At 53.8% G+C, this 57,671-nt stretch carries 48 protein-coding genes and 1 tRNA gene (1 of these 49 running past the window's edge); 34 read left to right on the top strand and 15 right to left on the bottom strand.

What is annotated here, in order from left to right; all coding sequences use genetic code 11:
* From VGJ94_14165 to VGJ94_14155, 3 genes are all read right to left on the bottom strand, one after another.
* The coding region annotated (locus tag VGJ94_14165) for a CoA-binding protein (GenBank protein HEY3277758.1) crosses the window boundary (this coding region is incomplete at its 3' end): on the bottom strand, window positions 1–832 show 832 of its 972 nt. The annotated region extends 140 nt beyond the left edge of the window.
* A gap of 327 nt (window positions 833–1,159) precedes the next feature.
* Window positions 1,160–2,032, bottom strand: a complete 873-nt coding sequence (gene sucD, locus VGJ94_14160; protein ID HEY3277757.1) for a succinate--CoA ligase subunit alpha — start codon at window positions 2,030–2,032, stop codon at window positions 1,160–1,162.
* Window positions 2,033–2,093: 61 nt separating this feature from the next.
* Complete coding sequence (locus VGJ94_14155) at window positions 2,094–3,233, bottom strand: succinate--CoA ligase subunit beta (protein HEY3277756.1); 1,140 nt, start codon at window positions 3,231–3,233, stop codon at window positions 2,094–2,096.
* Window positions 3,234–3,522: 289 nt separating this feature from the next.
* Here VGJ94_14155 and VGJ94_14150 point away from each other — a divergent pair, with 289 nt between their 5' ends.
* From VGJ94_14150 to VGJ94_14115, 8 genes are all read left to right on the top strand, one after another.
* Window positions 3,523–4,224 carry a GntR family transcriptional regulator gene (locus VGJ94_14150; protein ID HEY3277755.1) on the top strand — a complete coding sequence of 234 codons (702 nt, stop codon included), beginning with the start codon at window positions 3,523–3,525 and terminating at the stop codon, window positions 4,222–4,224.
* Window positions 4,225–4,269: 45 nt separating this feature from the next.
* The gene (locus VGJ94_14145; protein ID HEY3277754.1) at window positions 4,270–5,706 is read left to right on the top strand and encodes a 4-hydroxyphenylacetate 3-hydroxylase N-terminal domain-containing protein; all 1,437 of its coding nucleotides are present in this window, start codon (window positions 4,270–4,272) and stop codon (window positions 5,704–5,706) included.
* 335 nt (window positions 5,707–6,041) lie between these two features.
* Complete coding sequence (locus tag VGJ94_14140; GenBank protein ID HEY3277753.1) at window positions 6,042–6,356, top strand: hypothetical protein; 315 nt, start codon at window positions 6,042–6,044, stop codon at window positions 6,354–6,356.
* A gap of 152 nt (window positions 6,357–6,508) precedes the next feature.
* Window positions 6,509–7,489 (top strand): tRNA dihydrouridine synthase DusB, encoded by a 981-nt coding sequence (gene dusB / locus VGJ94_14135; protein ID HEY3277752.1) that lies wholly within the window; start codon window positions 6,509–6,511, stop codon window positions 7,487–7,489.
* A 147-nt stretch (window positions 7,490–7,636) separates the two neighbouring features.
* Entirely contained in the window at window positions 7,637–8,137 is a 501-nt protein-coding gene (locus VGJ94_14130; GenBank protein ID HEY3277751.1) for a MauE/DoxX family redox-associated membrane protein, read from the top strand.
* Window positions 8,121–8,630, top strand: a complete 510-nt coding sequence (locus VGJ94_14125) for a rhodanese-like domain-containing protein (GenBank protein ID HEY3277750.1) — start codon at window positions 8,121–8,123, stop codon at window positions 8,628–8,630. The genes VGJ94_14130 and VGJ94_14125 overlap by 17 nt, the downstream gene beginning before the upstream one ends.
* 8 nt (window positions 8,631–8,638) lie before the next feature.
* Entirely contained in the window at window positions 8,639–9,310 is a 672-nt protein-coding gene (locus VGJ94_14120) for a YdjY domain-containing protein (GenBank protein ID HEY3277749.1), read from the top strand.
* Window positions 9,311–9,531: 221 nt separating this feature from the next.
* The gene (locus VGJ94_14115; GenBank protein HEY3277748.1) at window positions 9,532–11,001 is read left to right on the top strand and encodes a VTT domain-containing protein; all 1,470 of its coding nucleotides are present in this window, start codon (window positions 9,532–9,534) and stop codon (window positions 10,999–11,001) included.
* A gap of 41 nt (window positions 11,002–11,042) precedes the next feature.
* Here VGJ94_14115 and VGJ94_14110 read toward each other — a convergent pair whose 3' ends face one another.
* Entirely contained in the window at window positions 11,043–11,291 is a 249-nt protein-coding gene (locus VGJ94_14110) for a hypothetical protein (GenBank protein ID HEY3277747.1), read from the bottom strand.
* 634 nt (window positions 11,292–11,925) lie between these two features.
* On the opposite strand from VGJ94_14110, the gene VGJ94_14105 reads away from it, so the two are divergent.
* Window positions 11,926–13,071 carry a sodium ion-translocating decarboxylase subunit beta gene (locus VGJ94_14105; protein ID HEY3277746.1) on the top strand — a complete coding sequence of 382 codons (1,146 nt, stop codon included), beginning with the start codon at window positions 11,926–11,928 and terminating at the stop codon, window positions 13,069–13,071.
* A gap of 14 nt (window positions 13,072–13,085) precedes the next feature.
* On the top strand, window positions 13,086–13,574 hold the full coding sequence (locus VGJ94_14100) for a hypothetical protein (GenBank protein ID HEY3277745.1): 489 nt from the start codon (window positions 13,086–13,088) through the stop codon (window positions 13,572–13,574).
* Window positions 13,575–13,829: 255 nt separating this feature from the next.
* Here VGJ94_14100 and VGJ94_14095 read toward each other — a convergent pair whose 3' ends face one another.
* A complete protein-coding gene (locus tag VGJ94_14095) occupies window positions 13,830–14,135 on the bottom strand; it encodes a hypothetical protein (GenBank protein ID HEY3277744.1) in 306 nt (101 codons plus the stop codon).
* 187 nt (window positions 14,136–14,322) lie between these two features.
* Between VGJ94_14095 and VGJ94_14090 the strand changes: the two genes are divergently transcribed.
* Window positions 14,323–14,835 carry a flavin reductase gene (locus VGJ94_14090; GenBank protein ID HEY3277743.1) on the top strand — a complete coding sequence of 171 codons (513 nt, stop codon included), beginning with the start codon at window positions 14,323–14,325 and terminating at the stop codon, window positions 14,833–14,835.
* Window positions 14,836–15,231: 396 nt separating this feature from the next.
* Here the strand turns inward: VGJ94_14090 and VGJ94_14085 are convergent.
* A tRNA-Leu gene (locus VGJ94_14085) sits at window positions 15,232–15,315 on the bottom strand.
* A 47-nt stretch (window positions 15,316–15,362) separates the two neighbouring features.
* On the opposite strand from VGJ94_14085, the gene VGJ94_14080 reads away from it, so the two are divergent.
* Window positions 15,363–16,295, top strand: coding sequence for a bifunctional riboflavin kinase/FAD synthetase (locus VGJ94_14080; protein HEY3277742.1), 933 nt, complete (start codon window positions 15,363–15,365; stop codon window positions 16,293–16,295).
* 55 nt (window positions 16,296–16,350) lie between these two features.
* On the opposite strand, the gene hemC is transcribed toward VGJ94_14080, so the two are convergent.
* Genes hemC through VGJ94_14055 form a run of 5 tightly spaced genes read right to left on the bottom strand, consistent with a single transcriptional unit; the run spans window position 16,351 to window position 20,283 of the window.
* A complete protein-coding gene (hemC, locus tag VGJ94_14075; GenBank protein HEY3277741.1) occupies window positions 16,351–17,247 on the bottom strand; it encodes a hydroxymethylbilane synthase in 897 nt (298 codons plus the stop codon).
* Window positions 17,210–18,511, bottom strand: coding sequence for a glutamyl-tRNA reductase (gene hemA / locus VGJ94_14070; protein ID HEY3277740.1), 1,302 nt, complete (start codon window positions 18,509–18,511; stop codon window positions 17,210–17,212). Before hemA ends, hemC begins: the two co-directional genes overlap by 38 nt.
* 8 nt (window positions 18,512–18,519) lie before the next feature.
* Window positions 18,520–19,341 (bottom strand): c-type cytochrome biogenesis protein CcsB, encoded by an 822-nt coding sequence (ccsB, locus tag VGJ94_14065; GenBank protein HEY3277739.1) that lies wholly within the window; start codon window positions 19,339–19,341, stop codon window positions 18,520–18,522.
* Window positions 19,338–19,961, bottom strand: coding sequence for a bifunctional precorrin-2 dehydrogenase/sirohydrochlorin ferrochelatase (locus VGJ94_14060; GenBank protein HEY3277738.1), 624 nt, complete (start codon window positions 19,959–19,961; stop codon window positions 19,338–19,340). Before VGJ94_14060 ends, ccsB begins: the two co-directional genes overlap by 4 nt.
* Window position 19,962: 1 nt before the next feature.
* Window positions 19,963–20,283: an acylphosphatase gene (locus tag VGJ94_14055; GenBank protein ID HEY3277737.1), complete on the bottom strand. Its 321-nt coding sequence runs from the start codon at window positions 20,281–20,283 to the stop codon at window positions 19,963–19,965.
* A 41-nt stretch (window positions 20,284–20,324) separates the two neighbouring features.
* Between VGJ94_14055 and VGJ94_14050 the strand changes: the two genes are divergently transcribed.
* Complete coding sequence (locus VGJ94_14050) at window positions 20,325–24,482, top strand: acyl-CoA dehydratase activase (protein ID HEY3277736.1); 4,158 nt, start codon at window positions 20,325–20,327, stop codon at window positions 24,480–24,482.
* A complete protein-coding gene (locus VGJ94_14045) occupies window positions 24,475–25,776 on the top strand; it encodes a hemolysin family protein (protein HEY3277735.1) in 1,302 nt (433 codons plus the stop codon). Before VGJ94_14050 ends, VGJ94_14045 begins: the two co-directional genes overlap by 8 nt.
* Window positions 25,777–25,791: 15 nt before the next feature.
* On the opposite strand, the gene VGJ94_14040 is transcribed toward VGJ94_14045, so the two are convergent.
* Genes VGJ94_14040 through guaB form a run of 4 tightly spaced genes read right to left on the bottom strand, consistent with a single transcriptional unit; the run spans window position 25,792 to window position 33,214 of the window.
* Entirely contained in the window at window positions 25,792–26,751 is a 960-nt protein-coding gene (locus tag VGJ94_14040) for an acetyl-CoA carboxylase carboxyltransferase subunit alpha (GenBank protein ID HEY3277734.1), read from the bottom strand.
* Window positions 26,735–30,184 (bottom strand): DNA polymerase III subunit alpha, encoded by a 3,450-nt coding sequence (locus VGJ94_14035; GenBank protein HEY3277733.1) that lies wholly within the window; start codon window positions 30,182–30,184, stop codon window positions 26,735–26,737. Before VGJ94_14035 ends, VGJ94_14040 begins: the two co-directional genes overlap by 17 nt.
* A complete protein-coding gene (gene guaA / locus VGJ94_14030) occupies window positions 30,185–31,741 on the bottom strand; it encodes a glutamine-hydrolyzing GMP synthase (protein HEY3277732.1) in 1,557 nt (518 codons plus the stop codon). It abuts the gene before it with no gap.
* A 6-nt stretch (window positions 31,742–31,747) separates the two neighbouring features.
* A complete protein-coding gene (gene guaB / locus VGJ94_14025) occupies window positions 31,748–33,214 on the bottom strand; it encodes an IMP dehydrogenase (protein HEY3277731.1) in 1,467 nt (488 codons plus the stop codon).
* A 348-nt stretch (window positions 33,215–33,562) separates the two neighbouring features.
* Between guaB and VGJ94_14020 the strand changes: the two genes are divergently transcribed.
* The 20 genes from VGJ94_14020 to pilM all read left to right on the top strand — a co-directional run.
* Window positions 33,563–34,540, top strand: coding sequence for an ABC transporter ATP-binding protein (locus VGJ94_14020; protein HEY3277730.1), 978 nt, complete (start codon window positions 33,563–33,565; stop codon window positions 34,538–34,540).
* On the top strand, window positions 34,510–35,451 hold the full coding sequence (locus tag VGJ94_14015) for an oligopeptide/dipeptide ABC transporter ATP-binding protein (GenBank protein HEY3277729.1): 942 nt from the start codon (window positions 34,510–34,512) through the stop codon (window positions 35,449–35,451). The genes VGJ94_14020 and VGJ94_14015 overlap by 31 nt, the downstream gene beginning before the upstream one ends.
* Before the next feature lie 128 nt (window positions 35,452–35,579).
* Window positions 35,580–36,020, top strand: a complete 441-nt coding sequence (locus VGJ94_14010) for a pilin (protein ID HEY3277728.1) — start codon at window positions 35,580–35,582, stop codon at window positions 36,018–36,020.
* 160 nt (window positions 36,021–36,180) lie between these two features.
* Window positions 36,181–36,978: a prepilin peptidase gene (locus VGJ94_14005; protein HEY3277727.1), complete on the top strand. Its 798-nt coding sequence runs from the start codon at window positions 36,181–36,183 to the stop codon at window positions 36,976–36,978.
* Entirely contained in the window at window positions 36,975–40,841 is a 3,867-nt protein-coding gene (locus tag VGJ94_14000; GenBank protein HEY3277726.1) for a PilC/PilY family type IV pilus protein, read from the top strand. The genes VGJ94_14005 and VGJ94_14000 overlap by 4 nt, the downstream gene beginning before the upstream one ends.
* Window positions 40,838–41,407 carry a type II secretion system protein gene (locus VGJ94_13995; GenBank protein HEY3277725.1) on the top strand — a complete coding sequence of 190 codons (570 nt, stop codon included), beginning with the start codon at window positions 40,838–40,840 and terminating at the stop codon, window positions 41,405–41,407. Before VGJ94_14000 ends, VGJ94_13995 begins: the two co-directional genes overlap by 4 nt.
* Window positions 41,382–41,771 (top strand): prepilin-type N-terminal cleavage/methylation domain-containing protein, encoded by a 390-nt coding sequence (locus VGJ94_13990; GenBank protein HEY3277724.1) that lies wholly within the window; start codon window positions 41,382–41,384, stop codon window positions 41,769–41,771. Before VGJ94_13995 ends, VGJ94_13990 begins: the two co-directional genes overlap by 26 nt.
* On the top strand, window positions 41,768–42,883 hold the full coding sequence (locus VGJ94_13985; GenBank protein ID HEY3277723.1) for a hypothetical protein: 1,116 nt from the start codon (window positions 41,768–41,770) through the stop codon (window positions 42,881–42,883). The genes VGJ94_13990 and VGJ94_13985 overlap by 4 nt, the downstream gene beginning before the upstream one ends.
* Entirely contained in the window at window positions 42,835–43,518 is a 684-nt protein-coding gene (locus VGJ94_13980; protein ID HEY3277722.1) for a hypothetical protein, read from the top strand. The genes VGJ94_13985 and VGJ94_13980 overlap by 49 nt, the downstream gene beginning before the upstream one ends.
* Window positions 43,508–44,254: a hypothetical protein gene (locus VGJ94_13975; GenBank protein HEY3277721.1), complete on the top strand. Its 747-nt coding sequence runs from the start codon at window positions 43,508–43,510 to the stop codon at window positions 44,252–44,254. The genes VGJ94_13980 and VGJ94_13975 overlap by 11 nt, the downstream gene beginning before the upstream one ends.
* Complete coding sequence (locus VGJ94_13970; protein ID HEY3277720.1) at window positions 44,251–46,338, top strand: O-antigen ligase family protein; 2,088 nt, start codon at window positions 44,251–44,253, stop codon at window positions 46,336–46,338. Before VGJ94_13975 ends, VGJ94_13970 begins: the two co-directional genes overlap by 4 nt.
* A gap of 40 nt (window positions 46,339–46,378) precedes the next feature.
* Complete coding sequence (locus VGJ94_13965; protein HEY3277719.1) at window positions 46,379–47,155, top strand: ABC transporter permease; 777 nt, start codon at window positions 46,379–46,381, stop codon at window positions 47,153–47,155.
* The gene (locus VGJ94_13960; GenBank protein HEY3277718.1) at window positions 47,152–47,886 is read left to right on the top strand and encodes an ABC transporter ATP-binding protein; all 735 of its coding nucleotides are present in this window, start codon (window positions 47,152–47,154) and stop codon (window positions 47,884–47,886) included. Before VGJ94_13965 ends, VGJ94_13960 begins: the two co-directional genes overlap by 4 nt.
* Window positions 47,887–47,969: 83 nt before the next feature.
* Window positions 47,970–49,748 (top strand): methyltransferase domain-containing protein, encoded by a 1,779-nt coding sequence (locus VGJ94_13955; GenBank protein HEY3277717.1) that lies wholly within the window; start codon window positions 47,970–47,972, stop codon window positions 49,746–49,748.
* A gap of 19 nt (window positions 49,749–49,767) precedes the next feature.
* Window positions 49,768–52,818 carry a glycosyltransferase gene (locus tag VGJ94_13950; GenBank protein ID HEY3277716.1) on the top strand — a complete coding sequence of 1,017 codons (3,051 nt, stop codon included), beginning with the start codon at window positions 49,768–49,770 and terminating at the stop codon, window positions 52,816–52,818.
* A complete protein-coding gene (locus VGJ94_13945) occupies window positions 52,815–53,855 on the top strand; it encodes a glycosyltransferase (protein ID HEY3277715.1) in 1,041 nt (346 codons plus the stop codon). The genes VGJ94_13950 and VGJ94_13945 overlap by 4 nt, the downstream gene beginning before the upstream one ends.
* Window positions 53,848–54,846, top strand: a complete 999-nt coding sequence (locus VGJ94_13940) for a glycosyltransferase family 2 protein (GenBank protein ID HEY3277714.1) — start codon at window positions 53,848–53,850, stop codon at window positions 54,844–54,846. The genes VGJ94_13945 and VGJ94_13940 overlap by 8 nt, the downstream gene beginning before the upstream one ends.
* Window positions 54,839–55,732, top strand: coding sequence for a glycosyltransferase (locus VGJ94_13935; GenBank protein HEY3277713.1), 894 nt, complete (start codon window positions 54,839–54,841; stop codon window positions 55,730–55,732). Before VGJ94_13940 ends, VGJ94_13935 begins: the two co-directional genes overlap by 8 nt.
* A complete protein-coding gene (locus VGJ94_13930) occupies window positions 55,725–57,077 on the top strand; it encodes an exopolysaccharide biosynthesis polyprenyl glycosylphosphotransferase (protein ID HEY3277712.1) in 1,353 nt (450 codons plus the stop codon). Before VGJ94_13935 ends, VGJ94_13930 begins: the two co-directional genes overlap by 8 nt.
* A gap of 174 nt (window positions 57,078–57,251) precedes the next feature.
* Window positions 57,252–57,671, top strand: a 420-nt coding sequence (gene pilM / locus VGJ94_13925) for a pilus assembly protein PilM (protein ID HEY3277711.1), incomplete at its 3' end; no start/stop codon positions are given.

Here is a 57,671-nt window from a genome sequence, read left to right as displayed (position 1 = left end):
TTATAACGCCGGCCCTTCGGTAGGCGGCGTTATAAATGGTATCCTCGCAGGCCATGACCCCCGTGTGGGAAAGGGCGTTTTCTCCACTGTGGGAGAACCTGCCGGGCTTGATGATCACGATGGGCTTATTCCTTGCAAAGCCACGGGCCGATGTCATGAACTTACGCGCATCCCCCACGCCCTCCATATAAACCATGATACTCCTGGTATAGTAATCATCACCGAGGAAATCGATAAGATCGCCGAAATCGATGTCGATCATGGAGCCCAAGGAGACAAAGGCGCTGAAGCCGATATGGTTTTTTATCGCCCAGTCGAGGATGGCGCCGCCTAGGGCGCCGCTTTGGGAGATGAAGGCGATATTGCCGTCCCCGGGATGGCCACGGACTATGGAAGCGTTGAGACCTGTGCCCGGGCGGATTATGCCCGTGCAATGAGGCCCGATAATGCGCATTCCGTATTTGGACCTGATCTGCCTTATTTCCTGCTCCAGTTTAAGGCCCTCGGCGCCGATCTCCCTGAAGCCCGCGGAGATGATAACCGCTGCCTCCACCCCTATTTTTCCGCATTCTTCCAAAAAGGAAGGGACGGCAGGCGCCGGCGACGCGATAACAGCGAGGTCCACTTCTCCCGGAACGGCCGCGAGATGTGGATAGGCCTTGATACCCATCAGGGATTCCCTGTGCGGATCTATGGGGCAGATGAGCCTGTTCTGGGAGGCGCCGATCATATTCTCGAGGAGGGCTTTTCCCACGGTGCCTGCTTCCTCGCTCCCCCCTGTGACCGCGATCGTTCTGGGATTGAACATTTTTCTGATGTCGCCTGTTTTCATTACAGCCTCCGGAATAACTTCGCGTCCTCGTCTAATACTGTATTTATTTTTGCACAAAGGAGAGGGAAAGTAAAGGCATATGGTACAAATGCAGGTCCTTTCCGGACGGACACGTACGTGATCCAAACCCGTAACGCAAAGGCAAAAGTACAAGAAGAACTAGAGGTTTTTACTGTTTTAGCCGCTACGGAAATGTAAAGGGAAAAGCATTTTTTTGTGTGAGGGGATTAAAAAAAGAGACGGGAGAGAATGGGAACGGAAAACGGCGCGATGGCAGCGAATATGAATATCCGGCCAAGGCGCCGCCGAAGTTGTCCCTGTTGGGGGTTATTGCAGTTTATGCTTCTTCGCCCATTGGGCCGCGTGTATCGGACTATCGAGGACTTCGGCGCCCGCCGCCCGCAGGGCTTCATGTTTTGCGTCGACCGTCCCGGAGGTGCCGCGCACGATTGCGCCTGCATGACCCATCCGTTTCCCCTGGGGAGAATGGCGGCCCGCGATATAGGCGGCAACGGGTTTGCTCATTTTGCGGGAAATGAATCCCGCTGCCTTTTCTTCCTGCTCACCGCCCACTTCGCCGACGATGATCACGGCGTCAGTGCCCTCATCCTGCTCAAAAAGCTCCAGGATATCAGCCAGGTTCCTCAGGACCACGGGGTCGGCCCCCATGCCTATGACCGTGCTTTGGCCTACGTTGATCTCCGAGAGAATGCCGGCAAATTCGTAGGAGAGGGTACCGCTTCTTGAAATGATGCCGACCCGTCCCGGGGCGAAAAGAGATGCGGGCATGATGCCCATTTTGCCTTTCCCGGGGACGAGTATGCCCGGTGTGGTGGGGCCGAGGGCGAAAACTCCCCGGTCCGCGGCGTAGCTTCTCATGCGGATTACGTCCTGCACCGGTATGTGCTCCGGCACTATCACGATCAGTTTTATCCCTGCGTCGATAGTCTCCAGGAAAGCATCCAGAACAAAGGCGGCGGGAACGAAAAAGACGGATGCGTTGGCGCCGGTTTGTCGTACCGCCTCTTCGACACTGTCAAAGACGGGAACTCCCTCTACGATAGATCCACCCTTGCCCGGAGTGACGCCTCCCACGATTTTTGTGCCGTAGTCGAGCATCCAGTGGGTCTGGGCGGTACCGATACGGCCTGTGATGCCCTGTACAATGACGCGGGTTGAATCATCGATCAATATACTCATCAATAAACCTCGATATTCTTATATTGTGTGGCCCCGGGAAAGGAGCATCTCCCGTAGCCCGTCAATTTTTACCCACCAATTCGTAGAGTTTCGCTACCGCTTTCTCAGTGGCTGTTTCCGTCACCACATGGACACCCGCGGAGCGGAAGATCTCCCACGTCTCTTCCTGTCGGTTCCCGAGGGCTTTTGCCACTATCGGGAGCTGCAGGTTATGCTCCTGAATATAGCGGACTACACCTTTGGCGCCTTCATGTATGGGGTTGATCCCGCCGTACACGTTAATAAAGATACCCCTGATGCCGGGTTTTCTCATGATGAGGTCCATGCAGCGGTAAAGGAGCTCCGCGGTAATGCCTCCCCCGGTTTCAAGGAAATTGGCGGGCTTCATCTTCTCTCCGATGATATCCATGGAAGCCATTCCGAGGCCTGCCCCCGAAGAGATAATCCCTATATCCCCGTCGAGATCGACATAGGTGACGCCTATCTCTTTGCCCCTTTTCTCGAGGGGGTTCTCGATCCGCTCTATACGGTCGGGGAGGGGTTGGCGTATTCTGGAGATCGCGGAATCATCCACCTCAAGGACTGCGTCAACCGCGAGAAGGCCTCCGTTGGGCAGCACCACGAGAGGATTTATCTCGCAGATGAGGGCCTCATAGTTCTCGGCGGCCTTATAAAGCTGACCGATCACGTCGGTCCAGGCGCTGATGAGGGACTGGGGTATATTCAGCATTCTGAGCATTCTTCTTGCCTGGTAAGGGTAATAACCGAAAGACGGATCGATATGCATGGAAGCCAGCTTTTCCGGGGCCGTTCCGGCCGTTTCCTCGATGCGGACTCCTCCCTCGGTGCTTACCACGATAACCGGGGTGCCTGAGTAGCCGTCGACCGTTATCCCCACATAAAGCTCCTGCGCCACCTCCGCCTTCTCACATACCAGGATCTTTCGAACGGGCATCCCTTTGATTTCGGAGCCGAGAAGGACATCCGCCATATTCTTGAGCTCCTCCGGCGTGGAAGCGGTCTTGATCCCGCCGGCAAATCCGCGTCCGCCCACCAGGACCTGCGCCTTTAACATGACGGGATATCCTATCTCTCCGGCAAGGTGAAGTGCCTCGTGCATGGTGCCGGCGACGCCGCGTCGCGGGACCGGTATGCCGAGCTCCTCGAAAATATCTAACGCTTCATGTTCATGAAGTCTCATAATGATATCCGTTCCTTGGTAGATTTATTGGGCCTTTGCGCAAACCTGTAGTCCCGTAGCCAGAGAATTATATGATTGCCAACCCGGGTTGTCAACGAAAAAATCATATATACAATTATATTGTAAATCAGAAGTATTTCGACAGGCATTACAAAAGGGTGAGACTAAAAAGGGGCGAAAGCGAAATCATTTGGGGAGCGGCCCGCGCGTCACTACGGCTATTATAGAAAAATAATAATTATTTAAAAAATGTAATTGCAAATTAAATTTAATTGTATTAGAATCAATCATGGCAAAGACAAAGACTGAAACCAAAGCTAAGCCTCAGGAGGACAGCAGCCAGATCGCCTATCAGGGAATCCGGCGCATGCTGTACAGCAAAGAGCTTGTACCCGGCCAAAGGATCGCCTATCGGGACCTCGCAGAACGTCTTCAACTGAGCCCCACCCCCATTATCCAGGCACTGAAATGGCTCGAGCTGCAGGGATTCGTGCTTCATGAGCCGAACCGCGGCTACTCCATGGCGCCCTTCAGCCTGAAAGAGATGGAGGAGCTGTACGAATTGCGGGAGCTGATCGAGCCGTCCCTCGTAGCCTCCGTCATTCAGCATATCGATAAGAAAGGGCTTTCGGAGCTCAAAGCGGCGCTTGAAGCGCACCTGTCGGCGGAGCGGGAATTTTATCTCAAGGAAAGGCTTTTTAAGAACCGGGAGTTCCACATGACCCTGGCATCCCTGTCGGGAAAGGCAACCCAGCTTCGCATCCTGCAGAACGTCTTTGAAATGTTGTTCCTCAAATACGGCGGCAATTACTTTCCCGTCGCATCGCTCACGTCCACGGACCAGGCTCACCAGGAGATTTATGACGCCATAGCGTTGAGAAGTCTCGAACGGGCTCAGACAATCCTGAAGAACCACATCACCAATGTGAAAGTTCAGGTCATCTCCAGTGTCAGAAAGATGCTGGCTGAACAGGAGCGGTCCGAGTTCTGAAGATTATCCCCGTTTCGCATTCTATTACAATAAGGAGGAGGCAGTATGGGTCTTAAAACAAAGGAAGAGTATATCGAATCGATACGGGCTCTCAAGCCGACGGCATATATGTTCGGAGAGCGTATCACGAACGTGGTGGATAACCCGCGCCTTCGGGCCGGCATAGAGGCAACCGCGGCAACCTATGAAATGGCTGCAAAAGAGGAGAACAAGGACCTCTTTGTGACCATGAGCCCCCTCTTGAACGAGCCGGTGAGCCGTTTTAATCTTCCCCCCGCCAGCATCGAGGACCTCGTGGCCCGTGTAAAAGTGAATAGAAAAATGGCCAATTTTGTCGGGACCTGCCATCAGCGGTGCACCGGACTCGATTGTCTATCCAGTCTCTCCATCGTCACCTATGACATTGACCAGAAGTATGGGACCCATTATAACCAGAATTTCATCGAGTTCCTGAAACATATGCAGAAGAACGACCTTACGGGCAATGCGGGCGTGACGGACGTGAAGGGTGATCGCTCCCTGAACCCCCACGAACAGCCGGACCCCGATATGTTTCTGCGCGTGGTGGAGCGGCGGGATGACGGTATCGTGGTCCGCGGTGCGAAAGCCCATCAGACGGGCTCACTCTCGTCGCACGAGATCATCGTCCTTCCCACAAGGGCCATGGGTAAGGCGGATAAAGACTATGCAGTCGCCTTTGCCATCCCTTCGGACACCAAGGGGCTTATCCACGTAGTCGGCAGGTCTACCCTCGACATGCGTGAGCTGGACGGCTGTGATATCGGCAATGTCTACTATTCAAAGTATTGCCCCACCCTTATTTTTGACGATGTCTTCGTGCCGTGGGAGAGGGTTTTTATGTGCGGTGAGACGGAATTTGCCCAGGACATGGTGGTGAAGTTCTCCTCTTTGCACCGGCAGAGCCACGGCGGATGCAAATCAGGCAAGATCGACTGCATGGTGGGGGCAGCTCTTACCCTGATGGAATATAACGGAACGTCCAAAGCGGGCCACCTGAAGCAGAAGGTGATCGATATGATCCACCGGGCCGAGACCCTTTATGGCTGCTGCCTCGCCTCTTCATATGAGGGGAAGAAGCAGCCTTCCGGGACCTACTTTATCGACACCGTGCTCGCCAACGCCTCCAAGATTCATGAAGGAAAGGAGCTTGCGGAAGCCATCAGGCTTATGGTCGATGCGTGCGGCGGCTTCGTGACGGATCTTCCCTCCGACCGCGATTTCGAGAACCCGGAGATCGGCGATTTACTCAGAAAATATCTCAAGGGAGTAGAAGGTGTTCCCGTGGAAAACAGGGTAAAGATGTACAGGCTCGTCGAAAAGATGGCTATGGAAAGCGCCGACACGATCTCCGATATCCACGGCGGCGGCTCACCCGAGGCCCACAGGGTAACAATTTTTCGTGAGACCGATACGGAAAGCAAAAAGAAAGCGGCAAAAAGACTTGCAGGCATAAAGGACTGATAGTCCTAACACACACCGTTTTATGAGGGACAGGGCGGGAAAGAGCCGCCCTGTCTTACCCCCCCCGGAAATTAAATCGCGATCGCTCCACACGCCATTATTCCTGACGGAGAAAGCTCTGGAACACCAGGGCGCGACGATTTTGTCGGTCCCGAACGACGCCAGTCGACAATTCTTTCCTCATCGCAAGGCGGATTGGCGGTGGAAGAGTCGGAAATCACGTGTAAATTCAACGTTGCTTAGAATGATGGGCTGTGGCATATCTCTTGCTCTTCTCAATGTTATGAAAAACAGACGGGTGAATCAACAGGAGAGACGCCCGGGAGGAGGAGGCAATGAAAAAGATAATAGTAGTCGTATCGCTGGCGGCAATGCTTTTCATGGCAACGGCCCCTGTCATGAGTGACGCCTGGGCCCGCGGAGGGTATTACAGCGGCCGCGGATATCACCATCACGGCGGCAACGGCTGGGCCATAGCCGGGGCTGCGGTAGGAGGGCTGGTATTGGGCGGCATCATCGCGAGCGCAATGGCGCCCACGGTCTATTCTGCGCCCCCGCCCCCTCCCGTATATTATAGTGTCCCCGCTCCGAGAGCCTATTATTATGTTCCGCCCCCACCCCCGCCCCCCGGAGTCTACGTATACCCCTGAAAACCCTGCCCCCAATGAAGGACCGCCCCTGATGGAAGCGGTCCTTTTTTCTGTTAATCAATAATGACGCCGGGATCAGCTTGAATAAGGGGTTTCTTCGTCAGCTTCGGCCGGCGGTTTGACAGCGGCGGGGGGTGAAGTTAAAATAGGTGATGCTTCAGCTCGGCCTCCTCAATCTTTCCCATCCTTGTGTATCCGCGCCCATGGCAGGCGTAAGCGACCTGCCTTTTCGGGTTATTGCGCGCCGGTTCGGAGCTCCTCTGGCTTTTACGGAGATGATTGACGCACGTGCCTTGAGCCATAAGGACAGGAGAACTCTCCACATGCTCTCTTCCGGGGAGAAGGACCGACCCCTCGGTGTGCAGCTTGTGGGTAACGACGAAAAATATCTGCTCAAGGCAATGGAAGTCCTTGAAGGCTATGAGTTCGACCTGCTGGACCTGAACGCGGCGTGTCCGGCGCCGAAGCTTGCAAAGAAAGGTATGGGGGCAGGCCTGCTCAGGGAGCCGGCCCGATTGGAGAGCCTACTGGAAATGATGGTGCAGCGCTCGAGGGTCCCGGTAACGGTAAAGATCAGGTCGGGTTGGGACGGGGGCTCGTTAAATGCAATGGAGGTGGCGCAAAGGGCCTGTAACGCAGGGGTGAGCGCTCTTTTCATTCATGGAAGAACAAAAGTCCAGGGCTATAGCGGTGCGGTCGATTACGGGGTGATACGGGACGTGAAAAATGCATCCCCGGTGCCGGTAATCGCGAGCGGCGATAACATCTCATTGGCCGCGGTAATGAAAACATTTGAAGAGACGAACTGCGACGGCGTCGCCATTGCCAGGGGGTCCCTCGGAAACCCCTGGATTTTTCGGGATATCATCGGCTTCTTTGAAAAACCTGTCTCCGATCATGACGAGGTCGGCGCGGGAGAGGTGGTGGAAGTGATGAGAGACCACCTCGACATGGTGATCGACCATTACGGCGAAAAGAAGGGAGTGAGCTGTTTCAGGAAGTTCTTTATCTGGTACACCCGTGGGCTCAAAGGGGTCAAACCTTATCGCGACCTGGCGTTCCGGGCAGTGACCAGAGACGATCTTCACGAAGTCATGGAGGAGGTACGGACCCTTCGGCGCCTCTCATTATAGCAGATATCAGTCACTGTCCTGCATTTCATAGAAAATATCTATTTGACTTATAACTATAACCGCATTATCTTTGTCGAGGGCCACAGGCGGAACACCGTGTATCCTGTGGGGACCGCAGACGGATTCGATCGGGACCGGAGACAGGTGATGCAAAAACCGAACATATATAAGATACTGCCATGGGTTTGCCTGTTCCTCCGCCTCGGCCTGGCAGTCTTTTTTATATACGGCGGAGTGATTAAGCTTCTCGATCCCAAGGGTTTCGCGAAGCTGCTTTCCCAATACGGTCTCGTGCCGGAAGAGCTATTGCCCATTGTTGCGGTCGGGCTTCCCCTCCTCGAAACAGCGGCGGGTGTGGGCCTTATCTTCAATGTGAAAGGAAGCCTGGCCGTAATAACCGGTCTTCTCGGATTATTTGTCGCGGTGCTATGGTACGGCGTGCTCAACGACATGATAATCGATTGCGGCTGCTTCGGCGCCGGCGAGATCGCCACCCTCGACGGCTTGAGAAGGGCATTTTACCGGGATCTTATCTTATTGGGTGTGGCGGCATCTCTTTTCGCGGCAGGTTGTCTGAATCCGGGGATATGCCTCCCCGCGTGGAATAGAATACTGAACAGGAGGATAAAGAATGGAGAAGAAAGTTAGGTTTTGTGCACTGATAGCGGCCGCGCTGCTCGTCCTGTACGCCGGCACCTCATTCGCCGCATGGGGCACGAAGGAGCTTGACGAAGAAAAAGTTGCCATAACTTTCGCAAAAGAGGTCGAAAGAGGAGGGTACAAGATAGTCTCCACAGTCGAATTAAAGAAATGGATCGATGAGAAGAAAGAGATACTTATCGTAGATACCATGCCCTATGCCGACAGCTATAAGAAACAGCACATACCGGGGGCGGTCAATTTCGAATTTCCGATCCCTGAAGTGACCAAACTCGACGACAAGACCAAAGGGGAATTCGAAAAGACCCTTGGTCCCGACAAAAACAGATTGATCGTATTCTACTGCGGGTTCACCAAGTGCACGAGAAGCCACAACGGTGCGATGTGGGCTCTTAAGCTGGGATACAAAAATGTCTATCGCCATCCGGGCGGCATAAAGGCATGGAGTGAGGCCGATTACCCGGTGGAAAAGACAAAGTAAGAGGTTTAATGGACCGCCGGACTTTTCTCTGGATTGTTGCGGGGGGTATCTGGCTTGCGGCGATTCCTTCGGGAACCGGCCACGGGGAACCCTTTGCCGATGATAAGAAGGCTGCTCCGTCAAGAGAGCGGCCGCTGATAACCGGCAGGGATGGAAAGAGCCTTCATATCTACACGGAAACAAACGGCAGGAGGTTCGGCACTGCCAATCCCCATTGGGGTGTCGTATATAAAGACGGGGAGCTCGCCGACAAGGCGATCCTCAAGGCCTTCTGCACGCCCCTTGCATTCCATGACGGGCTGGTGCAGATAGGCGCCCGTCCGGGTAACGACCTTGCGGCCGGATCGGAGGGCAGTTCAACTACAGGGGAACGGCTTATCGTAACCGCTTCCTTGCCTGGAGTGGGGGATGAGATACCGCTGGGCCGCATCTTTCGTGATTCCGGGGGAAAAGATTTTGTTATTCGCTTCGGAGGCAACAGGAAAGCGGCCCGGGAAGAGGGCACGGGGTGTATTATGTGCCTCGAAAGCTGTTGGGTCGGCATCACGAGCAATGCCGCATACCCGCTGATCAGCGGGTTCAGGCGTTTCATGCGCCCCAATTCTTCATTCAAGGGGAATACCGAGCTTCTTTCCGCATCTGAGAGCCAACCAGTCATCCTTACCTACAGGCCCGCATGACGGATGAAGCGGCCGACAGAGAGTTAGCCTTTGAGACAACCTGCAGTGACTGCGGGGTGTGCCGGGGGGCGTGCCCCTTTCTCGGTCAATACGGGTCACCCGGTAGCGTGATCAGGGGCGGCGGAACGGATCTTTTCCTCTGTGCGAACTGCGGCGTCTGCGATGAGTATTGTCCCTCAGGGCTCTCACCCTCCCGTGCGCTTTATAGGGTAAAGGCCGGGATGGTTAGGACCGGTCGGATCAGCGGAATTCAGGAAAGAGCACTCCGCAAGGCCCGGAGTTTCGTCTCCCTCGGACACAGTTTCCCCTTTCGGCACTACACTCCTCTGCCGGTCCTGTTCTGGCCGGGCTGCGGCATTTCAGCGGCGTCTCCGCGACTTGTAAGGCAGGTGCGTGACTTTCTCGCAATCTCGCTGGGAGAGAGGGTAGGGTTGGCGCTCGATTGCTGCGGCGATCCTCTCTACCAGCTCGGAGATGAGGTTGGGGCGGCCGAATTGCGGGACACCGTCTCCGTGGCCTGCAATAAGGCGCAGGTAAAACGGATCATCACGGGCTGTGTAAACTGCCAAAAGACTTTGTCCGCCGCCCTTGAGGATGTGCAGGTGGACCACGTCCTCACCGTGATCCGCCATGCCGGTTATTCCTCCGGGGACGGAAGCAGACATCTCTATCTGCACCACCCATGCGGCGCGTCGCGCCTGAAGGATGTCCGGGAAGGGGCAGGGGGGCTCCTCTCATCCCTTGGGGGCCCGTCGATCTCGGAAGCTCCTCGATCCATGTGCTGCGGCCATGGAGGCGGCGTGGCCGCCATGGACCCCGGGCTCGCCGATAGATTTACGGCGAGAATCGCAGGGGAGGCGGGAATTAACACCCTGGTAACGTATTGCATGGGTTGTAGGGGGAGGTTCATGGAGAAGGGCATGGAGGCGCGCCACATCCTCGAGTTGCTGCCGGGGATAAGTCCCCTTGTCGAGAACCGGCTGCCGGGGACCGGATGGGCCGGAAGGCTCCTGCTCTCTTCACGCGAAAAGATATTCAATCCCAGATTATTGACGGCCTTTCTCCTTGTGTGTCTGATTTGTTTTCTGTGGTGGCTGAGATCCACCGGATATTTTCGCCCTGAAGGGATACTTGTTTTTTTGAGCGATCATCCTATCCTTGCGCCGGCCGTCTTCATAGGACTCTACTGCCTCGCCCCGGTCCTTCTTATCCCTGCAATTCCATTGTCTCTTGCGGCGGGTATTCTCTGGGGACCCCTGTGGGGGGTAGCCTTCTCAATCACCGGGGCCACACTGGGGGCGTCGGTCTCATTCCTTCTCGCCCGGTACATGGTAGGTGATATGGTGAGGAAACGATGGGGGGAAGAGAAATGGGAATCCCTCACAAAAATGGTGGCCACCCATGGCTGGAAAGCCGTTGCAATCGCGAGGCTCGTGCCCATCCTCCCCTTCAATCTACTCAATTATTTCTTCGGAATTACTCCGATCCCTTTCACCCGGTATTTCTGGTGTACCTTTTTCTTTATGCTCCCGGGCTGCGTTGCCTATGTGGTCTTCGCCAGCTCGCTCACTGATATGGTAAGGGGAAACGTGAAAGGTCTTTTAGTGGGACTGGCTGTTGCGGCCGCGGCTTTCATGGTCTCCTTCGCGTTCAGGCCTATAGTTCGAAAACTTTTCGTCGATCGATCTTGAGGCGAGCGACAGGAGCCCGGGGATAAAACTTCTTCGCCTGCTCATTCCCGTGCGAGGGACTGAGCAATCCTTATAATGAGAACCACCGCAAAGCCCCACGCAAAAGGGAGCCATATGGGAATATTGAAAAAGGAAGGCAGGGTATAACTCCAGACACCCGCAGTGGTGGCCGCTATTTCGGTCACGGAGCCGATTATTGCCCCTGCCACATAATATACATGATCTTCCCTATCGGGCCAGAGGAGATATCGAATTAAATATGCTGCCACGAGAATTCCCGTGACTGCCATGGTATGCCTCCAGACGAGTATAACCAGAAGAATTACGAACCAGAAAATGAACAGATCCCGGAGGAGCCGGGGCCGTACCCAGGCGCTCACGTATTTTCCAGTGCCACAGCTTTGCAGGAGGAGGGGGAGCAAATAAGAGGACCCGCAATCCTTTTGTGGCGGCGGTTTGACATGCACCATCCTATCACAGATGGCAAGGGCCTTCAATCATAAACCGGGGCCAGGGGTTCTCCAATGAATGGCGCGGCCCTTGGATACGCATGAGGCCGGGCCGGCAAGTGAAAAATGTGCTCTCACGGCTTGAATATCTTTGTACCCCAAATTTTTTCGGTGAGAGATGGCGAAGGGCTTTTCGGGCGAGTTACGAAGCGGTCGTGATTTTGCTTGCATTTCATGTGAAAATTCGCTAAGAAACAAAGAAGTGCGTAATTTGTGTACAAATTATTTAAATAAGAAGTTGACATGTTTCTCGGAATAATATATCGTAAATGTAATAGCCAAGTGAAATTTTTCATTAGTTTGCAAGGGGTCGGGCACTCGTCCAAAGCCCTGCGCGAAGGGGTTTGTTCCGGTCCGGCCGGGAGGCTCTTCGAGCGGGGATATTTTATGGAAGTCATACTGAAGGAGGTTATTGATGAGTTTTAACGAGATTTGGGATTTGCTGGTTGGCACGTTCAAGACTACGGGGTTCCCCAGCTTGACCTGGCAACACGTGGTAATGTGGGCCATAGGGTGCTTCTTTCTCTATATGGCGATTGTAAAAGATTTCGAGCCTCTTCTTCTCCTGCCTATCGGCTTCGGGATCTTTCTGGTCAATTTTCCGAATACCCCCCTCTTCGGATACACCGAGAGCGGCCACCCGGAGCTACTTCAATTCTTTTATAAATACGGCATACTATGGGAGGTAATCCCCTGTCTCATATTTTTGGGCCTCGGGGCTATGACGGATTTTGAGCCCATGATATCCAACCCCAAGATGCTTCTTATCGGGGCTGGAGCACAGTTGGGCGTCTTCGTGACCTTTACCGGCACGATCCTTGCCGGCTTCACAATCAAAGAAGCGGCATCGGTGGGCATCATCGGTGGGGCGGACGGTCCTACCACTATTTATCTTACCGCAAAGCTCGCACCCCATCTTCTGAGTGCGAACACACTGGCCGCCTATTCCTACATGTCTCTCGTACCCATCATTCAGGCTCCCATCATGAGGTTAATGACGAGCGATAAGGAACGACTCATAAAAATGAAAGTGGGGAGAAGGTGCTCCCGCACTGAATTAGTGCTCTTCCCCCTGACCTGCGGCGGCATCATCGCCCTCATGGTTCCGGCTGTCATGCCCCTCATGGGTATGCTCATGTTCGGTAACCTCATGCGCGTCAGCGGCGTGGTGAAACGCCTTACCGACACGGCGGCAAATCCTCTTATGGACATCGTCACCATTTTCCTCGGCTTGAGCGTGGGCGCCTCCATGCAGGCACATGTATTCCTCACCTATAAGCCCATGCTGGTTTTCGGTCTTGGACTTCTTGACTTCGTAGTCTGTACCGCGGGCGGCATCCTCACCGTAAAGGTCATCAACCTGATGGTAAAGAACAAGATCAACCCGCTCATCGGTAACTCCGGTGTTTCGGCCATTCCCATGGCTCCGAGGCTTTCTCAGCTGGTGGGTCAGCAGTACGATAAGAAGAATTATCTGCTCATGCACGCGATGGCTGCCTGTCTCGCCGGATCGATCGGTTCCCCGGCTGCGGCGGGCATGCTTATATCCATGTTTGAGTAGAAGGAGGCGCGCATATGAAAAGAACAATTTTTGCTATCTTTATAGGCCTTATGTTCGGTCTGGTCCTGGCGCCCCTTTCGCTGCAGGCATGGGGGGGCGGCGAGCCGCCCTGGAATGCTCCGCTATTGCCGGGGGGCACAACCGTCAAGACCGAAAGTACGGCGATCTATATAGAATACAACCTTCCCTACGAGAAGGTCCTCGCCTTCTACAAAGACGCCATGGCCAAATATCCTGACGAGAAGTTCCGTGACTGGAGCGATCAGATGTACATTGAGGACCAGGGCGGGGCCCAGTGGCACTCCATCGGCATCTTCAAGGACGGAGGAGCCAAGACTACGGTCAAGATCACGAGAGACAATATGACGTGGGTCTTCAGCACCCTTGCCATCCGGTTTGCCGGCGTCTTTTTTGTTCTCTGTGTCCTTTGGGTCTTTCTCAACATCAACAGCGCAGTGATGAAGAAGTTCTTCCCTGAAAAGAAGAAGGTGGCGAAGGCGTAAAAGTAATTCTAAGGACACGAAAAAGGCCTCTTCTCCTCGCGGGAAGGGGCCTTTTTGTATGAATCCTTATGGATTTTTTATACGTCGGCGTGGATAGAGCCGAAAGTCCTTTTGTTGACAGGCGACGACGGGTAAGCAGACTGCGATATCAGTATTCTATCCTGAGTGAGTGAGTGAGCGAGCGAGCGAATAAAGGAAGGCCGGTCAGGACCTTTGTCGGAGGAAGTGATAGCGGTCGGAAGCCCCCAGGCGTAGCTACTCGTCGTCCTGTTCCCGCCGTGGGGGAGCCAATCTCACGATCCCTATGTAGAAGAAGATAAGCGTGACTACAAGAAAGAACCTGAAAGGTATCCTCTTGGGAATGAGGATCGAGAGCTTTGAGCCGCCGCCTTGGCCGCCGTCCACATGGGCGAGGGGCTCGTTGCCGGCCATGCCGTGGACATCTTTCTTTATGGGTATCCCAATTTTGTAGACATTTTCAAAAAAGCCCCTCTCTTTCGACCACCCGGACAGGAAAGGCAGGGCGAGCAAAGGAACACACATGCCGATTACGATCCACAAGATTCCACTCTTTTTTCGCTGGTTCATAAGTGCAAAATTATAACATAATCGAGGCGTGATGGCGAATGTTTTTGGGCCGTAAAGGTGGCGGGGTCATTCGTTCCGGGAGGGCCTCCGACATTGACAAAACGATCGGTCCACGCCTATGATTACAGGAGTAACACATGTCGGGACGAGGGAGGCGACGATGGGACGTTTCAAGGAATTAAGAGCTGAGGAAATAGCCGACAATCCATTCAGGCTGATTGGCAAGGAGTGGATGCTGATTACGGCCGGGACAAAAGAGGCATTCAATACCATGACCGGTGCCTGGGGCGGTCTGGGGGTCCTGTGGGAGAGAAACGTTTGCTTCTGCGTGATAAGGCCGACGCGCTATACATACGAGTTTATGGAGAACTCCGATCTCTACACCCTCACCTTTCTTGAGGAGCAATACAGGGACATCCTTACTTATTGCGGCTCCAAATCGGGAAGGGACGTGAACAAGGTGGCCGAGACAGGCCTGACGCCCGTCTTTGACGGGGAGACCATCTATTTTGCTGAGGCTCGGTTAGTCCTCGAGTGCAGGAAGATATATCATCAGGATCTTAATCCCGAGCATTTTATCGATTCCAAAATTGAAGATTTCTATCCTCTCAAAGATTACCACAGAATGTATGTGGGGGAGATCATTCGGTGCCTTTCCGCAGCGAAGGCCTAGACCGAAGGAAGCGAAGGACCTCCCCGGGTTCGGGTCGTTTGAGCGGCCTTTAGCGCCGAAGATCCCGTAATAATATCGCCAGGGGCGAACCGTTTTCCGAAGGCGGCATGCACGCACATATCGGCTGCTTTATCCGCCACCGTAAATTGAGCGTTCACGTGGGAGATCCGGTCCTGTGAGGGCTGTTATGGGCAAAGAAATACTGCTGAACCGGATGAAAGGAGAGGAGGGCGTTGCTCTCCTAAAGAGACTGGCTCCTGTTCCGGGCGGGCAGCCCTGGGTTGCATTAAATATTGTACTGAAACGGTTCTTGTGGTATTCTCAAAGCCTGTTGGATAGAGGGATGTAACAGTGGCAGGTGGGCGGGATCGGCTTTATAATCGAGATAAAATAAAATGCCGAAGGCGGGACTTGAACCCGCACAGGCTTGCACCTACTAGACCCTGAACCTAGCGCGTCTGCCTATTCCGCCACTTCGGCACCCCTTTAACTTATATGGATATTGAACCTATGTCAAGAGGTGAATTATGATAATCTTTGAATCCCTCGATATTTCCGAGAGATTTCAAAATCCGGTGCTGACCATCGGCAACTACGACGGTCTCCACATAGGCCATAAAGCGATAATCGAACGGGTAAAGGAGAAGGCCCTTCCTCTCGGGGGGACCTCCATGCTGATGACCTTCAATCCCCATCCCCTTACGATAGTGAGACCCGATGCTTTTGTGGGGCTCATCTCTCCTCTTACCCTGAAGAAGAGGCTGGTCGAATCAACCGGCATCGATGTGATGATCATCGTCCCCTTTACCACAGAATTCCGGTCGGTCGAGCCGGAAGAGTATGTAAAGGATATTCTTGTGGGCAGGATAGGCATCAAGGGGCTTATCGTGGGCTATGACTTCAGGTTCGGCGCTCAGGGCAGGGGCGATGTGGGCCTCCTCAGGAAGCTCTCGGAAAAATACGGCTTTTTTTTCGAAATCGTGGAGGCCATCACCCTTCACGGAGAAAAAATAGGCAGCAACCGTATACGCCATATGGTTATTGAAGGGGAGACGGAGAGGGCGATCGATTTCTTGGGCCGTCCTTATATGATAGAAGGGCGGGTGGTGGAAGGGTTCGGCCGGGGCAGGGACCTCGGATTTCCGACAGTCAATGTCACCACCGAATATGATCTTATCCCCAAAACCGGCGTCTATTCCTCCGCCATAATGGCAAAAGGCCAGGTATTCAAGGCGGTGACGAACGTGGGTTTTAACCCGACCTTCGACGGGGAGAATTTAACGATAGAATCCTTCATCCTCGGTTTCGACGGTGATCTCTACGGCGAAAAGGTTACCCTCTTTTTTTACCGGAGGATCAGGGATGAAAAGAAATTCAGCTCTGTGGATGAGCTGAAGCAAAGGATCGGACAAGACGTGGAGGAAACACGGTCATATTTCCGCGAAAAGGAAGGGTATTAGGAAGTTTCTGCTGAGCATCGACCGACCGGGGGGTCCTTTATTTCCCGCACATGCATTATTGTTGGAGGGTTATATTGAGGCCCTCGAAGGCTCTCTTCACGATCTGCGCGGCTGTCTCCACCGGGCCGGATTCCTTCACCCTCACGAGCGAAAGACCCTGTTCGTCACTGTAGGCAGCCCGCACGACCAGTTCCCCGGAGCCGATGCACGCGTTGATCCCGAGGGGGACGCTGCATCCGCCGCCGATCATGGTCTGAAGCAGGCGCTCCGTCTCGACCTCTTTACGGCTTTCCCTGTGGTCCAGGGGCTTCAGGAGATCGATTGATTCCGCCTCGTCACGGCTCTCTACCCCGATTGCGCCCTGTCCTGACGGCGGCACCAGGATATCGAGGGAGAGGATGTCCCGCACCGAATCTTCATAACCCATTCTCCTGATTCCGGCCAGGGCGAGAACGATGGCTTGAAGGTCAAGGTCATCCATTTTCCGGATGCGGGTATCTACGTTCCCCCTGATCGGAATAATTTTGACCCCGGGGTGGCAATGAAGGATCTGAGATTTCCTGCGAAGGCTGTTCGTGCCGATCCTCGCACCCTGTTTCAATGTATCGAAGCTCAGGGGGGAGCGGGACAAGAGGGCGTCCCTCGGGTCTTCTCTTTTGAGCACGGCGGCAATGACGAGTCCCGAGGGGAGTCCCGTGGGAAGGTCTTTCATGCTGTGGACGGCCAGATCGATCTCTCCCTTTTCGAGTGCCTCTTCGATCTCCTTCACAAAGAGCCCTTTTTCGCCGATAGTATGAATGGGCTTATCCCATATGGTATCGCCTGTTGTCTTAATAATCTTGGTGGTGAACTCCCATTCAGGATAGAGGGACCTGAGCTCGGCCACCACCATTCCCGTCTGCGTGAGGGCGAGCTTACTCCCCCTGGTCCCCAGTATCCATCTCTTCTTCATCGCCATCCTCAATTTCAAATAGTCTTTTCATCACATCCAGGACTTCGGGGCTTCCGTTATCTTTGATAAGGGCAAGGTGGGGGTGGAGCAGCTTGCTCACAAGGGCCCTGGTCATGGCCTCGATCCGGGCGACAGTCTCTTCGTCCAGATCTTTCATTTTGGAGAGCCCCTTTTTCACCTCTGCCGACCTGATATCCTCTGCTTTATGAGCAACCTTTACGATAAGGGGAGCCATATCAAGGCGAGTAAGCCAGTGGGAGAATTTTGCCGCTTCCTCCTCCATAATCTCCTGAGCCTTCTCCGACTCTTTCAGACGATCCGAAAGGTGTCTCTGGGAAAGGTCTTTAAGATCGTCGATGTCGTAAAGGTATACGTTGTCTATTTTATTGACTCCCGGGTCGATATCCCTCGGGACGGCGATATCGATGAAAAAAAGAGGCCGGTTCTTTCTCTTTTTCATGACCGAATGGACAAGGGTCGCACCGATGAGCGGCTGTTCAGAGCCGGTGGACGAGAGTACCATATCCACCCGTGTGAGGAGGTCCTCCATCTCCGTGAAAGGAGAGGCGATCCCCGCATATTCTTCCGCGAGCCGAAGGGCGCCCTGAAAGGTCCTGTTTGTAATGAATATCTCGCTCAAGCCTTCCTTTTTGAAGTGTTTGAGCGCAATTTCGCACATCTCGCCGGCGCCGATCACGAGTATTCTCTTGCGGCTCAAATCGAGGAAGATCTTCTTCGAGAGTTCCACCGCCATGGAGCTGATGGAGACGGGATTGTAGCCGATCCTTGTCTCCGACCTGATGCGTTTTGCGACGTGAAACGTACGATGAAAGACCTTATTCAGGAGAAATCCCGTGGCCCCATGGGACGTGGCGAGGCGGTACGCGTCTTTGACCTGTCCGAGAATCTGGGGTTCTCCCACAACCATCGAATCGAGTCCCGATGATACGCGAAAAAGATGGCGGTATGCGTCTTCATCGTACAATACATATGTGTAGGGATCGAGCCGCTCCCCTTCGACGGCGAACCGGTCCCGGAGCGCGCTCTTTATGATATCGAGGGCCTGTACACGGTCTCTGCAGGAATAATAGATCTCCGTCCTGTTGCATGTGGAGAGGAGTATGATCTCTTCCATTCCCCTATGCTTGAGGGACTGAAGGAGTTCCGGTGCGATCGTCTCGGATATATAGAGTCTTTCCCTTATGCCCAGAGGGGCGGTATTGTGATTGAGGCCAAAGACCCCTATATGGAGAGTCTCCTTCACGGGAAGCATCACCACTGTCCATAGGAGTGCAATCCGCCGGTGAAGAGATTGACGCCTAAGAAAGTGAATAACATGAAAAAGAACCCTATGATCATCATATATGCGGTTTTTCTGCCTCTCCACCCGATTGTCAGACGGTTATGGAGGAGGATGGCATAGACGATCCACGTGACAAGAGACCATGTTTCCTTCGGGTCCCAGCTCCAATGGGAGCCCCACGCGAAACCCGCCCATATGGAACCGGTAATGATCCCCACGGTAAGGAGGGGGAAACCGTAGGACATGCACCTGTAGTTGATCGCATCGAGGGTTTCGAGAGAGGGTATACGGGGCGAGAGGGAGAGGGAAGTCTTTTTTTTGATACTCCTCTCCACGACTATGTAGAGGAGGGACACGAAAAAAGCCACCAGGAATATGGCATTGCCTGAGAAGGCAAGGAAGGTGTGCACTGGGAGCCAGAAGCTCTTGAGTACCGGCGGAAGGGGTCTTATTGCAGTCGCGTAGGTAAGGGACCAGATGAGCATGAGAGACAGGACCGGCGCGACGATCGCACCCACAAGGTCGATCTTATAGGATCTTCTCAGGTAGAGGAAGAATCCCGCGACACAGAAGGCAAAAAACGAAAGAGCCTCGGGAAGATTGGTTACAGGTGCATAGCCTGCCTGAAAATATCTCAAAACCAGGGACACTAATTGGACGACAAACCCCCCGGCGAGGCAGATAAAGGCGGGAATACCCATGCGGAGTGCGCCTGTCGAGATCTGGAGGAGGTAGAAGAGCGTGGAGATGAGATAAAGGCAGAGGGCGGCAATGAGAAGGGAGGTGCTCATTCGTGAGAGGCAAGAAACTTGCTCTTTATTTTTCGGAAACCGATTCTGTTAACCTCTTCCATCTCCATCTCCCCCAGATGTTTGAGGATCTCCTTTCGCTTCTTCCCATCTTTTTCGGTCTCGATAAGCAGTCTTCTCACCCTTCCCATGATACGTGCGTATTTCACATAATCCCATGTAATCTCGCGGGAGATCAATTGCCTGAGTCTTTTGGACAGGAAAGGCAGTGTCCCTGATGTCGAAATCGCTATGGAGATAGGTCCTTTGGTGACAAGAGAGGGCACGATAAAGTCGCAGAGCCGGGGGTTATCGACCACATTCACCGGGATATGCCTCCGGGATGCGTCCTCTTTCACTCTGGCATTCACCTCTTCCCGATCGGTAGCCGCGAACACAAGAGACGTTTCTTCAAGGTCGCTTTCGTAATACTCTCCCCGCCTGACTGTAATTTTCCCGTCTTCGGCCCAGCGTAGCAGCTTCCGGCTCATTTTAGGGCTCACGACATTCACCGATGCGCCGAATTTAAGCAGCATCCGCACTTTGCGCTCCGCAACCGCCCCTCCGCCGATGACAAGGCAGATTTTCCCCCTGAGATTCAAAAGGAGGGGGTAATAAGGCACGTCAGTACCCGACGGTAAAGGTGTCGAACTCACCGGTATATTCCTCCCACGAGACCTGTGCTTCCTCGACGCGCGCAGCCGGAGGACCCGACCTGCACCACTCGATCATCTCTTCGAGGCGCTCAATCGGTCCCTCGCACAGCACCTCGACCCGCCCGTCTCTCAGGTTTCTCACCCATCCCGTCAGTCCGAGTCTCAGCGCGGTACCCTCCGTATAGTGTCGAAAATAGACACCTTGTACTAAACCCCGTACAAAAATATGCGCGCGCCCCATCATGTTGTTTTTTTGTTGATTGCTTCCTATATTTATTATAATTAACATAAGGACCTCACAAAATCAAAAGCTTTTCAGCCGGCGGAGGAATGGAAATGTACAGGGTAGGCATCGACTTGGGTTCTGTGAGCGTGGACCTTGTGGTTATGGACGAAGCAGGAAGCATCGTAAGAGAAGTCTATACGCGCCACATGGGAAGGCCTTTCGAAATAGGAAGGGAAGCCATAGAGGAAGTGCTCAAAGAATTTCCCGTCGATTTTATCGCAGCCACAGGGACCGCGGCCCATGCCTTCGCTCCCATTGTGGGGGCTGCATTCGTGAACGAAATTGTGGCCCTTACCCAGGGGTTCAGCTTTCTCTACCCCCATGCGGGAAGCGTGATAGATATCGGGGGAGCCGACTCCAAGCTGATTATTTTCGAGAAGGGCACGCGGAGCAGGAAACTGAAGGTCCGGGATTTTTCGATGAACACCTTATGTGCTGCGGGGACGGGCTCTTTCCTCGATCAGCAGGCATCGAGGCTTCGGTTCACTATCGAGGAATTCAGCGAAGTGGCGCTGAAATCGAACAACCCCCCGAGGATTGCGGGCAGGTGCACCGTATTCGCCAAATCGGATATGATCCATCTTCAACAGATCGCCACCCCCGATTATGAGATCGTTGCGGGACTCTGTTATGCCCTTGCGAGAAACTTCAAAAGCAATATCGCGAAAGGTAAGGATATCAAAAATCCTGTGGCTTTCGTGGGCGGCGTCGCGCAAAATGCAGGAATGAGAAAGGCCATTCAGGACGTATTCGGTCTTGGGAACGACGAGTTTATCGTTCCCGATCATTTCACCTCTATGGGCGCCATAGGGGCCGTAGTCACGGTACAGGAAGACCCGTCTCTGAAACGCCGGTTCAAAGGTTTCGAAGAGCTCGATACATACCTGGAGAAACAGAGACTGGAGGAGACCCATGAGCCCCTCGAGATCTCGGACCAAAACCTGAACGTCTCCTACGCGGTACGGACAATCGATTCCAGGGTTACCGCTTATTTGGGTGTGGACGTGGGATCGATCAGCACCAATCTCGTAGTTATCGATGCAGAGAGGAACGTCCTGGTAAAAAGGTACCTCATGACCGAGGGGAGGCCCCTGGAAGCCGTGAAGAGAGGATTGGCCGAGATCGCGGACGAGGTGGGCGACAAGGTGGAGATTATCGGCGCAGGGACCACCGGATCCGGAAGATATTTGACTGCCGATTATATCGGCGCAGATATCGTGAGAAACGAGATTACTGCCCAGGCGGAAGCCGCCATATCCATAGACCCGGAAGTAGACACAATTTTCGAAATAGGAGGGCAGGACTCCAAGTACATAAGCATCGACAGGGGCGTGATCGTCGATTTCGAGATGAATAAGGCCTGTGCCGCGGGCACGGGCTCCTTTCTCGAGGAACAGGCCGAGAGGCTCGGTATTTCGGTAAAGGAAGAGTTCGCCGACCTCGCCCTCGCATCGGCTCAACCGATAAAGATGGGCGAAAGGTGCACGGTCTTCATAGAGTCAGATGTAATCCATCACCAGCAGAAGGGCGCAAAGACGGGGGACCTCGTGAGCGGCCTTTCTTACTCCATTGTCATGAATTACCTGAATAAAGTGGTGGGGGACCGGCGCATCGGGAACAGGATATTCTTCCAGGGCGGCACGGCTTTCAACAAGGGCGTAGTCGCGGCCTTTGAAAAAGTGTTGGCAGGCAGGCCCCTCAAGGTGCCGCCCCATCACGATGTGACAGGGGCCATCGGGGTCGCTATCCTTGCAATGAAAGAGAAGACCTGGGAAAAAAGCTCGTTCAGGGGCTTCGACTTGAGCAAGAGAAGTTACGAGGTCGAGACCTTCGAGTGTAAGGGATGTGAGAACCTCTGCGAGATCAGGAAAGTTATGGTTGAGCGGGAGGCTCCATTATATTACGGGAGCAGATGCGAGAAATACGATGTGGTGAAGAAGAAGGAAAAGAAAGATATTCCCGATCTTTTCAAAATCAGGAACGAAATAATGCATGAAGTGTGTGAGGGCAACGGTGACGGTGAGACTATCGGCATCCCGATGCTTCTCAACATGCATGAATTTCTGCCGTTCTGGAAGACATTCTTTGTAAATTTGGGTTTTACGGTCATACTGTCCGATCCCACCAACAAATCGATTATCCGTGACGGGGGAGAGAATATTATAGTGGAGACCTGCTTCCCCGTGAAACTTGCTCACGGCCACCTCCTGAACCTCATTAAGAAAGATGTGAAGAGGATATTCCTTCCCAGCGTTATCAATATGAAAAAGCCGACGGAGAACGTCTCTAATTCCTTCGCCTGCCCTTACGCCCAATCCGTCCCGTACACAGTGCATGCCTCCATAGATTTCGCCGGCTCGGGCGTAACATTGGACTCTCCGGTGATCCATCTGGGGGGAGGAGCCAAAGTCGTTCTTGACGAGCTCTACGCCTATGGGAAAAGCCTGCACAAATCACGTAAGGCAATAAGAAAAGCGTTCGAAGCCGCGAGCGGAGCCCAGGAGGAGTTTACCCGCAGATGCCTCCAAAAAGGGATCGAAGCATTATCCGGTCTGAAGAGCAATGAGAAGGCAATGATAGTGGTCGGCAGACCGTACAACAGTACGGACCCCGGGGCGAACCTCAACCTCAATAAAAAACTTATCGACCTCGGGGTGATGCCGGTTCCTCTTGATATGCTGCCCATTCCCAATGATGTCGAGAGCGGGCAGGGCCTCGAGGATATGTACTGGGGATATGGCCACAAGATACTGAGGGCAGCAAGGTTCATCCGGAACCATAAAAATCTTTATGCCATCTACATTACGAACTTCGGATGCGGACCTGACTCCTTTATCACTCATTTCTTCAAAAAAACTATGAAAGGAAAACCCTACCTCCAGCTTGAGATAGACGAGCACAGTGCCGACGCGGGGGCAGTCACAAGACTTGAAGCCTTTCTCGACAGTATAAAGAACGCCAGGATCGAAGAGGCAGGGAAGGAAGCGCGCAGCGATGTCTACAAGATGAACGGTCACAGGAAGAGAATCTATATACCCTACATGACCGATCACGCCTATGCCCTTGCCGGCGCCTTTAGGGCGTGCGGTGTGGATGCGGCGGTGATGGATGAATCTGACGAGGAGTCGGTCACTGTAGGGAGAAAATATACCACCGGCAAAGAATGTTATCCTTGTATACTCACTACCGGCGATATGGTAAAGCACGCAACCAAGGCTGATTTCGATCCCGGAAAGAGCGCCTTCTTCATGCCTTCCGGGAGTGGGCCGTGCCGATTCGGTCAATACCATAAATTTCACCGCATGGTGCTTGATGAGATAGGCCTCCCTGATGTGCCCATTTACGCGCCTAACCAGGACGACAGGTTCTATAAGGAGCTCAATATAGTGGGCGGCAAATTTTCCCGCCTCGGTTGGAGGGCGGTGGTCGCTACCGATCTTCTCATCAAGATGCTCCATGAAACCAGACCTTTTGAAACCAGGATCGGGGATACCGACATAGTCTATGAAGAGGCCCTCTCTGCAGTGCGCAGGTCCATAGAAGGCGGAGGAGAAGATATCGTACCGGTCCTCGACCGGTCTGCACGCGCGTTTCTGGGGATCCCGAAGAACGATGTCCGGAAGCCTGTAGTGGGTATCGTGGGTGAGATATACATAAGGTCAAACCGATTTGCGAATGGATACCTGATAAAGAAGGTGGAGGAGTTCGGGGGGCAGGTGTGGCTCGCGCCCATTGCAGAGTGGATATCTTATGTGAATTTCACGGCAAGAGCAAGAAGCCTGAAAAATGCGAGCTTCTCCAATGCGTTAAGTGTTATACTTACGGATCGTGTTCAGAAAAAAGAGGAGCACGCCATGGAGAAGGTCTTCAAGGGGCTGCTGCGTTACGGTCCCGAGCCTACGGTGGTGTCGATCATCGAAAAAGCGCGTCCTTACGTGGATGTAAGTTTTGAAGGGGAAGCTATCCTCAGCGTGGGCAAAAGCATAGACTTTATCGGGAAGGGGGTATCAGGCATAATCAACGCCATGCCTTTTACCTGTATGCCGGGGACCATATCGAGCGCAATGATGAAGCTGATCCAGAAGAAATATGAGATTCCGATCTTAAATGTCGCGTATGAGGGCCAGGGAATGACGAACATCACCACCAGGCTCGACGCGTTCATGTATCAGGTGAGAGAGCACTTTCAGGGTAATGAGTAATCCGACTTTCGAGGTCCTTCTCATCGCAATCCTCATAGTGCTGAACGGTATTTTTTCCGCCGGCGAGATGGCCATAGTCTCGTCGAGAAAAAGTAAAATCAAAGAGTTACTTCGGGAAAAGAAGGACAGGAAGGCGGAGATCCTGCTCCTCATGAAAGAGAACCCCGAAAAATTTCTTTCCTCGGTCCAGGTGGGAATTACCCTTTTCGGAACCCTTGCCTCCGCGGTGGGCGGAATTGTCTCGGTGAAATACATCGCTCCCCTCATGGGCCGTTTCCTTGCAAAAGACCTTTCCGAGACGGTTTCGCTGGTATTGGTGGTGGCCGTCCTCACATACCTGACTCTCGTTTTCGGGGAGCTGGTGCCGAAATATATCGGCATGAACTATAAAGAGTCGGTTGCCCTCAGGATCGCGCCATTATTTGATTACACATCAAGGATCCTGTTTTTCGTGGTCAATTTCCTCAGCCTGTCCACCACGTTCATCATCAAGGGCTTAAGCCTGAAAAAAGGAGAGGACCATGTGGGCGAGGGGGAGATAAAGATTCTCCTTGAAGAGGGGAGGAGGAAGGGGGTATTCGACCGCACCGAAGAAGAGCTGATCGACAGCGTCTTCAAGTTTGCCGACAGGCTGGTGAAGGAGATCATGGTGCCCAGGCCCAATGTCTACGCCATCGACATAGAAGAGGGCAGAGATGAGATACTCAAGTATATTATAGAGAATGAATATTCCCGGTATCCCGTCTACAGGGACCATCCGGACAATGTGATAGGCATCGTATATCACAAGGATATTACCAGACATATATGGCTCAAGGAAGAATTCGATCTCGAGGGGCTGCTGAAGAAGCCGTACTTCGTGCCCGAGACCATGGAAATAAGCGCCCTCCTCAGAGAAATGCAGAAAAGGCGCTCCCACATGGCGGTGGTAGTCGACGAATATGGGAGCACCATCGGCATCGTGACCCTTGAAGACATCATGGAAGAGATATTCGGCGATATTATGGATGAGACCGACGTAGACGACCGGATGGAGAGGTTGAGGGACGGTTCGGTGATTATAGACGGGGCTTACTCGATCAGGGATCTCAATAACAAGATGGACCTCGATTTACCGGAAGGTCCGGGTTATGAGACATTGGGAGGGTTTATACTGAGCCAGCTCCAGGGGATCGCCAGGGGGGGCGAGATGGTCTACGTGGGAGGCTACAAATTCACTGTGGTCGATATTGAAGGCAGGAGAATCAGGAAAGTGAAGCTCGAGCGCCGCCGGTTAGGTCCGAGGAGGACCTGAAAAGGGAAGGGCGGTTTACCTCTTTTCTTCGAAGATGCCCATGCCCCTGAATTTCTCGTATCGCTTCTGTTTCCTCTCTTCAGGGTTCATCGCCATGACCTCTTTCAGGTATTTCGTGAGGACGGGCCTGACATGCTCCATGGCTTCATCCTGATTCCTGTGCGCACCGCCGAAGGGCTCCCTGATAATATCGTCAATTACCTTGAGTTTAAGAAGGTCGTATGAGGTGGGCTTCAGGGCCTCGGCCGCCAGAGGGCCCTTCGATCCATCCCTCCAGAGGATGGCCGCACATCCTTCGGGCGAAATGACTGCGTAGGTGGCATTCTCGAGCATCAGGATCCGGTCGCCTACGCCTATGGCAAGCGCCCCTCCGCTCCCTCCCTCTCCGATGACCACGATGATTACCGGCACGTCGAGAGAGAACATAAAGCATATACTCGAGGCGATTGCCTCTGCCTGACCCCTCTCTTCCGCCTCGATCCCCGGGAAGGCTCCGGGGGTGTCGATGAAGGTGATTATGGGCTTTCCCCAGCGGTTAGCCATATCCATAACCCTCATGGCCTTTCGATATCCATCGGGATGGGCCATGCCGAAGTTTCTGTATGCCATGGCCCGTATGTCCTTTCCCTTCTGGTGACCTATTACCGCCACGCCCGTGCCCTCATGAAAGGCAAAGCCGGCCACGATGGCGGGATCGTCCCGGAACTTGCGGTCGCCCTGGAGCTCCGTAAAGTCGGTAAAAAGATTTTCGATGTAATCGAGGGTGTGGGGCCTGTTCAGGTGTCTCGAGATCTGCGACCTCTGCCAATGGGAAAGGTCTCCGTAAATCTCCTTCTCGAGCTTCGCCACTTTTTTCTGAATGGATTGAAATTCCCGGGCATAATGGGGATCTCTCACATCATAGAATCTCTTTATCTCGTCTAGCCTTCGCTCTAAAGGCTCAAGCCTTTTCTCAAAGTCAAGATAATGTCTCATCCGACACCTCAACCGAAACTCCGTCCGGAAAATTTTTCAATACCACATCCATTTTTGCGGGGTCCACGCGAAGGTTCTTTACGGGAAGGGACCGCCTGTCGCCGTTAAAAGAGAATTCGAGCGATATCTTCGCCTTTCCCCTAAGGCTGAAGAGGACATCTTTAAGGACCCTCAAGTCCTCTTTCCTGAATACCCGGCAATCGATGCCGAGCTTCACCCTCTTACCCATCTCCCTGGCCATATCCTCAAGGAGGATTATATTCTTTGCCTTTATACGCGCGCCGTTTTCGTCGACCTTGTCCAGGTTTCCAAGCACGATGAGAGGTTTCTCGCCGGCGATATGCTTCTGATTTCTGCCGTAGAGGTCGGGAAAGACGATCACCTCTACGGTTCCTTTCGTATCTTCGAGGGTGATATAGGCCATCCTGTCACCCCTTTTGGTTACCACTTCCTTGCAGGTGCTCACCACGCCGACGATCTGGATATCCTCCGACATATCGGTGGTTTCTTTTAAATTTTGACTGTCGTAGGGCGTGATGCTGTTGATAAGCTCCTCATAGGCGCCCAGGGGATGCCTGCTGAAGTAGAAGCCGAGGGCTTCTTTCTCCCCCCGGAGAAGCTCCTCGTGAGGGATCTCTTCCATCTCAGGTATGTTGATGGTCTCCGCGGCCCCGTATTCGGTTCCGAATATATCCATCTGATATTGGTTCTTATCTTTTTTCTGGAGTTTATCGGACTTCTCGTGGAGCACGTGGAGGAGTTGGGACCTTTTGAGCCCCATGCTGTCGAAGCAGCCGCCCTTTATGAGGGCTTCCATGACTTTCTTGTTTACCCGCCTGGAGTCTATGGCGCTCAGGAACTGGGTGAAGGAGGTGAACTCTCCGAGCTCTTCCCTGACTGCGAGAATACTGTCGAGGGCTGCGTCTCCCACGTTCTTTATCCCTGACAAGCCGAAGCGTATCTTATTCTCCACAACGGTAAAAGACTTCTCGCTCTTGTTTATGTCGGGGGGCAGGATCTCTACTCCGTCTTCCCTGCATTCCGATACATACTTGACCATTTTGTCCGTATCGTTCACTTCGCTCGTAAGGATGGCGGCAAAATAGGGGACGTAATAGTGGGCCTTGAGATAGGCGGTCTGATAAGCGATCAATCCATAGGCGGTACTATGGGATTTGTTGAAACCATATTCACCGAACTGAAGGATGATATCGTAAATTTTCTGTGCGGCCTGAAGGGATACGCCGTTGGCGGTCGCGCCGGTGATGAACCGCTCCTTGTACGCCTCGATCTGCTCGGGCACCTTTTTGGACATGGCCTTTCTCAGGGCATCCGCGTCCTTTATCGAAAATTTGGCAAGGACCGTGGCGATCTTCATAATCTGTTCCTGATAGATTATGACGCCGTAGGTGTCCTTCAGCACCCCTTCCAGGAGGGGCGTCTCATATTTCACAAGAGACGGGTTGTTCCGTCTCTTGATGAACTCATCGACCATGCCGCTCTTTAAGGGGCCCGGCCGGTAAAGGGCGATGAGGGGCATGATATCCTCGAAGGTCGCAGGCTTGAGCTTGGTGAGCAGGTCTTTCATGCCTCTGCTTTCAAGCTGGAACACCCCTGAGGTGTTCCCCGCGGCAAGAAGCTCATAGGTCTTTCTGTCGTCGAGGGGAAGGTTGTTGATATCCAGGTCGACACCCTGGGCCTTCAAAAGCTTTATTGCCTCATCCATGATAGTGAGGGTTTCGAGACCGAGAAAGTCTATCTTGATAAGACCGATTTTCTCGATGGTCTTCATGGCGTATTGGGTGATTACCTCGCCCTTCGATCCTTTATAGAGGGGCAGGTACTCCGACAGGTGCTTGTTCGCGATCACGATGCCCGCCGCGTGGGTCGAGGCATGACGCGCGAGGCCCTCGAGGACCATTGCATTATCGAGAAGCTCTCGTGTTCTTTCATCATTGCGGTAGGCGTCGCCGAGCTGGGGCTCGTCCGACATGGATCTCTCTATGCCGTTGTCCGCGGAAGTGACCATCTTGGCGATCTTATCCACATCCGCGTAAGGGATCCCGAGGGCCCTGCCCACGTCCCGGACCGCGGCCTTCGACTGCATGGTCCCGAAGGTGATTATCTGGGCCACGTTATCCTTGCCGTATTTGTCGGTCACATACTTGATTACCTCATCCCTTCTTTTCTTGCAGAAGTCGACGTCGATATCAGGCATGGTGACGCGCTCGGGATTTAAGAACCTCTCGAAGATAAGATCATATTTGATGGGATCTATATCGGTGATGGCGAGGCAGTATGCAACGAGGCTTCCGGCAGCGGAACCCCTGCCGGGACCCACTGGTATTCCCTCCGACTTCGCATATCTGATGAAGTCGGCGACGATGAGGAAATAACCGGCAAAGCCGATTCTCTTTATTACATCGATCTCATAAAGAAGCCTTTCGCGGTAAGTCTCCTCGAGGGCGGGCTCGAAAACTTCATAGGCGGCCTTAATGCGGTCCAGGCGCTCGCGGAAACCCTGCTCGCTGAGAGACACGAAATACTCATCGATCTCCATCTCTTTGGGCGGTGTAAAGACCGGGAAATGGTATGTATCTACATCGATCTCGACATTACACATCTCGGCGATTCTCATCGTATTGGACAAGGCTTCGGGGTATTGGGAAAAGGCCCTCTCCATCACTTCTTTCGACTTGAAGTAAAACTCCTCGGTTTGAAATGCCAGTCTGTCTTTGTCGTTCATGGTCTTGCCCGTCTGAATGCAGAGGAGCAGCTCATGGGCCTTGGCTTCTTCCTTACGGAGGTAATGGCAGTCGTTTGTCGCGACCAGGGGAATACCGTAGTGTTTCGAGAGACTCGCCAGCCCCTCGTTTATCTTGGTCTGCTCCGCGATGCCGTTATCCTGAAGCTCGAAGAACATCCTATCGCCGAAAATGGAATAATACTCCTCAACCGTGTCGTGAATCGTCTTTTCATTGTCCCGCAGTATCATGGACGGGATCTCTCCCTTTATGCATGCGGTGAGACAGATGAGGCCCTCGTGGTATTTCCTCAGAAGCTCCTTGTCGATTCTGGGGACATAGTAGAAGCCTTCGAGGTGGGCGAAGCTGATGAGCTTGCAGAGGTTCTTGTAACCCTGGTTGGTCTGGGCGAGGAGGACGATGTGGAACGCATTGTCCTCGCCCCTCACCTTTTTCTGATCGAACCGTGACTTCGGGGCGATATATGCTTCAACCCCGATGATCGGCTTTACCCCGTACTGTTTTGCGGCAAAATAGAAATCGACCACTCCGAACATGTTGCCGTGGTCTGTGATACTGCACGAGGGCATGCCGTATTCATTCGCGAGCTTGAATAACCGGTCGAACCGTATCGCCCCGTCAAGGAGGCTGAATTGTGTGTGGAGATGGAGATGAACGAAATCCGCCATCTATTCCCACTCAATGGTGCTCGGGGGCTTGGAAGAGATATCGTAGACGACCCTGTTTACCCCGGGTACTTCATTGATTATCCTGCGCGCCATCCTGTCGAGCACGTCATTGGGGATCCTCGCCCAATCGGCGGTCATGGCGTCTTCGCTCTCCACGATCCTTATGGCGATGACATTGGCATAGGTCCGCTCGTCGCCCATCACCCCCACGGTCTTCACGGGGATAAGTATGCCGAAGGATTGCCAGATATGGGAGAAGGCGACGTTTCTCTCCACTTCCTCCCTTACGATATGGTCCGCTTCTTTGAGTATCTTCAGCCGCTCCCGGGTGACATCGCCGATGATCCTGATGGCGAGACCGGGACCGGGGAAAGGCTGCCTCTGGACTATGTTGTCGGGCAGGCCGAGCTCTTTGCCCACGATCCTTACCTCATCCTTGAAAAGCTCGCGGAGCGGCTCCAGGAGCTTGAGCTTCATCCGCTTGGGGAGACCCCCCACGTTATGGTGGCTCTTTATAGTGGCTGAAGGACCTTTGGAAGAGATGGATTCTATTACGTCCGGATAGAGGGTGCCCTGGGCGAGGAACTGAACGTCGCCCGATGCCTTGGCCTCTTCTTCAAAAATCTTGATGAAGAGCTTACCAATGATCTTACGCTTTCTTTCAGGATCTTTTACCCCTTTTAATGCATCGAGAAATCGATCGGTTGCGTCCACATATTTAAGGTTCAGATGGAGCCTGTCTTTAAAGATGTCGACTACTTCCTTCTCTTCGTCCTTCCTCAGGACGCCGTTATTCACGAAGACGCAGCGGAGCTTATCCCCTATGGCAGCATGGATCAATGTGGCGACTACCGATGAATCGACGCCCCCGCTGAGGGCGCATATGACGGTGCGGTCCCCTACCTCTTCCTTTATACGGTCCGTAGCGAGCTTCACAAAAGACTTCGGGGAAAAAAGGCCCTTGGCCTTACAGATCTTGAAAAGAAAATTCTTGAGGATTCTCTTTCCTTTCGGTGTGTGGTGGACCTCGGGATGGAACTGGACTCCGTAGATCAATCCATCCGCGGAGCGTATGGCGGCATGGGGTGAATTATCCGAATGGGCGAGGGTCCTGAAGCCTTTGGGCATGGTCAGTATCCTGTCCTGGTGGCTCATCCAGACGACGTCCCCGTCCTTTATCCCTTCGAGGAGGGCGTCCCGGTCATTGACTGATGCGTTGACCGATATGTGGGCTTTCCCGTACTCTCTTTTGGTCGACTTATCTACTTTCCCCTTATACACCGTGGTGATAAGCTGAAGCCCGTAGCAGATGCCCAGGATAGGAATGGGGAGCTTAAAGATGCCTAAGTCGCATATGGGGGCGTCAGCCTCGGTGACACTCTTCGGCCCGCCGGACAGGATGATCCCTTTCGGGTTCATCGCTACGATCTTATCGAGACTCAGGTTAAAAGGGTATATCTCACAATATACCCCAAGCTCGCGCACCTTTCTCGCGATGAGCTGGGTATATTGAGAGCCGAAATCCAGAATTAAAACTATTTCCTTGTGGTAGTCCATTACACCTCACTCGATCCGGTAGTTCGGAGATTCCTTGGTGATGATCACGTCGTGTACGTGACTTTCCCTGAGCCCGGCCGCGGTGATCCTCACGAACCGCGCCTTCTCGCGGAGCTCTGCGAGATTCTCGCACCCGAGATATCCCATGCCCGACCTGAGCCCGCCCACAAGCTGTTGAATGGCGATGGAGAGAGAGCCCCTGTAGGGTACTCTTCCTTCAATGCCTTCGGGAACGATCTTCGATTCGATTTCATCCTCGGGTATGCAGTAGCGGTCCCTCGTCTTGCCTTCCTTCATGGCCTCGAGGGAGCCCATGCCCCTGTAGACCTTATAGGTCCGGCCCTGATAGAGCACCATCTCGCCCGGGGTTTCATCGGTACCTGCAAAGAGATTCCCTATCATCACCGTGTCGGCGCCCGCTGCAAGGGCTTTCGTGATATCGCCGGAGAATTTGATGCCCCCGTCGGCGATAATGGGTATATCGTATTTCTTTGCCATTTTGGAGACAGCCATAATGGCGGTTATCTGGGGCACCCCCACGCCGGCGATGATCCTCGTGGTGCAGATAGAGCCCGGTCCGACTCCTATCTTCACCGCATCGGCGCCTGCCTTGATCAGGGCTTCGCAGCCCTCCGCCGTCGCGATATTGCCGGCGATCACCTGGGCGTTCTTGAAATTCCGTTTTATCTGCTTCACCGATTCGATCACATTCTGGGAATGGCCGTGTGCCGTATCCACGACGATCACGTCGCAGCCCGCCTTGAGGAGGGCCTCGACCCTCGCGTCCCTGTCTTTGGCAACTCCGACTGCCGCCCCGACCCTGAGCCTGCCCAGGTGGTCCTTGGAGGAAAAGGGGAATTTCCGCATCTTCTCTATGTCTTTAATGGTAATGAGGCCTTTCAGATTGAAATTCCCATCCACCACGAGAAGCTTCTCGATCTTATGCTTATGGAGTATCTTTTTGGAGTCTTCAAGGCTTATCCCTTCACTTACGGTGACGAGATTCTCCCTTGTCATCACGTTCTGCACCTTCTCCTCGAAATTCGTTTCGAATCTGAGGTCCCGGTTGGTGATGATCCCCACGAGTTTTTTGCCCTTTGTCACGGGTATGCCGGAGATCCTGTACCGGGCCATCAAATCGAGGGCGTCCCTTATTTTCTGATCCGGCCTCATGGTGATAGGGTCTATGATCATGCCGCTCTCGGATTTCTTCACCTTCTCCACTTCCTGGGCCTGCTCTTCAACGCCCATGTTCCTGTGGATGATCCCTATGCCTCCCTCCTGGGCAAGGCAGATAGCGGTCTTTGCCTCGGTGACCGTGTCCATGGCAGCGCTGAGGACCGGTATGGTCAGTTTTATGTTCTTTGTAAGAGAGGCGGATACATCGGCCTCGTTGGGTATTATACTGCTCATGGACGGGACAAGGAGTACATCGTCGAATGTAAGGCCCTCGTTAATGTCTTTCTCCTGCATTGATCACCTCTTCAATTCCTTTTCAGTTTATCATACGAGAGCCTTAAAAAGGCTCTGCACGGAACATTACCGGCTCCGGCATTGGTTCGCCGGTCCGTCGCCTACGAGTCTTGCCGGGGAATTCACATGGATGAGTGGTGGCGTGTCCAACCGTTTTGGTATAAACCTCATGCTTCTTCTCGATAGTCGCAAATCCGTAATATCCGTTGCTTGTAAGTCGTCTAAATTCAGGCGCGATATGTGTCAAATGTCGGCACGCTTACAAAAGCCTTGCCATTTTATATTGGATTAGTATAATGCATAAGGTTAAAATAATCAAAAGTTTTTAGAGGCAAAGGGAAGGCCGGGATGAATGAAACAGGGAAGGCATTGTTAAAAGTGAAGGGTCTCACGACCGGCTTTGCCCTTGATTCCATGACAATGAAAGTGGTCAATGGCCTCGATCTCTCCCTTAATAAAGGAGAGGTATTCGGCATCGTGGGAGAGAGCGGGTCGGGAAAGACCATGACCGCCCTCTCCATTATGCGGCTGGTGCCGCCCCCCGGGAAGATACTCGGCGGCAAGGCGATATTCGAGGAGCGGGACCTTCTCGCCCTTACCCTCGATGAAATGAACACGGTCCGGGGAAACAGGATCGGCATGGTCTTTCAGGAGCCCATGAGCGCCCTTAATCCCGTACTGCGGATCGGCGACCAGATCTGTGAAACCATCGAGATCCACAAGAAGCTCTCAAAGGCGGAGATAAAAAACCGGGCCCTGGAACTCCTTCGTGGCGTGGGGTTCGATGAGCCGGAAAAGAAATTCAACCAATACCCCCACCAGCTGAGCGGCGGCCAAAGGCAGAGGGTGCTCATCGCCATCGCCATATCCTGCGATCCGTCTCTCGTAATTGCCGACGAACCGACCACCGCCCTTGACGTGGCAACGGAGTCCCAGATACTGTGTCTTCTCCAGGACCTGGTTTCCGCGAAAGCCATGTCCATGATTTTCATCACCCATAACCTTAGTATTATAAAAGGCCTGGCCCAGAGGGTAGGTATCATGTATGCGGGCAGGATGGTGGAGCAGAATTATGTCGACCAGTTTTTCAGCGCTCCCCTCCATCCGTACAGCAAGGGGTTGCTTGAATCGGTGGTCTGGCTGAAAAGCGATCAGGCGCGCCTGAAGGCGATCCCCGGTTTCGTACCGAAAATGTCCGATCTGCCCCCGGGATGCAAGTTTAACCCGCGCTGTCCCCACGTAATGGAAATATGCAGGGGCGATGAGCCGGAGCTCAAGGAAGTGGAAAGAGGAAAATGGGTAAGGTGCTATCTGTATCAGGACTGAAGAAGACCTACGAGGTGCGCAGGACCGCCTTCTCTTACGGCAAGGAGATAATCAGGGCCGTTGACGGGGTTTCCTTCGACCTCGACCGGGGGCAGACCCTCGGCGTGGTGGGGGAGAGCGGCTCGGGAAAGAGCACCCTTGCCCGGTGCATACTACTCCTCGATACGCCCGACGAAGGCAGGATCACCTTCATGGACCGGGACCTCATGAAGGTCAAGAGGAAAGAGCTGAAGACCCTGAGGAGGGAGATGCAGATCATCTTCCAGGACCCTTATTCGTCTCTCAATCCGAGGAGGAGGGTCTATGATATCATGGCAGAACCCTTGCTTTTCCATGGTCTGGCCGACAAAGGCACCATAAAGGGGCAGGTTGTCGACCTCTTGAGGAAGGTGGGATTGGGAGAGGATTTCATGCCCAAATTCCCTCACGAAATGAGCGGAGGCCAGCGCCAGCGCGTCGCCATCGGCAGGGCCCTGGCCACGAGTCCCGTATTCATAATAGCCGATGAGCCCGTATCATCTCTCGACGTCTCCATTCAGGCCCAGATCGTCAATCTTTTCATCGATATCCGGGAGCAGCTCAATATCTCCATGCTCTTTGTCTCCCACGACCTTAATATAGTAAGGTTCATATCCGATAATATCATTGTCATGTACGGCGGCAAGATAGTGGAATCGGGAACAAAGGACAAGGTGTTTTACGAGCCCCTTCATCCCTATACAAGGATGCTCATACACTCCATCAAGGGAGAATACTGCATGGGCGTGGGGCAGGAGCTCTTCGACCGTAACCGCGGGTGCGTCTATTATCCCCGGTGCGAAATGGCCGTGGCCAAATGCGCGGGGGAGACCCCCGAGCTCGTGGGCAGCGAGGACCATCGTGTCGCCTGTTTCGTTGCCGGGGACCGCTGAAAAACCCGTATACACTCCCTCACGCTCTTCTTCCATCCCTATGTGACGCATGTCATTGACTTTGAAGGCTACGGCCTTTTATAACTATAGCTGTACTACATATTATAAATTCCTTTCGGAGGTGTTTCATGTTTAAGGCTCAAAGAGGAGAAAAAGGTTTCACCCTGATCGAGTTGCTGATCGTTATCGCCATCATAGGCATCCTGGCCGCCATAGCCATACCCGCCTACACGGGTTACACGAAGAAGGCAAAGGTGGGAGAGGTCGTCCATGCCATGGGCGCCCTTAAGAACGCGATATCGGTCTACTACTCCGAAGCAGGCTCCACACAGGACGCGTCGGTGGCCCAGGGCGATGCCTCGGGCGGAACATTGAAGACGCTTTATGGGGTTGATGTTCCGACGGGAAGAGCGGGATTCACTTACACTGCCGCCACTAGGGTAATTGACGCAACATTTGCAAATATCGGAAGCGGCGTCGATACGAAGCACCTAACCCTGACAGGCCAACCGGATTATAAAACCTGGAACTGGGGTGGTGATGTCGATAATGCCTACAAACCGAAGTAAGCGCTTATGAGCCAGAGGGGGGCATAACGCCCCCCTCGCTTTTCTTCATCGAAGGGGAGGTTTTCATGTTCGTGTGTAATTGTGGTAGAAATGAGGTTTCCCCGGAACCGCCTTCGGGTCCATCCCCATCCAAAACGTTCAGGAGAGACAGGGACCGCGCATGCACGTATTAATCGCCATAGGCTTTATCCTTCTCGGCGCCGTCATAGGCAGCTTTCTCAATGTCTGCATATATCGCCTCCCGAGGGAGCGGTCGATCGTGAGTCCCCCATCCGCCTGTCCCGAGTGCGGGAAGCCGATCAGGTTCTACGATAACATACCGGTCCTGAGCTACCTCCTTCTTAAGGGAAAGTGCCGGGATTGCGGGGCACCCATCTCGGCCCGTTACCCCATGGTCGAAGCCGTCACCGCCGCGTTCTTTTTTCTCCTGTACATGAAACTCGGCCTCACGTTAGAAACGGTGGTCTTCCTTCTCTTCGTCTCCGCCCTCATCGCCATATCCTTTATAGACCTCGAACTCAGGATCATTCCGGACGTCCTCAGTATAGGCGGCGTGATCGTGGGCTTTCTCTTCTCTCTCGCGAGACCCTTCTTCCGCGATATGGACCCTAAATTCGGCATCCTCGATTCCCTTTACGGCATATTGCTTGGCGGGGGCATTCTCTTCGGGATTGCCTGGACCTATCAATTACTTACCAAGCGCGAAGGCATGGGCGGAGGCGACATAAAGCTCCTCGCCATGATCGGGGCGTTCTGCGGGATGAAAGGGGTAGTCTTCAGCCTCATGGCAGGCTCGATCCTCGGGACCGCGGTAGGCGTGCCCCTCATGCTCGTGAAAGGGAAAGACGGAAAGTACGCTATACCTTTCGGCCCTTTTCTCTCCCTGGGCGCTCTTGTCTACGTCTATGCCGGCGACCGGATTATAGACCCTTTCCTGAGGTTCCTGGAGAGCACATGAAAAGAGGGCGCCCGGCATGGATATCGATCCTGCTCCTGTTATTCGGCCCTCTCCTCTGGGCCAATGTGGGTCTTGTCAGTGCCGCAATGAACGATTACTGTAGCGTGCCGCCCTTCGTGATGACCGCGGTGACGCCCAGCGTCTCGATTGTGATGGACTTTTCCGGGAGCATGCAGTTTCCCGCATACCTGCCGTGCAGCTGGCAGGGTTATACCAACAAGACGGGGAGATGCTGGGACGGCTCTCACCCCATAGCGGGCGGGGCAGACTATGTACCCACCGGTTCCTATTACGGGTACTTCGACAACACGAAATATTACCAGTACGATGGGACGAACAACTATTTCAAGATAAACAGCTCATGCACCAACACCAACAAGATAGGGCAATCGGGCTGTATATCGGGCAATCTCCTCAACTGGGTGACCTCCACGAGAGTCGATGTGGCGCGTAAGGCAATGACGGGCGGCAGGACAGGGGGAAGCGACGCCTACCTCAATGGTGAGGGCGCGCAGATCAAATATCATAATATCGACGCGACAAACGGCCTCCACTGCTCCTTCAGGTTTGATCACAGCGATACCAACAGTCCCAATACGCGCCGCCTCACTATCGAGAATATCTCCGGCCAGCCATCATGTGCCGTGGGCACCCTGTCTTCCGCCGAGGTCCAGGTCAAGGTGGAATCAGGCTCGGTGACAGGCATAGTGGATAATTTTTATAACAAGGTCAATTTTGAATTTATCTATTTTAATTCCGACAATAAAGGGGTTGTTCCGACGGGCGGCGTGAAGGGGGCGACCCTCGCCAACCTCAAGAGCGCCATCAATACCCAGATCCCCTATAACGGCACTCCCACCGGTGAGGCGCTCTGGGAGGCTTATGACCTATACAGGCAAAGTAACGATCATGCTTATGTAAATAACAGCGGCGCCACCGCAAAGGGTGATTGCACCAAGGACCCCTATTACGACTGCTCCGGTTCATCTTCAATCGCCATACCTTGCAGAAAAGGCTTCGTTCTCCTCCTCTCCGATGGGGCCTGGAACGGCGACGTGGACCCGGTGATCGCGGCAAGGAGCATTCGGCGCGGCGACCTGAGGAGCGACACGGGCCTCTCGTCAAACCAGTATGTTACAGTGTACACCATATATACTTTCGGCGATCTCGATCCGGGAGTAAAGGCCCAGGGAAGGACGGCCCTTATTACCACCGCCATCTTCGGGGGATATGATTATACGTCTACCGATACGTGGCCTTATCCGTTCACGGGGTTCACGGCCGGCCTGACCAGCGATTGCGGCTCCGCCTTTGACAATTCGCAGAAGTCGAATATTACCGATGTGGGCTCGAACACCTGGTGTAACAGCAGGGCGGTTAATTTCGGGGCTGCTCCGAACAATTACCCCCTTTCACAGTGCAACCCATCGGGCACGTGGAACGACAAGTGCAAAGGATGGGACCCGAAAAAGACAGGCCTTCCCTATAATTTCTTCGAAGCCGATGACGGGGCCCAACTGGAGACATCGATCACCAATGCCCTGGCCGATATGGTGAGCCGGGTCTCTTCCGGAACCGCGGCATCCGTGCTTGCCTCGAGCGAAGGGAGCGGGGCGAATATCCTGCAGGCCATCTTCTATCCCAAGAGGTCCTTCGGCACTACCGAGATAGGATGGACCGGGGAGATGCAGAACCTCTGGTATTACATCGACCCTTTTCTCCAGGGCAGCAATATACGGGAGGATACGGACGAAAACAAGAAGCTGGACCTGGACAGCGATCGTGTAATCGAATTCTTCTTCGATTCCGATGATAATCAGGTGAAGGCGAACCGGCTTACCACCGCGGGCACCCTCGTCGATACCATCAAATTGGAAGAGATAAAGAATTTATGGGAGGCGGGACACAGCCTCTGGTCGAGGACCGACGCCCGGACCATCCATACGACACTCGACGGCGATACCTTTACCGATTTTTCCCTAACCACCGCCGGAGCCTCTTCAGCCTTCAGGTCTTATATTCAGGCTTCGGGCGCGGACGAGACGGCGAGGATCGCAGACGCGCAAAAGATAGTAAATTATATCCACGGGGTGGACCAGACCGGTTACAGGAACAGGACGGTTGCCATAGGGGCGGCCTCCCACGTGTGGAAATTGGGAGACATAATAGACTCGACCCCCAGGGCCCAGACCTCCTCTGCCCTCAACAGCTACCATTTGCAGCCCCCGAACGGGTACCAGGATGGGAGCTATGCAAGGTTCGTGAATTCGACGGGCTATAGATCCAGGGGCATGGCGTACGTGGGCGCAAACGACGGGATGCTCCATGCCTTCAGGATAGGCACCCTTCTTCAACAATGGACAGGCCAGGGGAGCTCGGAAAAGGCCTATCTCAGCGGCGCGGATCTGGGCAAAGAGGAGTGGGCTTATATTCCGAAAAATGCGCTACCCTACCTGAAGTACCTCGCCGACCCGAACTATTGTCACCTTTATTATGTGGACGCGCCCAATTTCCTGGTCGATGCGAGCGTAGGGGCAAAAGGGGACGGGGATATTTCCGGGAGCGACAAACCCCTGGACGGCAGCACCTGGAGGACCGTGCTTATCGGGGGCAGCGGCTTAGGCGGGGCCTGCAGAACGACCTGCTCGACCACTGAATGCGTGCAGACCCCGGTGAGCGGCGTAGGGCTTTCTTCCTATTTCGCCATTGATGTGACCGATCCCGCAAGCCCGGTCCTTTTGTGGGAATATTCTCACGAATCCTTAGGTTTCGCCACCTCCGGGCCCGCTATTGTAAGGATAGGCCCTTCCTCGAAAAACGGAAAATGGTTCGTGGTCTTCGGCTCCGGCCCCACGGGGCCGATCGATACGACATATCACGAGTTCCTCGGCAAATCGGACCAGACTCTGAAATTATTCGTCCTCGATCTGAAGACCGGCCTTCCTTATGCTTTCTCGGGAAACCCTTATAGCGAGACCGGGATTCCGAATGCCTTCGCCGGGTCTCTCTATAACGGGGCATTTGACGCAGAGAGAGGCGCTCCGCGTTCGAGCGGCCACTACCAGGATGACGCGGTCTATGTGGGCTATACGAAAAAATGTACCGGATTGGGATCCCCTTCCGTCCCCTGCGTCACAGGCACATGGACCGATGGAGGGGTATTGAGGGTACTGACCCAGGAAGACCCCAATCCTGCTTCGTGGAGCGTGAGTACCCTGATCGACGGTATAGGTCCCGTGACCACTGCCGTCACGAAGCTTCAGAACAGGAGCGCAAACACCTTGTGGCTCTATTTCGGCACGGGCCGGTTCTTTTACAAGAGGGGATCCGAGCTCGACGACCAGACCGGCCAGAGAAGGCTTTACGGGGTGAAAGAGCCGTGTTATAGCACGTCCAACAGCATGACTATCACCTGCACCGGCGCCGCGGGCACCCTTACCGATCAATCGTCGGATTCGCCTGCTGCGACCCTGGCGTCCACATCGGGCGGCTGGTTCGTGAACCTCGACGTGACCGCCTCGGTCACCGCGGAACGGGTGATTACGGACCCCCTGGCCGTATTCAGCGGCGTCGTATTCTTCACTACCTTCGCACCGTCGGCAGACGCATGCACAATGGGGGGAAACACGTATCTCTGGGCCCTCAATTACAATTCAGGGGGCGCCGCTACCCTTCCGGGAGGCAAGGCCCTCCTCCAGGTGTCCACGGGAGAGATAAAACAGGTGAGACTGTCGGAAGTCTATACCCAACGCGGCAATAGAAGGAGTGCCGCGTTGGTCGGGGTCCCGCCCAAGGGGCAGGGGCTTTCCGTGCTCGTGGGGCCGAGGCCCACGAAGAAAATACTTCAAGTCCAGGAAAAATGAACCGTTCGGGCTTTTCCCTGTTGGAGGTGTTGACGGCGGTCGCGATCGCGGGCATTATTGCGGGTCTCGGCACGGTCAGTTTTGTCGGGTGGAGGGCGAAGCATGAAATAGACAATGAGATCCGACAGGCCTATGTCGATCTCATGAACGTCAGAATGATGGCGGTGGGAAAAAATATGGCCCACTTCGTATCGTTGGGGGCAAATCAGATGAGGGTGTACCAGGATTCGAACGGGAACGGCACACTGAATACGGCCTCCGACGGAATTCTCTGCCTCTGGGATAAGCCCACTGCCCAGGTAGCGGACGGGCTCTGCCCCAACAGTCAGTCAACCTCCGTGAAGAATTTTCCTCGTCCCGTCAGGTGGGGTGGGGATTCCACCATACGGTTCGATTCGAGGGGGCTTTCCGCAGGCGACCAGACGGTGTGCATCGATTATTCCCTGACGCCTCAGACGAGCCCATCCTACGATTGCGTCGACCTGTCCCGGACGAGAGTGAGCGTCGGAAAACTGGCCGATCCTCTCGGAGCGTGCAACAGTGCGAACTGCCAAACTAAAAAATAAGGGGTTTACCCTGGTAGAAGTAATGGTGGCCATGCTGATACTATTTATCGGTATGATGGCCCTCCTTTGGGCCCTTACGGCCGCGGTGGAGCATAACCTCAAGAACCAGATGACCGACGAGGCGGTAAGGCTTGGGGAGGACCGGATGAATATATTGAGGGGCATGGATATTGCAGCTCTTGCAAGTGGTAATGCGACGGTGGTGCGACGCTTCAGGAACACGGACGTGCCGTTCAACGTGACATGGACCGTGCAAAACCTCTCGGCGAGCAACAGCCGTGCCGTGCGGATCTCGGTGACCTGGAGCTGGAAGGGCACGGGCCATCAGCACGTCGTCACCTCGATTATGAGCAGGGACCTATGAAACGGACAGTCTCCTTCATCGCAAAGGAAGAAGGGGCGAGCCTCGTAGAGCTGCTCGTCGCGATGGCCATCGTGATCATAGTGGTAACCATGAATACAGGGACTATTGACATGATCGTAAAGCAGTCAAGACAACAGACCCAGTCGGTCGCGAGCGCCATGGACAGGCTCGTGGGGCTCGAGATGCTTCGTGCCGATGCGGAGCTCGCGGGATTCGGGCTGCCATGGTCTTTTCAGGGCGCGATCAGTTACAGTGAGGCGGCAGGCGCCTCTCAGGGCGCGTATAACGACTCCCCCTCTAATCCTCCCCGCCCTGTTCTGACCGGCAACAATACGGGCTATAACGGATCTGACTACCTCGTCATAAAATCGACAGCAGTCGGATTCAGCGATACATCGCAGAAGTGGAGTCATTTGAGCAACGGCAGCGCTGCCGCCCGCATGTGGGGGACAGCAAAAGACCTTGCCGTGAACGAGCGGGTAGTCGTCATATGGCCAAGCGCTTCGGGAGGGTTTGACCGACAGCTGGTGATGAACGGGACGGCCTTCTCTACCTCCGTATCCGATTCCGCCGGGACCATACCTGTCAATTTCCGGCCCCCCTCGTCAGCGGCCTCATATATAGTGTACGGTGTCGACCCTGCCGCAAATTTGCGGATGCCTTTCAACCGGGCCGATTATTACGTGGCAAGGCCGGACCCCATGCCCCAGGGCTGCGCCCCCGGTACGGGAATACTTTATAAGAGTACGGTGAGCCATACCGACGGGAGTACGGCGAATCCTCTTCCTCTTCTCGATTGCGTGGCCGACATGCAGGTCGTGTTCAGGCTCGACGCCAATCTGGACGGTATCATAGATACCGAATCGAATAATATCTCGGCCCTCACGGCCCAAAATGTCAGGCAACAGGTGAAAGAGATGAGGATATATATTCTGAGCCATGAGGGCGAGCGGGATGGGATGTTCTCCTACCAGGGCGGCTCTACTGTAACGGTCGGCGAGTTCGGTCTCGGCAGGAACATCGACCTTTCCGTTATCGCGGGTAGCGGGTGGCGGAATTACCGGTGGAAATTAAGCAGCCTGGTGATCAGAACCAAGAATATCTTGAATTAGGAGGATGCACGAAAGCATATCACCCATACAAAGGAGCGGCCCTGATAGCGGTCACGGCCCTCATTGTGGCGGGTTCATTCATGGTTGCCGCGGTGTACTATTTCATGCACCGGGGGACACAGGTGACCGGCCTGGAGAAAAGATATCAGACTGCCCGGGAGGCATCTTTCGGCGGCATGGACGTATTTACCCGGGAAATAGTTCCCCGGGCGATAAGCGGCGTCGACCTCTCGACCGTGGTGACGGGCTTTTCAGCCATCACGAACGCCCAGGTCCAAAAGAGGGCCTCCCTGACGGACACCTGCTTCAGAAGCAAGCTCCTCACCTCCACATCGGTCTGGGATGCGAGCTGCGGTGGAAGCGACCTCGACGCCAAGGCAAACCCGGATATCACCTTCACCCTCGCAGGCGCAAGCAGCGGCCAGTCCTACAGTGTCTTCACGAAGATAGTGGATACCGTCGCGGGCAATTCCGACCGGAGCGGGGTTACCCTGGAGGGCCAGGGGACTGCGGAGACCCAGACCGGAATGATCTCGGTGCAGCATTTTCCCTATATGTACCGGATCGAGGTCCGTGGAGAAAAAACAAACAGCCCGGAAGAGAAGGCGGGGCTTACGGTCCTCTATGCCTACTGACATGGAGAGCGTGCCATGCGACCGGAAGGGCGAGAAATCGAAGAGTCTCATCCTTACCGGCTTTCTTCTTCTATTCATAATCTCCATCGGCGCCTGCGGACGATCGGAAAGAGCGGCTCCGGTCTCGTCGGAAACCATACCGGTAAAGGGGCAGGAGGAGACGCAATCGGGCGACCGGGGGATCAAAGATATCGAAGAAGAAACATTTCTCACGGAGGGCGTGAAAAAAGCGAAGCTTCTCCCTCACACCGAGGAAGGGAAGGACACCCTCATTGTGGAGGTCCCCCGCAGCCCCGGCAGAATCACGCTCGGTTTTCTTTGGACGATTAACGGTAAATCCGCAGGAGAGGGAAAGAGCCTTTCCTGCTTCAGGAGGGGTGACAGGGTCAGTGTAAGGATCACCCCCTTTGACGGAAAAAAGGCCGGACAGTCAAGGACACTCGAAACGGAGATTAAGAATACGACCCCGAGGATAGTCTCCCTCACCGAGGCCGGCGCCGGGGAGAGCCGCCTCTCCTTTAAAGCGGTGGCCGAGGACCGTGACGGAGACCCCATCACTTTTTCCCTCCTATCTCCCCTGCCGGGTATGACCATCGACCCTCAAAGCGGCGTGATCGAGTGGTCCTCCGAGGCTGCGGGCAAAGAGGACGTTACCATCACGGTTAAAGTCATCGACGGACAGGGAGGGGAGTCGGTGCATCCCTTTAAAATGGACGCCGGGAAGGGCTCGAAGTGATAAGGGGACTCGATGGGGCGCTTGTGGCGGGCATCGAAGATCACTCACGGGAAGGGTCCGTAATAAGCGGCCTTCTCGCCTTCGCCACCTTTTGTCTGGTCCCTTTTCTCGGAGGGAACCACCTCGCCCTGTTTTACGTGAACATCGACCGGTTCTGGATCGATGGGTTATTCGCCTTCCTTCTCATTCTCTCCCTTACGGCGCTGCGCCTCGAAGGGAAAGGAAGCCCGCGAGCTTTCCTGGGGTTCGCAAAGTATTTCCTGCCTTTGCTCATATTGCATGGAATCGGGGTTTTCTATTCATGGAACAGGTTCAATGCCATCCTCAGTCTCGAGACCCTGATTTGGGCGGCGGGGGCGGTATACCTGTATCTCCTGGTTCCCCGGAAAGAGATCTGCCTGGCGGGTCTTGTGGCGGGGGCAGCCGGATGCGGCATTTCCGCGGCGCTTCAGCACCTCATGCTTTTTCCGAATCTCACCGGCGTATTTCAGCAAGGCATGTACGCCCATGTGCTGAGAGAGCAGTCCTCGATCCCTTTTTCTTCCTATCTCCACCACAATATGCTCGGCGGATATCTGGCTTTCCTCTTCCCTCTAGCCCTTTACTTCGTAATCGCCGGAAGAGGCGTGATCAGGAACTCGGCGGCCGTGGCGGCCTCAGGGCTTATTGTCACGGGAGCAGTCTTGAGCTCGTCCCGTATTTCGCTCGCCCTTCTTGTCCTGTGCCTCGCCTTCGCGTTGCTCATGGTGCTCTTTGAACGCAACAAGGCAGGGGCAATAAAACTCTGCGCGGTGGCAGGTCTTGCACTCATAATCACCTTCACTTTGCTCCATGAAGGCGGGAATAAGAGGGGAGGAGGAGTACAGGATATTATAGCCTCCAAGGCGAAGAGCGCGACAAAAGACTTTTCCACGCTCAATACGAGGACCGACATATGGAAAAACGGATTGAAGGCCCTTTCCCACGCACCCGTCTTCGGATTCGGTCCGGGGGCGTTTGAGTACGGGTATAGAAAATACTTTGACGGGGGTTCGTATACGACCGTCGCCCATAGTGTGATAGTGAAGACTCTTGTGGAGACGGGCGCTGTGGGGCTTTTCTGTTTTTTCTTCTATCTTTTCGGTTTTTGCCGGGCTGTTCGCTCGGCAGGGGCGGGGCTCCTCGATTTCTTTCTTCTCATAACCGCATGTTGCGGCTTCCTCTTCAGCCTCGTCGACTTTTCATTTGACGTTACGTCCCATGTAATCACATTCTTTGTGCTCACCTCCCATTTCTTCGGGGAAGGGGGCTCACGGGAGATGACCGCGGCATCGTCTGTCCGCGGAGGCCGCGTCATGGGGCCCGCGGTGTTCGGCGTCATAATGTTGACCCTCCTGGGTTCCTTTCTCTTCCACAATAAGGTAGACATGATGAAGAGGGATATGGAGCAGGGTGACCTGTTCAAAGAAAACTCGTTTCCCGTCAAGGCCCTCATCGCGTACAGGGATGCCATGGAAAGCATGCCTCTGAGCGAGGAGCCGTACCTGAGAGCGGTGTCGCTGCTCACCTCGATGACCGCGGATAAGAAAAATGAGGGCAATCGCAAGGAGATGGAAGAGGAGTTGCGGGGATATATCCGCAGCCTCGACAATGGCCACGACAGAAACGGAGAGAAATATTTCGTCCTGGGGCAGGCATATGCCGGTCTTGGCGAGAGAGGGAAAGGGGATGATTACTTCAGAACAGCCCAGCTCCTTTATCCGGCATCGCCTCTTTATGCATTCGAGACCGGCGCCTTTTACTTCTCCAACGGGGAATTGGACAAGGCAGCCGCGCGTATCCGCGAGTTCGGTCCCTATGTTCCGAAATTCAGGACACCCCACAACCCGAGGGGAATCTTCATTTATAAGATACATGACCTGGAGGCGTCCATCGAATTTGCGAAGGGAAACCGCGAAGGGGCGCTTCGGATAGCCCGTGATAACCTGAAAGACGGGAAGGAAGAGGTCTACGTGATAACCAGCTCCCGTTCCCGGCGCTACGTCGCCAGGGAGGATTTCCTCAGATATCTCGAGGAGCGGGTCCGGTTTTACGAAAATAATTGAGTACAGGAACGTAATCTGTGTTAATAAATCTGGAGTGGTCATGGAGTCGGTTGCATACAGAATGAGGCGGTTCGTCGACATTATCCTGGTCCTCATTCAAAAGGACCTGAAGGTACGATATAAAAGCACTTTCCTGGGATATCTCTGGTCCGTCGGGCATCCCCTTGCCTTTGCCCTCGTCTTTTTTGTCGCCTTCAGAATTGTGATGAAGGTCGAGGTGGAAGATTACATCCTCTTTCTCATCTCCGGTCTCTTCCCGTGGCAGTGGTTCAGTAACTCCCTGCAGGCCGCGCCCAACGTGTTCCTCTCGAATGCATCTATCATCAAGAAGACCAGTTTCCCCAGGGACATGCTCCCCTTTGCGCTCGTCTTGCAGGATATGGTGCAATATATACTGTCGATTCCGGTGGTCATCCTCTTCCTCTTCTTCTACGGAAAACATCCATATATATCCTGGGTTTATGGTATTCCCCTTCTTCTTGCAACCCAGTTCGTCCTTACTTACGCCCTTTGTCTCATGGTCTCCTCCCTCAATCTTTTCTTCCGGGACCTGGAAAGGCTGACCTCTATCGCCTTGACCCTTGTCTTCTATTTCACCCCCATAATTTATCCGGAGACCATGGTGCCCGAGCGGTTCCGGGACCTCTTAACCCTGAACCCCCTGGCGCCCCTGATGGTGAGTTGGCGCCGGCTCTTCATGCATGGAGGGCTCGAATTGTTTTACATCTTCGTGAGCCTGGGGTACGCCTTTGCATTTCTCGGACTGTCCTATCTCATCTACAGACGGCTTTCATGGCGTTTTGCGGAGGTATTATGACGGGACCGGTCATAACTTTCGATAAAGTGAGCAAGAGCTATCCCCTTTACCACCATTTCACGGGGGGCCTCAAGAACCTTCTCTTTCATCTCGGGAAGGGCCTTCAGTCATTAAAGAGCGCCAAATACCAGGCGATCCGGGATATCTCCTTTGATGTGCACAAAGGAGAGGTGCTCGGAATCGTGGGGCCGAACGGGGCGGGCAAGAGTACTATCCTCGGTCTTATCGCGGGTGTATTGAGGCCGAATCGAGGACAGGTCCTTGTGCGGGGACGGGTGTCGCCCCTTCTCGAGCTGGGCGCGGGCTTCCATCCCGAGCTGACGGGGAGGGAGAATATCATGCTCAAAGGCGTGCTCATGGGTCTCGGGCGCAAGGAAATCCGGAGCAGGATGGATGAGGTGATCGCTTTCTCAGAGCTCGAAGAATTCATCGATCAGCCCATCCGGACCTATTCGAGCGGAATGCTTGCGAGACTGGGGTTCTCGGTAGTCTCTCATCTCGACCCGGACATCCTTCTCATCGATGAGATCCTCGCGGTCGGGGATCAGGACTTCCAAAAAAAATGCCTCGAACGAATGGAGGCTTTCAAACGGAGCGGCGTCTCCATGGTATTTGTATCCCATTCCCGCCAAAACATAGAGCGGATCTGCAGCCGCGTGCTATGGATCGAAAATCATACGGTGAAGATGATCGGCGAAACGGAAGACGTGATGAATGCGTACGGGGCCTAGAAATACCTTGTGGAGCGGACCGCATGCATCATACGGGGGGAAGACCGGTTTCAACTACCCCTATAGATCAAGGAGCTCAGAGAATGGATAAATGCGTGTATGATCAATCCCTTGGTATTCATGTGCGTAGGGACTCGCCTTTCCTCGATTATAAAGACGGCAGCGAGGAGTATGTCGGAAGGGTCCTGCGCAATCTTGATAACATGGAGGGCTACCCGGTAGATCTCCAGGGATATATAAAAGATTGGCCGTCCCAATACCACCTCTCCTACCAGCGAACCAATCTGCTCGAAGCCATATCCGAATTATTCAATAAGGAATGGAATGTGCTGGAGATAGGGGCGGGAAACGGCGCATTGACGCCCTGGCTCAGCGAGAGATTCAATAATGTCGACTCCATAGAGGGTTCGCTTGAGAGGGCGAAGAACGTACGCCTGCGCAGCAGGAAGGCTGCAAATGTAAGGGTCTTTGCGGGCGATGTGACTGCCATGAACCTCTCGGGTAAATACGGACTACTCAGTGTCGTCGGTGTACTTGAATATATCCCCTATTACAATCCCACGCAAAGGCCGGCCGATGTATGCAGGGACTTTCTGGGAAAACTTGCGGCGTCGGTAGCAGATGAGGGAGTGGCGCTTTTTGCCGTGGAGAATAAACTGGGTGCAAAATATCTGGCCGGGTGTGCCGAGGATCACAACGGAAAACTATTTTCCGGAATTATGGATTATCCGGACCATTCCGCCCTGACCTTCAGCCGCAACGAGCTGGAGGAGATGCTTAGGAATGCGGGTTTTGGTTACGTGCAGTTTTATCACCTTTTCCCCGATTACAAAATGCCGACTACCATAATCAGGGAGGACCCTCGCGTGACCGACATCGGCGTGACAGGATTTGTGCGGGGTCTTTTCGAGGATCGGACCGGGGGGAGGGAGTTCTGTTTCCATGATACCCTGTTCATCCACTCCCTCGAAAAAGCCGGGCTCATGGATCATTTTGCCAACTCTTTTCTTGTTCTTTGTGCAAAAAAGGAGTCGGTGAATCTCAAGACGGATTTTCTCATCAGGAAGTTCTGGAATCGGGAGACTACCAAGCCGGATCTTCACCATTCTATAACCGTTACAGGTGAAAAAGATCATTATAAAGTGACGAGGGCGCCGCTAAAGGGGGGCGTCACACACGGCACTTTCGGCAACGCCCTATTCCGGCTCGACGGGGAGCAGCCATTTCTCCCCGGAAACCCGTTGATCATCGAGGCATACAAGGCAGCGATTTCCGGCAATTCAAGGGAGAGACTGGTCGTGCTCCTCAGGGAGCTCATGGGGAATTTGACCACACATTTTTCCGTTGAAGGAGAAGAGGGAAGCGATTACCCTCTCGTATCGGGGGATGGAATCGATTATTGCTTCTGGAACCTCGTAAGAGAGGAGAGCGGTGATTTGCAGTTCATAGACCGGAAATGGAGTACCCGCAATCCGATTCCCATTGATTTCGTTCTCTTCAGGAACCTCTATTATCTCTTTCAGGACGTCTATCCCTTCGTCACGGCCCGCCGTCTTTCCGATTTTGCCGTACCTCTTTTGCAGGCCTTCTTTCCCCGGTATACGAAATCGCGCTTTTCGGAGCATCTTGAGAGGGAGGCCCGTTTTCAAAGCGACACGAGGACCGCGCCTGTCGACTTCTTCGATGTGGAGGGAGGGGAATTCGCGGGGGTACCCCTCACCAACCTCAAGGCCCAACTGCAGGAAAAAGAGAAATATCTTTCCGAGATTACCTCGGGCAGGGGTTGGAGACTCCTCAGCGTCTACTACAGAATGAAAGCCAGGATCACGGGGCAGACGAGGAAAGCACGAAAAGCCGGCTGATGATCTATCTATTTCAAATATGATTGAATTAAGCGTAATCATCGCAACATACAATCGCGTCCGACTCCTGCCGCGTCTCCTTGATTCGTGGCGGCGTGTGATGAACAGCACCCCCCATTCTTTTGAGCTCATATTCTCGGACGACGGCTCTGGCGATGAAACTGCGGCGGTGCTGGAGGCGATACGGGACCTTCCCATCACCCTCCTGCGCAACTCCCACGAAGGGGTCTCCCACGCAAGAAATAAGGCGATAGCCCATGCCCGGGGAAGGCTTCTCCTGTTTTCCGGGGATGACATTTTTCCCGAACCCGACTGCCTGGACCGCCATATCGATGCGTCGCTAAGGGCAGGGCCGAATACTGCAATACTGGGCAGGATCGAATGGCACCCGGAGCTGGGGAAGAGCCATCTCATGAAACATATCACGGAGATCGGATGCGAGCAGTTTGCCTTTCCCCGTCTCACGCCGCGGGAACCGGTCAATTTCCAGCATTTCTACACATCGAATATCAGTATTGAGAGGGAATTTCTCCTCTCCTGCGGAGGCCTTTTCAGCCATCAGTTTCACAAATTGAATTACGAAGATATCGAGCTCGGCTATCGCCTGAGCAAAAAAGGGCTTAAAATCGTGTACCACCCCGACGCCCTCGCATACCACTATCATCCTTATTCAGTGCCGGCGTTTTGCATGAGACAGGCGAATGCGGGGGAGATGGCGAATGTGCTTGAAAAGCTTCACCCGGAACTGGAGGGTCTCCTGGAGATCATGCAGATCCGTCGCAGGTTCGATCGCTTCGCCGGGCGAGCCGGAAACAGGACACTTCTTCACCCGAAGAATAATTCATACCGTCTTGCTGAGATAGCCGCTCTTTGTGAGAGGGTGGAAAGGCATCCCCAGGGGAAGGACCGGGATATTCTGTTGTCATCGGTCTATTTCGCCCTTTTCCGCGCCTATTATGAATTAGGTGTCCTGAAAGGCATGGGCCTCGAGGAACCGGGGCTTTTGGAGGATTTTCTCAGGTTCTCCTATTTCCCCTGGAGTTTCGTGTGGGATTACCGAACCCCGCGCATTAAGATCTATGACCTGAAGGCCGTGAGCCGGAATTTTTCAACCATCACCGACTTCACACCACTCACGGAAGCAACCGGGGAAGTTGCTTTGGCGGGAGGGGCCCTCACCGATTGCCTTCGCCCGGCCCCCTGCGGGCGGCAGGAGCGGGACGAGGGGATTGCCGCGAGAGGAATGGTGCGGCTTCTCTGTTATGGGAGGGGCTGTTCCAGGGCAATGCGAGGATTGGTGAAGCAGAAGAGAATGGGCATAAAGAGACGACTCACCTCTTTGACGCATCGTCACGCCCGGCCTGTGTGCCTTGCCATTCGCCTTCCCGAAATGCCTCTCCCGAAAGAAATCGACCGCTTTCTCGCGCTTTTCGGAATCAATCATCGTTTCATCATCGGAGACACGCGTTACAGGGCGAGAAGGGACGGAATTCTCGAGAAAGAGTCCCAGCCCCCGGAGGAGACAGGGAGAATTTACATGTACGCCCCCCGCTCCTGGGGCACCATGCTCGAGAGATGGCAGCTTCAGGCGGTGCTTCTCTCGCTTTACATGGGCAGCCCGGGCTTCCTCCTGGTATCGAGAAGCCTTGAAGCATACCCCGCCGTCGGGCTGAGGGATATAGGAGATCAGATTTTCTTCTCTTCCTCCCTGGGCTCCTCCCTTGAGGAATTTCTGCAAAGAAGGGCAGGGGGAAGACTTATGAGGCTCCCACCGGCACCGCCGGATGGAAGGCTTATAAATTTCGAGACCGATTCTTTCATGAAAGGTAAGATCAAAACGACCCCAGTGCGCCCCATGGCGGTCCTCTCGTCCGGCAAGGCAGCCGGGGGAGGGGCTGGTTTCATGCCCCCTTTCAGAAAAAAGAAGAAGCTCATATTCGTGCTGCCCACTTTTCTGGCGGTCGGGGGAGTAGAGAGGAACACTATAGAGGTAATAACGCAATCGCGGGATTCCTATGATTTTGTGATCATCAATTTCGAGCCTCTGAACCCCTCCCTGGGAAGCCTTCACCATCAGTTCGGTCCCGAGGTGGAGGGTATCTACGATTTACCCGAGATTACGGGGAGAGGGGAATTCATACCCGCACTCCGTAATCTCAGAGCGGTATATGATCCGGACCTTGTGTGGATATGCAACGGCTCACCCTGGCTTCACCGGAACCTGACGAAGGTGAGAAGCCTCTTTGAAGATATTCCCATCGTCGACCAGCAGGTATATGACACCGGCGAGGGATGGATAAATATATTCCATGAAAGGGGGATCCACTCTTTCGATCGGTTTATCGCGATCAACAGCAAGATCCGGGATGCCTTCGTCGATGTCTATCACATTGAAAAAGAGAAGATAGACCTTATTTACCATGCCATCGATCTGAAGAGGATCGAGGAGGCGACTGAAAAACGTGAGGAGGCCCGCTCGATTTCGGAAAAACACAGACTCCCGCCCGATAAAAAGCTTTTCCTTTTTATAGGAAGAATGACTCCCCAAAAACGGCCCCTCGATTTCCTTCAATTCGCGGAAGGGGAGCAGGCCCTCGGTAATGAAGGCGACCATTTCGTCATGATCGGCGACGGCGAGTTATCGGGCACGGTAAAAGACTTCATCCGGGAGAGAGTCCTTTCCAATGTAACGTATATACCATTTATAGAAAATCCGATGGAGATCATGGCAGTTGCCGGAGGCCTGATCATTCTCTCTCAATATGAGGGCTTGCCGATCGCGATGCTTGAGGCCCTCGCCATGGGCCTGCCCGTCCTCTCTACCGATGTGGGGGACGTGAGATTAGTTCTTGAAGAGTATAATTCCGGGATGGTAATCGACAAAACCGGTGATATTGAAGAAATTCAACACAGATTCAAGGCGTGGAAAAGGGACCTCGAATTCTTCTCCGAAAGGGCAAGGGAGGGGGCGAAGCATGTACGGGAGCGCTTCTCGGGCAGGAGCGTAGCCATGCATTATGGGGATACATGGAAGAGGGCCATGGAACAAAAGGGGAGGGCGGTTCAATGATCCCCGGGCTCTGCTCGATAATCGTACCAAGCTATAATCATGAAGATTACGTTTCTTCGGCCATTCAAAGCGCCCTTGATCAAACCTACGATAATGTGGAAGTCATCGTGGTGGACGACGGGTCGAAGGACCGCTCAGTGGAGAGAATAAGGCAGGTAAGGGACGAGAGGATTACCCTCCATGTTCAGGAGAACAGGGGCGCCCATGATGCCATAAATAGAGGTCTTGCCCTGGCCAGGGGAGAATATCTCGCCATTCTCAACTCGGATGATATGTACGAGAAGGAGAGGATAGAAAAGAGTCTTAAGCAGCTCACGCCCCACGGGAATGCCGAGTTTGCGTCATCCTGGATCAGGCTCGTAGACAGAAAAGGAATGACTGTGGGGATAAAAAGAGGCTGGCAAAACATGGAGCCATGGGCAATTGAGCGACCTGATAAAAGCTTTCGGGCAACCGACGATGCGGCCCTTAACCTGGTCATGGGGAACTATATCGCCACGACGAGTAATTTTGTGATGCACAGGAGCGTATATGAAACCGTGGGTGAGATGAGAGATCTCAGATTCGTCCATGATTGGGATTATGCACTCAGGGTCATCCGTGCGCACAGATGCGTTGTTCTGGAAGAGCCTCTTCTCCTTTATCGTATTCACGATCGAAATACCATATCATCGAATCGTCGATCAATGCTCTTCGAAATATGCTGGATCTGGGCCGCCCACATGAGATTTTACGAAGGGGATCACCTGTTTCGCAACCAGGGGGGCATTGGGGTGCTCAAGGACTTGGAGATGCTCTACGGATCGATCAATTTGCAGGGGAACGATAAGCTCTTCTGGGTCCTGAGGTCATGCTTCGAATCGCTGAGGAAGAATGGTATGTCAAATCCCGAAGAGCTTGTCTTAGGCGATCCCGTGCTGAGAGGGGGGCTGATCGGGATGGTGCGGGATGAGCCGGCCCTCCCTGACACGGTACTCGCACGAATCCGCCGTCTTTTGCGCAAATGGCGCAGTCGAACAGGCAAACCTCATGGTTAGCCTCATTGTACTCAATTTCAATGGCGAGGGGCTTACCGTAAGATGTCTGGAGGCACTGGAAACACAGACTTTTATTGATTTTGAGTTGATCCTGGTCGATAACGACTCCTCCGACAATTCCCGTGCCGAGATTGACTCCTTTATTCGGGAGCGCCCGCTCGGCCGCTCCTGCAGGGTAGTTCGCCTCGGAGAGAATCTCGGTTTTTCCGGAGGCAACGCGGAAGGACTCCGGCACGCGAAAGGGAAGTATATCGCCCTTCTCAATAACGACACGGAGCCCTGCGGCGAGTGGCTGGCTGAGCTATGCAAGGCCATGGACCAAGACCCCGAGGTGGGGATCTGTGCATCAAAACTGGTCTCCCACCAGACGCATCTGATAGACAGCGCCGGAGACGGATATACGAGGGCTCTCAGGGGGTTTAAGCGGGGAGAAGGCGAGGCGCCGGAGCAGTTCGACCAGAAGGGCAGAGTCTTCGGCGCGTGCGCAGGCGCTGCGCTGTACCGGAGGGAAATGATAGACTCTATAGGTCTTTTTGATGAAGATTTCTTTCTGATCCATGAAGATACGGACCTCAACCTCAGGGCCAAGCTCGCGGGTTGGAAAGCGGTTTTCGTGCCCACCGCCACAGTGATCCACAAAGTAACCGCCTCGATCGGATATATGAGTGATATCCAGGTCTATTACACCTTAAGAAACGCTGAATTCGTGCGAATGAAAAATATCCCTCTTTCCGTGCTCGCAGTCTGCTTTCCGGCCTTTGTGTGCGGGATAATCTCCGAGTTTGCATTCTTCGTGCTGAAACATGGGCGTGGGATCATCTATTTGAAGGCGAAGAGGGATGCCCTTAAGGCCCTTCCCCACATGCTCGAGAAGCGAAGGCGGATCATGTCCGCCAGAAAGGTCGGTAGCAGGGAGCTTCTCTCGGAGATGACATCCCTTTGGGACGTGAGGTTTTTGAAGGCAAAATGGAGGAAGCTCCTCCATGGTTAGTGTCATTATTCCCACCTATAATGCCATGCCCGCCATCGAGCGACTCATCTCGAGCCTCAAAACCCAGACCGCTGCCTGTGAAATTATCGTCATCGATTCGTCATCATCCGATGAGACGGCCCGGGCGGCGGAATCATGTGGTGCAAGGGTAATAACGGTCCCGAAACAAAGCTTTAACCACGGAGGCACTCGAAACCTTGCGGCCATGCAATCCAGGGGGGATATTACCGTATTCCTTACCCAGGATGCCCTTCCGTGCGATGACAGGTGCATAGAGCACCTGATAGAGCCGCTCCGGGACCCTCGTATAGCTGCGTCTTACGGCAGGCAGATCCCGAGAGGCGACGCGAAGCCTACGGAAGCATTCGCCAGAAATTATAATTATCCTGAATCGGGCTCGCTGAGATGCTGGGATGACGTTGAAGAGTTGGGCATCAAGGCCTTTTTCTTCAGCAACGTCTGCTCGGCAATAAGGGGAAAGGAATTCCAGGAGCTGGGAGGATTTCCCGATAAGTTGATCATGTTCGAAGACATGCTCTACGCGGCGAATCTCCTCAAATCGGGATACTCCATCGCCTACGCACCCGGGGCAAGGGTGGTCCATTCCCACGACTACAGCTGGGCAGGCCAATTCGGACGATATGCCCGGGCCGGGCTCTCCTTTTCGTGCCATCCATGGCTCGCGCCTTACGCTCGAGGACGAAGGGAGGGGTTGAGGTTTTTGGACGAAGAGATCCGTCACCTCCTCAGCAAGGGCATGTATTTCTGGGGCCTCTATGCCCTTGGCGAGGCATTTTTCAAGTACGGGGGTTATTACCTCGGCCTGAGGCACGGACGGGTCCTTAAAAAAGTAGCCAAATGGACGGGGAGACATCTGAATGCGTAGCCATAAGGGCAACACCCTTATTCTTTTTATCTTTGACCTCCTGCTTATCGACCTGTGCATTTTGGGCGCCTTTATTGCGAGGTCGGCCTCCCAGGAGTATCTCGGGCTCGTCCCTCTCGGTCATGGTCTTTCGCTCTACCTGTTGGATAAGGCCTGGATCCCTCCGGTAATTGCTGCCGCACTGGCATACCGCGGCAGTTACGGCACGGTTATGACGGTGTGGGATGAGCTTCTCCTGTTACTCAAAGGCCTCTTTATATCTTTTCTCGTGGTATGGGTCATACTCTCCCTTCAAAAGGAAGCGGAAGCGGTTTCCAGGATCGTCATCACTTTGAGTTTTATTTTTATGGCTTTTCTCATTCCCCTCGGCAGGATGGGAATGAAATTTATGCTCTATAAGATTTTCGGCCGGAGGAGACAGGCATCTCTCTTCGAGCGCAGAAGAGGGGACCGGATGAACGCCCTGAAAGACTCGCTCAATAAAGAATGGTACTCCGGCTACGCAATCGTGAACAACCTCTACCTTGATTCCCTTAAAGGCCGGATAGATACCTGCTTCGTCCCCATGGAATATGCCGATGAGGAGACCGTCAAAGCCCTGAAACACAAGGTGGACAATATGATCCTTGTATCGAGTATCTCGGGCCTTTCATTTATGAATACCGAGATACGCACCTTCCTCACAAAGAATATCGCTCTTATCACCACAAATAACGGCCTTCTCTCACGAAGAAGGGTGGTTATCAAAAGGATTACTGACGTCCTTTTGTCTGCGGCGGGACTCATTTTGTTCCTCCCCTTCTTCCTCCTCATTCCCATACTCATAAAAATTGATTCCAGGGGACCCGTCTTCTTCGTGCAAAGACGATGCGGTATAAATCTTGCACAGTTCAAGATGATTAAGTACAGGACCATGAAGGCGGGTGGTGAGGCTGCCTTCGAGGAGTATCTGAATGGGAATGAGCAGGCCCTTAAGGATTTGAAAGAAAGGAATAAATTGAAAGCCGATCCCAGGGTAACCAGGATAGGCAGAATTCTTCGCAGAACGTCATTGGACGAACTCCCTCAGTTCCTGAACGTCATGAAGGGCGATATGTCTCTTGTGGGACCCAGACCCGATCTGGAGGGGGCCCTCGAGGAATTCAGGGACTCTTACCGGATGATCTACTCCAGGACAAAACCGGGAATGACGGGCCTCTGGCAGGTGAGCGGCAGGAGCGATACCAAGTATGCGGAACGGGTGAAGCTGGATTATTTATATGTGCTCAACTGGTCTATCTGGCTCGACGTCATCATCATGTTGAAAACAGTCCGTGCCATTTTTGGAGGCAAGGGTGCATATTGAAGGTAGCCTGAAGTGACATATGTCATTGACTCGAAAAGCGATTCCCTGATATTTTGGATGAATGTATATCCCATGGAAAGACCATTTTGCGGCACAAGAGCATCACTTTCCGGATAAGTTGAAAATCATTGTCCGGTTACATGTCAAAATGGTGACGGAGAGAAGATAATCGGCATGACTTCCGACTTGTTGAATAAACTTGGCTTGACCAAAAGTAACGAGCTTATAGGGGTGGATATCGGGACCACGTCCATCAAGATCTGCGTGCTCAGGCACGGCAAAGACGGGTTCAGGCTTCAAAAAGCCGCGGCAAAGTCATTTGAAGAAAATCTTTTGAACGACGGCAATATCGTAAATGAAAGTCTCCTGGCACAGGAGCTGAAACAGCTTGTCCATGAAAATGGCGTCAAATCCCGGGATGCGGCGTGCGCCCTTTCCAGCTACAGTGTCATTGCGAAGAGGGTAAGCGTGCCCTTTCTGGACGAAGATGCCCTGGACAACACCATGAGCCTGGAAGTCGAGACGGTGATCCCTTTCAGCCTGAAAGATATCTACTACAGCTATTATGTGGTAGGCGGCGACAGAGAGCGTGAG

This window comes from Syntrophorhabdaceae bacterium, assembly GCA_036504895.1.
GTDB lineage: Bacteria > Desulfobacterota > Syntrophorhabdia > Syntrophorhabdales > Syntrophorhabdaceae > PNOM01.
The sequence above is the reverse complement of the archived record's forward strand: the minus strand, read 5'-3'. Positions and strand labels throughout refer to the sequence as shown.

Excerpts from the sequence above, each read along its gene's own strand:
- VGJ94_14010 (HEY3277728.1), top strand. The coding sequence starts at position 35,580 with ATGTTTAAGGCTCAAAGAGGAGAAAAAGGTTTCACCCTGATCGAGTTG.
- VGJ94_13965 (HEY3277719.1), top strand. The coding sequence starts at position 46,379 with ATGGAGTCGGTTGCATACAGAATGAGGCGGTTCGTCGACATTATCCTG.
- VGJ94_13975 (HEY3277721.1), top strand. The coding sequence starts at position 43,508 with ATGCCTACTGACATGGAGAGCGTGCCATGCGACCGGAAGGGCGAGAAA.
- hemC (HEY3277741.1), bottom strand. The coding sequence starts at position 17,247 with ATGAAGAAGAGATGGATACTGGGGACCAGGGGGAGTAAGCTCGCCCTC.
- VGJ94_14145 (HEY3277754.1), top strand. The coding sequence starts at position 4,270 with ATGGGTCTTAAAACAAAGGAAGAGTATATCGAATCGATACGGGCTCTC.
- VGJ94_14125 (HEY3277750.1), top strand. The coding sequence starts at position 8,121 with ATGGAGAAGAAAGTTAGGTTTTGTGCACTGATAGCGGCCGCGCTGCTC.
- VGJ94_14155 (HEY3277756.1), bottom strand. The coding sequence starts at position 3,233 with ATGAGACTTCATGAACATGAAGCGTTAGATATTTTCGAGGAGCTCGGC.
- dusB (HEY3277752.1), top strand. The coding sequence starts at position 6,509 with ATGCTTCAGCTCGGCCTCCTCAATCTTTCCCATCCTTGTGTATCCGCG.
- VGJ94_14150 (HEY3277755.1), top strand. The coding sequence starts at position 3,523 with ATGGCAAAGACAAAGACTGAAACCAAAGCTAAGCCTCAGGAGGACAGC.
- VGJ94_14000 (HEY3277726.1), top strand. The coding sequence starts at position 36,975 with ATGAAAAGAGGGCGCCCGGCATGGATATCGATCCTGCTCCTGTTATTC.
- VGJ94_13950 (HEY3277716.1), top strand. The coding sequence starts at position 49,768 with ATGATTGAATTAAGCGTAATCATCGCAACATACAATCGCGTCCGACTC.
- VGJ94_14055 (HEY3277737.1), bottom strand. The coding sequence starts at position 20,283 with ATGTTAATTATAATAAATATAGGAAGCAATCAACAAAAAAACAACATG.
- VGJ94_14090 (HEY3277743.1), top strand. The coding sequence starts at position 14,323 with ATGGGACGTTTCAAGGAATTAAGAGCTGAGGAAATAGCCGACAATCCA.
- VGJ94_14005 (HEY3277727.1), top strand. The coding sequence starts at position 36,181 with ATGCACGTATTAATCGCCATAGGCTTTATCCTTCTCGGCGCCGTCATA.
- VGJ94_14115 (HEY3277748.1), top strand. The coding sequence starts at position 9,532 with ATGGTTAGGACCGGTCGGATCAGCGGAATTCAGGAAAGAGCACTCCGC.
- VGJ94_13930 (HEY3277712.1), top strand. The coding sequence starts at position 55,725 with ATGCGTAGCCATAAGGGCAACACCCTTATTCTTTTTATCTTTGACCTC.
- ccsB (HEY3277739.1), bottom strand. The coding sequence starts at position 19,341 with ATGAGCACCTCCCTTCTCATTGCCGCCCTCTGCCTTTATCTCATCTCC.
- sucD (HEY3277757.1), bottom strand. The coding sequence starts at position 2,032 with ATGAGTATATTGATCGATGATTCAACCCGCGTCATTGTACAGGGCATC.
- VGJ94_14130 (HEY3277751.1), top strand. The coding sequence starts at position 7,637 with ATGCAAAAACCGAACATATATAAGATACTGCCATGGGTTTGCCTGTTC.
- VGJ94_14020 (HEY3277730.1), top strand. The coding sequence starts at position 33,563 with ATGAATGAAACAGGGAAGGCATTGTTAAAAGTGAAGGGTCTCACGACC.
- VGJ94_14050 (HEY3277736.1), top strand. The coding sequence starts at position 20,325 with ATGGAAATGTACAGGGTAGGCATCGACTTGGGTTCTGTGAGCGTGGAC.
- VGJ94_13985 (HEY3277723.1), top strand. The coding sequence starts at position 41,768 with ATGAAACGGACAGTCTCCTTCATCGCAAAGGAAGAAGGGGCGAGCCTC.
- VGJ94_13935 (HEY3277713.1), top strand. The coding sequence starts at position 54,839 with ATGGTTAGTGTCATTATTCCCACCTATAATGCCATGCCCGCCATCGAG.
- guaA (HEY3277732.1), bottom strand. The coding sequence starts at position 31,741 with ATGGACTACCACAAGGAAATAGTTTTAATTCTGGATTTCGGCTCTCAA.
- VGJ94_14100 (HEY3277745.1), top strand. The coding sequence starts at position 13,086 with ATGAAAAGAACAATTTTTGCTATCTTTATAGGCCTTATGTTCGGTCTG.
- VGJ94_14105 (HEY3277746.1), top strand. The coding sequence starts at position 11,926 with ATGAGTTTTAACGAGATTTGGGATTTGCTGGTTGGCACGTTCAAGACT.
- VGJ94_14045 (HEY3277735.1), top strand. The coding sequence starts at position 24,475 with ATGAGTAATCCGACTTTCGAGGTCCTTCTCATCGCAATCCTCATAGTG.
- VGJ94_14120 (HEY3277749.1), top strand. The coding sequence starts at position 8,639 with ATGGACCGCCGGACTTTTCTCTGGATTGTTGCGGGGGGTATCTGGCTT.
- VGJ94_14140 (HEY3277753.1), top strand. The coding sequence starts at position 6,042 with ATGAAAAAGATAATAGTAGTCGTATCGCTGGCGGCAATGCTTTTCATG.
- VGJ94_13945 (HEY3277715.1), top strand. The coding sequence starts at position 52,815 with ATGATCCCCGGGCTCTGCTCGATAATCGTACCAAGCTATAATCATGAA.
- VGJ94_14080 (HEY3277742.1), top strand. The coding sequence starts at position 15,363 with ATGATAATCTTTGAATCCCTCGATATTTCCGAGAGATTTCAAAATCCG.
- VGJ94_14040 (HEY3277734.1), bottom strand. The coding sequence starts at position 26,751 with ATGAGACATTATCTTGACTTTGAGAAAAGGCTTGAGCCTTTAGAGCGA.
- VGJ94_14110 (HEY3277747.1), bottom strand. The coding sequence starts at position 11,291 with ATGGCAGTCACGGGAATTCTCGTGGCAGCATATTTAATTCGATATCTC.
- VGJ94_14015 (HEY3277729.1), top strand. The coding sequence starts at position 34,510 with ATGGGTAAGGTGCTATCTGTATCAGGACTGAAGAAGACCTACGAGGTG.
- VGJ94_14035 (HEY3277733.1), bottom strand. The coding sequence starts at position 30,184 with ATGGCGGATTTCGTTCATCTCCATCTCCACACACAATTCAGCCTCCTT.
- VGJ94_13960 (HEY3277718.1), top strand. The coding sequence starts at position 47,152 with ATGACGGGACCGGTCATAACTTTCGATAAAGTGAGCAAGAGCTATCCC.
- guaB (HEY3277731.1), bottom strand. The coding sequence starts at position 33,214 with ATGCAGGAGAAAGACATTAACGAGGGCCTTACATTCGACGATGTACTC.
- VGJ94_13940 (HEY3277714.1), top strand. The coding sequence starts at position 53,848 with ATGGTTAGCCTCATTGTACTCAATTTCAATGGCGAGGGGCTTACCGTA.
- VGJ94_13995 (HEY3277725.1), top strand. The coding sequence starts at position 40,838 with ATGAACCGTTCGGGCTTTTCCCTGTTGGAGGTGTTGACGGCGGTCGCG.
- VGJ94_13955 (HEY3277717.1), top strand. The coding sequence starts at position 47,970 with ATGGATAAATGCGTGTATGATCAATCCCTTGGTATTCATGTGCGTAGG.